This is a genomic window from Elizabethkingia miricola (genome assembly GCF_001675285.1).
In the GTDB taxonomy this organism is placed as follows: Bacteria; Bacteroidota; Bacteroidia; order Flavobacteriales; family Weeksellaceae; genus Elizabethkingia; species Elizabethkingia miricola.
On record NZ_LSGQ01000014.1, the window covers coordinates 1 to 57,671 of the forward strand.

General features: G+C 36.8%; 47 protein-coding genes and 1 pseudogene. 33 read left to right on the plus strand and 15 right to left on the minus strand.

The window, feature by feature from the left end; genetic code table 11:
* Positions 1–51: 51 nt before the first annotated feature.
* Positions 52–1,209, minus strand: coding sequence for a methionine aminotransferase (locus ATE49_RS10200; RefSeq protein ID WP_065082090.1), 1,158 nt, complete (start codon positions 1,207–1,209; stop codon positions 52–54).
* A gap of 99 nt (positions 1,210–1,308) precedes the next feature.
* Between ATE49_RS10200 and ATE49_RS10205 the strand changes: the two genes are divergently transcribed.
* From ATE49_RS10205 to ATE49_RS10230, 6 genes are all read left to right on the plus strand, one after another.
* On the plus strand, positions 1,309–3,204 hold the full coding sequence (locus ATE49_RS10205; RefSeq protein ID WP_034867100.1) for a DNA topoisomerase IV subunit B: 1,896 nt from the start codon (positions 1,309–1,311) through the stop codon (positions 3,202–3,204).
* A gap of 122 nt (positions 3,205–3,326) precedes the next feature.
* Positions 3,327–5,903, plus strand: coding sequence for a DNA gyrase/topoisomerase IV subunit A (locus ATE49_RS10210; protein WP_045179363.1), 2,577 nt, complete (start codon positions 3,327–3,329; stop codon positions 5,901–5,903).
* A 128-nt stretch (positions 5,904–6,031) separates the two neighbouring features.
* Positions 6,032–6,463 carry a DUF4268 domain-containing protein gene (locus ATE49_RS10215; protein ID WP_009088440.1) on the plus strand — a complete coding sequence of 144 codons (432 nt, stop codon included), beginning with the start codon at positions 6,032–6,034 and terminating at the stop codon, positions 6,461–6,463.
* Positions 6,456–9,191 (plus strand): PD-(D/E)XK nuclease family protein, encoded by a 2,736-nt coding sequence (locus ATE49_RS10220; protein ID WP_065082091.1) that lies wholly within the window; start codon positions 6,456–6,458, stop codon positions 9,189–9,191. The genes ATE49_RS10215 and ATE49_RS10220 overlap by 8 nt, the downstream gene beginning before the upstream one ends.
* Positions 9,192–9,217: 26 nt before the next feature.
* Positions 9,218–9,853, plus strand: a complete 636-nt coding sequence (locus tag ATE49_RS10225) for a LysE family translocator (protein WP_065082092.1) — start codon at positions 9,218–9,220, stop codon at positions 9,851–9,853.
* Between the two features lie 114 nt (positions 9,854–9,967).
* Positions 9,968–12,109, plus strand: coding sequence for an outer membrane beta-barrel family protein (locus ATE49_RS10230; protein ID WP_065082093.1), 2,142 nt, complete (start codon positions 9,968–9,970; stop codon positions 12,107–12,109).
* A 110-nt stretch (positions 12,110–12,219) separates the two neighbouring features.
* Here the strand turns inward: ATE49_RS10230 and ATE49_RS10235 are convergent, their stop codons facing one another.
* The 7 genes from ATE49_RS10235 to ATE49_RS10265 form a co-directional block, all read right to left on the minus strand.
* Positions 12,220–12,597 (minus strand): YchJ family protein, encoded by a 378-nt coding sequence (locus ATE49_RS10235; RefSeq protein WP_065082094.1) that lies wholly within the window; start codon positions 12,595–12,597, stop codon positions 12,220–12,222.
* 96 nt (positions 12,598–12,693) lie between these two features.
* Positions 12,694–15,063 (minus strand): outer membrane beta-barrel family protein, encoded by a 2,370-nt coding sequence (locus ATE49_RS10240; RefSeq protein WP_065082095.1) that lies wholly within the window; start codon positions 15,061–15,063, stop codon positions 12,694–12,696.
* 254 nt (positions 15,064–15,317) lie between these two features.
* Positions 15,318–16,046: a hypothetical protein gene (locus ATE49_RS10245; RefSeq protein ID WP_179195573.1), complete on the minus strand. Its 729-nt coding sequence runs from the start codon at positions 16,044–16,046 to the stop codon at positions 15,318–15,320.
* Positions 16,047–16,050: 4 nt separating this feature from the next.
* On the minus strand, positions 16,051–16,341 hold the full coding sequence (locus ATE49_RS10250) for a hypothetical protein (protein ID WP_059153958.1): 291 nt from the start codon (positions 16,339–16,341) through the stop codon (positions 16,051–16,053).
* A 3-nt stretch (positions 16,342–16,344) separates the two neighbouring features.
* Positions 16,345–17,523, minus strand: a complete 1,179-nt coding sequence (locus ATE49_RS10255) for an acyl-CoA dehydrogenase family protein (protein ID WP_065082097.1) — start codon at positions 17,521–17,523, stop codon at positions 16,345–16,347.
* Between the two features lie 53 nt (positions 17,524–17,576).
* Positions 17,577–19,832 (minus strand): tetratricopeptide repeat protein, encoded by a 2,256-nt coding sequence (locus ATE49_RS10260; RefSeq protein ID WP_065082098.1) that lies wholly within the window; start codon positions 19,830–19,832, stop codon positions 17,577–17,579.
* A gap of 117 nt (positions 19,833–19,949) precedes the next feature.
* Entirely contained in the window at positions 19,950–20,828 is an 879-nt protein-coding gene (locus tag ATE49_RS10265) for an AraC family transcriptional regulator (RefSeq protein ID WP_059344747.1), read from the minus strand.
* Between the two features lie 215 nt (positions 20,829–21,043).
* Between ATE49_RS10265 and ATE49_RS10270 the strand changes: the two genes are divergently transcribed.
* The 12 genes from ATE49_RS10270 to ATE49_RS10325 all read left to right on the plus strand — a co-directional run bounded on the left by ATE49_RS10270 (position 21,044) and on the right by ATE49_RS10325 (position 36,308).
* Complete coding sequence (locus tag ATE49_RS10270; protein WP_065082099.1) at positions 21,044–22,423, plus strand: MFS transporter; 1,380 nt, start codon at positions 21,044–21,046, stop codon at positions 22,421–22,423.
* Positions 22,424–22,448: 25 nt separating this feature from the next.
* Positions 22,449–23,630, plus strand: coding sequence for a glycoside hydrolase family 130 protein (locus ATE49_RS10275; RefSeq protein ID WP_065082100.1), 1,182 nt, complete (start codon positions 22,449–22,451; stop codon positions 23,628–23,630).
* A 192-nt stretch (positions 23,631–23,822) separates the two neighbouring features.
* Positions 23,823–25,355 (plus strand): pyridoxal phosphate-dependent decarboxylase family protein, encoded by a 1,533-nt coding sequence (locus ATE49_RS10280; protein ID WP_065082101.1) that lies wholly within the window; start codon positions 23,823–23,825, stop codon positions 25,353–25,355.
* Between the two features lie 14 nt (positions 25,356–25,369).
* Entirely contained in the window at positions 25,370–26,704 is a 1,335-nt protein-coding gene (locus ATE49_RS10285) for a lysine N(6)-hydroxylase/L-ornithine N(5)-oxygenase family protein (protein WP_065082102.1), read from the plus strand.
* The gene (locus tag ATE49_RS10290; protein ID WP_065082103.1) at positions 26,682–27,266 is read left to right on the plus strand and encodes a GNAT family N-acetyltransferase; all 585 of its coding nucleotides are present in this window, start codon (positions 26,682–26,684) and stop codon (positions 27,264–27,266) included. The genes ATE49_RS10285 and ATE49_RS10290 overlap by 23 nt, the downstream gene beginning before the upstream one ends.
* Positions 27,263–29,077, plus strand: coding sequence for an IucA/IucC family protein (locus ATE49_RS10295; protein ID WP_065082104.1), 1,815 nt, complete (start codon positions 27,263–27,265; stop codon positions 29,075–29,077). The genes ATE49_RS10290 and ATE49_RS10295 overlap by 4 nt, the downstream gene beginning before the upstream one ends.
* 238 nt (positions 29,078–29,315) lie before the next feature.
* Entirely contained in the window at positions 29,316–29,672 is a 357-nt protein-coding gene (locus ATE49_RS10300) for a hypothetical protein (protein WP_059325545.1), read from the plus strand.
* A 155-nt stretch (positions 29,673–29,827) separates the two neighbouring features.
* Positions 29,828–30,529: an ABC transporter ATP-binding protein gene (locus ATE49_RS10305; protein WP_065082105.1), complete on the plus strand. Its 702-nt coding sequence runs from the start codon at positions 29,828–29,830 to the stop codon at positions 30,527–30,529.
* A gap of 11 nt (positions 30,530–30,540) precedes the next feature.
* Complete coding sequence (locus ATE49_RS10310) at positions 30,541–33,015, plus strand: TonB-dependent receptor (protein ID WP_065082106.1); 2,475 nt, start codon at positions 30,541–30,543, stop codon at positions 33,013–33,015.
* 11 nt (positions 33,016–33,026) lie between these two features.
* On the plus strand, positions 33,027–34,475 hold the full coding sequence (locus ATE49_RS10315; RefSeq protein WP_065082107.1) for an ABC transporter permease: 1,449 nt from the start codon (positions 33,027–33,029) through the stop codon (positions 34,473–34,475).
* Between the two features lie 3 nt (positions 34,476–34,478).
* Positions 34,479–35,825, plus strand: coding sequence for a DUF3526 domain-containing protein (locus tag ATE49_RS10320; protein ID WP_065082108.1), 1,347 nt, complete (start codon positions 34,479–34,481; stop codon positions 35,823–35,825).
* A 90-nt stretch (positions 35,826–35,915) separates the two neighbouring features.
* Complete coding sequence (locus ATE49_RS10325) at positions 35,916–36,308, plus strand: VOC family protein (RefSeq protein WP_065082109.1); 393 nt, start codon at positions 35,916–35,918, stop codon at positions 36,306–36,308.
* Positions 36,309–36,335: 27 nt separating this feature from the next.
* Here the strand turns inward: ATE49_RS10325 and ATE49_RS10330 are convergent, their stop codons facing one another.
* From ATE49_RS10330 to ATE49_RS10340, 3 genes are read right to left on the minus strand one after another with little or no spacing between them, the layout of a single operon-like run.
* The gene (locus tag ATE49_RS10330; RefSeq protein ID WP_065082110.1) at positions 36,336–36,875 is read right to left on the minus strand and encodes an NADPH-dependent FMN reductase; all 540 of its coding nucleotides are present in this window, start codon (positions 36,873–36,875) and stop codon (positions 36,336–36,338) included.
* Positions 36,876–36,917: 42 nt separating this feature from the next.
* Positions 36,918–37,418, minus strand: coding sequence for a DUF2480 family protein (locus tag ATE49_RS10335; RefSeq protein ID WP_065082111.1), 501 nt, complete (start codon positions 37,416–37,418; stop codon positions 36,918–36,920).
* Between the two features lie 51 nt (positions 37,419–37,469).
* Positions 37,470–38,096, minus strand: a complete 627-nt coding sequence (locus ATE49_RS10340) for a superoxide dismutase (protein WP_059153940.1) — start codon at positions 38,094–38,096, stop codon at positions 37,470–37,472.
* A 195-nt stretch (positions 38,097–38,291) separates the two neighbouring features.
* Here ATE49_RS10340 and ATE49_RS10345 point away from each other — a divergent pair, with 195 nt between their 5' ends.
* From ATE49_RS10345 to ATE49_RS10400, 12 genes are all read left to right on the plus strand, one after another.
* Entirely contained in the window at positions 38,292–38,915 is a 624-nt protein-coding gene (locus ATE49_RS10345; protein ID WP_065082112.1) for a helix-turn-helix transcriptional regulator, read from the plus strand.
* A gap of 17 nt (positions 38,916–38,932) precedes the next feature.
* Positions 38,933–39,589, plus strand: coding sequence for a VOC family protein (locus ATE49_RS10350; RefSeq protein WP_065082113.1), 657 nt, complete (start codon positions 38,933–38,935; stop codon positions 39,587–39,589).
* A 165-nt stretch (positions 39,590–39,754) separates the two neighbouring features.
* Positions 39,755–40,162, plus strand: a complete 408-nt coding sequence (tssD, locus tag ATE49_RS10355; RefSeq protein WP_034867178.1) for a type VI secretion system tube protein TssD — start codon at positions 39,755–39,757, stop codon at positions 40,160–40,162.
* A 169-nt stretch (positions 40,163–40,331) separates the two neighbouring features.
* The gene (locus tag ATE49_RS10360; RefSeq protein ID WP_078674548.1) at positions 40,332–42,554 is read left to right on the plus strand and encodes a type VI secretion system Vgr family protein; all 2,223 of its coding nucleotides are present in this window, start codon (positions 40,332–40,334) and stop codon (positions 42,552–42,554) included.
* A gap of 2 nt (positions 42,555–42,556) precedes the next feature.
* Entirely contained in the window at positions 42,557–43,399 is an 843-nt protein-coding gene (locus tag ATE49_RS10365) for a hypothetical protein (protein ID WP_065082114.1), read from the plus strand.
* On the plus strand, positions 43,380–43,655 hold the full coding sequence (locus ATE49_RS10370) for a hypothetical protein (RefSeq protein ID WP_065082115.1): 276 nt from the start codon (positions 43,380–43,382) through the stop codon (positions 43,653–43,655). The genes ATE49_RS10365 and ATE49_RS10370 overlap by 20 nt, the downstream gene beginning before the upstream one ends.
* A gap of 12 nt (positions 43,656–43,667) precedes the next feature.
* Positions 43,668–45,254 carry a polymorphic toxin type 15 domain-containing protein gene (locus tag ATE49_RS10375; RefSeq protein WP_065082116.1) on the plus strand — a complete coding sequence of 529 codons (1,587 nt, stop codon included), beginning with the start codon at positions 43,668–43,670 and terminating at the stop codon, positions 45,252–45,254.
* 21 nt (positions 45,255–45,275) lie between these two features.
* Positions 45,276–45,881 (plus strand): GAD-like domain-containing protein, encoded by a 606-nt coding sequence (locus tag ATE49_RS10380; RefSeq protein WP_034867185.1) that lies wholly within the window; start codon positions 45,276–45,278, stop codon positions 45,879–45,881.
* 60 nt (positions 45,882–45,941) lie between these two features.
* Positions 45,942–46,286, plus strand: coding sequence for a hypothetical protein (locus ATE49_RS10385; protein ID WP_065082117.1), 345 nt, complete (start codon positions 45,942–45,944; stop codon positions 46,284–46,286).
* A gap of 114 nt (positions 46,287–46,400) precedes the next feature.
* Positions 46,401–46,718 carry an immunity protein YezG family protein gene (locus ATE49_RS10390; protein ID WP_081278456.1) on the plus strand — a complete coding sequence of 106 codons (318 nt, stop codon included), beginning with the start codon at positions 46,401–46,403 and terminating at the stop codon, positions 46,716–46,718.
* A 309-nt stretch (positions 46,719–47,027) separates the two neighbouring features.
* On the plus strand, positions 47,028–48,125 hold the full coding sequence (locus ATE49_RS10395) for a sensor histidine kinase (RefSeq protein WP_065082118.1): 1,098 nt from the start codon (positions 47,028–47,030) through the stop codon (positions 48,123–48,125).
* Positions 48,126–48,132: 7 nt separating this feature from the next.
* Positions 48,133–48,894 (plus strand): LytR/AlgR family response regulator transcription factor, encoded by a 762-nt coding sequence (locus tag ATE49_RS10400; RefSeq protein ID WP_059153929.1) that lies wholly within the window; start codon positions 48,133–48,135, stop codon positions 48,892–48,894.
* Positions 48,895–48,965: 71 nt separating this feature from the next.
* Here ATE49_RS10400 and ATE49_RS10405 read toward each other — a convergent pair whose 3' ends face one another.
* The 4 genes and pseudogenes from ATE49_RS10405 to ATE49_RS10420 form a co-directional block, all read right to left on the minus strand.
* Positions 48,966–49,598: an MgtC/SapB family protein gene (locus tag ATE49_RS10405; protein ID WP_059153928.1), complete on the minus strand. Its 633-nt coding sequence runs from the start codon at positions 49,596–49,598 to the stop codon at positions 48,966–48,968.
* Positions 49,599–49,719: 121 nt separating this feature from the next.
* Positions 49,720–49,958: pseudogene (locus tag ATE49_RS10410) on the minus strand (transporter suffix domain-containing protein); the annotation flags it as partial.
* Between the two features lie 13 nt (positions 49,959–49,971).
* A complete protein-coding gene (locus tag ATE49_RS10415; RefSeq protein WP_065082120.1) occupies positions 49,972–50,793 on the minus strand; it encodes a universal stress protein in 822 nt (273 codons plus the stop codon).
* A 78-nt stretch (positions 50,794–50,871) separates the two neighbouring features.
* Positions 50,872–51,456 carry a porin family protein gene (locus ATE49_RS10420; RefSeq protein WP_059153925.1) on the minus strand — a complete coding sequence of 195 codons (585 nt, stop codon included), beginning with the start codon at positions 51,454–51,456 and terminating at the stop codon, positions 50,872–50,874.
* Between the two features lie 343 nt (positions 51,457–51,799).
* On the opposite strand from ATE49_RS10420, the gene ATE49_RS10425 reads away from it, so the two are divergent.
* Genes ATE49_RS10425 through ATE49_RS10435 form a run of 3 tightly spaced genes read left to right on the plus strand, consistent with a single transcriptional unit; the run spans position 51,800 to position 57,537 of the window.
* Complete coding sequence (locus ATE49_RS10425; protein WP_065082121.1) at positions 51,800–52,927, plus strand: efflux RND transporter periplasmic adaptor subunit; 1,128 nt, start codon at positions 51,800–51,802, stop codon at positions 52,925–52,927.
* Positions 52,928–52,963: 36 nt separating this feature from the next.
* Positions 52,964–56,116 (plus strand): efflux RND transporter permease subunit, encoded by a 3,153-nt coding sequence (locus ATE49_RS10430; RefSeq protein ID WP_065082122.1) that lies wholly within the window; start codon positions 52,964–52,966, stop codon positions 56,114–56,116.
* Entirely contained in the window at positions 56,116–57,537 is a 1,422-nt protein-coding gene (locus tag ATE49_RS10435) for a TolC family protein (RefSeq protein WP_065082123.1), read from the plus strand. The genes ATE49_RS10430 and ATE49_RS10435 overlap by 1 nt, the downstream gene beginning before the upstream one ends.
* Positions 57,538–57,671: the final 134 nt, after the last annotated feature.

The following is a 57,671-nucleotide window of genomic DNA, read 5'->3' on the forward strand; positions in this document are numbered from 1 at the left end:
CTTGCTAATTAACATAGAATATCAAGGTTTAAAACCTTGACAAGGCTAATACTAAAATAATGGCGTTAGCTTCTGTAAATTTTCCAGCGCCTGTTCTATTGTTTCATTCTTTTTTGCAAAGCAAAAGCGTATAACTCTTTCATCCGTGCCATCTTCGTAGAAAGCGGAGAACGGAATTGTAGCTACTTTATGTTCTTTGGTCAGCCATTGAGCAAACTCCAAATCTTCTAAATCTGAAAACTTTTTATAAGAAGCAGACAGGAAATAGGTAGCCTCAGGAATTAAAACATCAAATCCAATTTCTGACAAACCTTTTGCTAATAAATCTCTTTTCTCCTGGAAGAACCCTGACAATCCGGTATAACTATCCGGGTTTTGCAAAAGCTCTGCTATAGCATACTGAGCGGGCGTATTTACACTGAACACATTGTACTGATGCACTTTTTTCACCTCCTGCATAATAGATTCCGGAGCCAGCACATACCCCAGCTTCCAGCCTGTAATATGGTACAGCTTCCCAAAAGAAGCCACAATAATACTTCTGTCTTTCAATTGAGACTGACTGAGACTTAGGTGCTTTTTACCATCAAATACAATATTTTCATACACATCATCACTTAGAATAACAATATTGGTATTTTCTACTAGTTCAGTCAGCTGCTGAATATCATTTTCATCCAAAATATTTCCAGCCGGGTTATTCGGATTATTAATGATAATCATTTTTGTTTTAGCAGTTATCAGTTGCTTTACAACCGACCAGTCAATCTTATAATCGGGATAATGAAGCTTTACCGTCTTAGGAACTCCTCCAAAAAGTCTGATCACCGGACTGTAAGAATCATACGCCGGTTCAAAGACAATAACTTCATCTCCTGCATTCACCAATGCAGCAATAGAGCAGAAAAGAGCCTGTGTTGCTCCTGCTGTAACCATCACTTCAGATTCCGGACTATAATCTATACTATAACAATACTTTACTTTTTCAGAAATTGCATTACGTAGTGGCTCTACACCCATCATTGGAGCATATTGATTAAAACCTTTTACAGCATATTTACCAATATTCTCTAATAACTTTTCATCCGGATAAAAATCGGGAAATCCCTGTGAAAGATTTACAGCATTTTCTTGCTGAGCCAACATAGACATTCTTGTAAAAATAGTCGTTTGAACCTCAGGAAGTTTTGAGTTTAAAAGCAACGGCATTATATTTTTTTTGACAAACAAAAATACTTATAAAGCATCACTCTAAGGCATAAAAACTCACAAAAAATCACTATTTTTGTAGATATTACAATTTCAAGAATGTCTGAAAACACTACTGTTAACTATTCCGAAGATAATATACGATCCCTCGAGTGGCAGGAGCACGTAAGATTGCGTCCCGGCATGTACATCGGAAAATTGGGAGATGGTTCTTCCGCCGATGATGGTATCTATATTCTCTTAAAAGAAATCATCGATAACTCGATTGATGAATTTGCCATGAACTCTGGTAAAAGGATCGAAATAAAACTGGATGAAGGCAAGGCCATTATCCGGGATTATGGTCGTGGTATTCCTTTGGGTAAGGTTGTGGATGCGGTATCCAAAATGAATACCGGTGGTAAATACGATTCCAAAGCCTTCAAAAAATCTGTAGGTCTGAACGGAGTAGGTTCCAAGGCTGTAAATGCCCTTTCCAACTTTTTCAAAGTAAAATCAGTTCGTGAAGGAAGAGCCAAAGTAGCTGAATTCAGTCAGGGGGTTATTGTACAGGATTTTCCGGAGGCAGATACTACCGAAAGAAATGGTACCGAAATTACTTTTGTGCCAGATGATACAATCTTCACCAACTATCGCTTCAGAAAAGAGTACATCGAGAAGATGCTTAAAAATTACTCTTACCTGAATCCAGGGCTGAAAATTGTATTCAACGGACAGGTATTTGTTTCAGAGAACGGTCTTAAAGACCTCCTTCAGGATGAAATTGATGGTGAAATCCTTTACCCAATCATTCACCTGAAAGACAATGATATTGAAGTTGCTATTACGCACTCGGACAAATCTCAGTCCGAAACGTATTTTTCATTCGTTAACGGACAGAATACGACACAAGGGGGGACACACCTTAATGCTTTTCGTGAAGCATTTGTAAAAACTGTTCGAGAATTTTATAATAAAAGTTATGAAGCTGCCGATGTAAGAAAATCTATTATCGCTGCTATTTCCATAAAAGTAGAAGAACCTGTTTTCGAATCTCAGACCAAAACCAAACTGGGAAGTAATGAAATGGGGCCGGGGCAAGTTACTGTACGTACTTTCGTAAATGACTTCCTTAAAAACAAACTTGATAATTTCCTTCATAAAGAGCCAGAAACATCGGAAGCTTTATTAAAGAAAATTATCGTTTCCGAAAGAGAAAGAAAAGAGCTTTCCGGTATTCAGAAACTGGCTCGTGAGCGTGCAAAGAAAGTATCACTTCACAATAAAAAACTTAGAGACTGCCGCCAGCATTATAACGATCAGAAAGCCGACCGTAAATCGGAAACTATGATCTTTATTACCGAGGGAGATTCCGCATCAGGATCCATCACGAAAAGCCGCGATGTAGAAACACAGGCAGTATTCAGTTTGAAAGGTAAACCGTTAAACTGCTACGGGCTGACCAAGAAGGTAGTTTATGAAAATGAAGAATTCAACCTGCTTCAGGCAGCTCTTAATATTGAAGAGAGTTTGGAAGATCTTCGTTATAATCAGGTTATTATCGCCACCGATGCCGATGTCGATGGTATGCACATCCGATTACTAATGATTACTTTCTTCTTGCAATTCTTCCCGGATGTTATCAAGAACGGACATTTATATATCCTTCAGACGCCTTTGTTCAGGGTTAGAAATAAAAAAGAAACCCGTTACTGCTACAGCGAGGCTGAAAGAGTAAAGGCATTAAATGAGCTAGGGAAAAATCCTGAAATCACGCGATTCAAGGGACTTGGTGAAATTTCTCCGGATGAATTCAAACACTTTATCGGGAAGGATATTCGTCTTGAACCTGTTGTTATGGGTAAAGATACTACTATAGACCAACTACTGGAATTCTATATGGGCAAAAATACACCAGACAGACAAAACTTCATTCTGGAGAATCTTGTTGTAGAAGATACAGACATCGAGAAAAAAGAACTGAAAGAAGAGGTCGTAACAGAAACAGAAGGATAATCAAATACATCGACAAACTCAGTATGACAACGCTAAAACTTAGTTAATTAACATTATAGCATTAATCTCTGAATATGTCGAATTCTTATTCTTATAAATAATATACAGCGCTACCAATATAAATGGAAGAAAACAATTTAAACCACGCAGAAGAATCATTAAAGAAAGTTTCCGGACTTTACCAGGACTGGTTTCTGGATTATGCCTCTTATGTAATTCTTGACCGTGCAATTCCGTCCGTATATGATGGACTGAAACCCGTACAGCGAAGAATTATGCATTCTATGCGTGAGCTGGAAGACGGACGTTATAACAAAGTTGCCAATATCGTAGGTAACACGATGAAATATCACCCGCATGGTGATGCATCCATTACCGATGCAATGGTACAAATCGGCCAGAAAGAATTATTAATAGATACACAGGGAAACTGGGGAAATATATTCACGGGAGATAGTGCAGCTGCAGCCCGTTATATAGAAGCCAGACTAACTCCTTTTGCTCTGGAAGTAGTCTTCAATCCGAAAACTACCGAATGGTCTAAATCTTATGACGGAAGAAATAACGAACCTATTGATCTTCCTGTAAAGTTCCCTTTGCTTCTGGCACAGGGAGTAGAAGGGATTGGTGTAGGTCTTTCTACCAAAATCTTACCACACAACTTTAACGAACTAGTCAACGCATCTGTTGCTTACCTGAAAAAGAAACCTTTCCAGGTATTTCCTGACTTTCTTACAGAAGGTCTGCTGGATGTTTCTGAATACAATGACGGGCAGCGTGGTGGTAAGGTAAGGGCAAGAGCAAGAATTACCCAAAAAGATAAGCATACACTTATTGTAACAGAACTTCCATTTTCCAAAACAACTGGAGATCTTATTGATAGTATCATCAAGGCGAATGAGAAAGGGAAGATTAAAATCAAGAAAATTGAAGATAATACTTCGGATAAAGTAGAAATTTTAATTCACCTTCATCCGGATGTATCACCAGATAAAACAATTGATGCACTATATGCATTTACCGACTGTCAGGTAACTATTTCACCAAATGCCTGTGTTATTGTAGGGGATAAACCAATGTTCCTGAATGTTTCCGAAATTCTGAAAATGAATACGGATCATACTGTATCATTACTAAAACTGGAATTAGAAATCGAACTTGGGGAACTTGAAGAGAAATGGCATTTTGCATCTCTTGAAAAAATCTTTATAGAAAACGAAATCTATCAGGAGATTAAAAACAGAGCTTCCAAAGAGGAAGTCTATGGTGCAATTGATCTGGCTCTAAATCCATTTACCAAGCACCTGATGCGCGAAGTTACTGTTGAGGATATCATCAGACTAACAGAACTTCCTTTCATGAGGATCTCCCGTTATGATCAGGACAAAGCGCTTGAAAATATTGCAGCACTGGAAGGAAAAATAGAGCAGGTGAAACACCATCTGGCGAATCTTATTACCTATGCAATAGATTACTTCCTGAATATTCAGAAAAAATACGGAAAGAATAAAGAAAGAAGAACTGAGCTAAGAATTTTCGATACTATCGACGCAACTAAGGTGGCTGTAGCGAATGAGAAATTCTATGCTAATTTCGACGAAGGCTTTATTGGTACTTCACTGAAAAAAGATCAGTTCCTTTTTGAATGTTCGGATATCGACGACATTATTATCTTCCGTAAAGATGGTACCATGCTTGTAACCAAGGTTGAATCTAAAACCTTTGTTGGCAAAAACATACTGCACGTTGGCATCTGGAAGAAAAATGATAAACGTACAGTTTATAACATGATCTACCGCGAAGGTAAAGAAGGACCTTATTACATGAAGCGTTTCTTCGTTACCGGTGTTATCAGAAGCAACGAATACAACCTGGCATCGGATAAGAAAGGTTCGGAAGTACTTTATTTCTCTGCCAACGCCAATGGTGAAGCTGAAGTTGTAAACGTATTACTGAAGCCAAGTGCCCGTATCCGTAAAAACAAACTGGATATAGACTTCTCCGAACTGGCGATAAAGGGTAGAGACTCTAAAGGTAATCTGGTAACCAAATATCCGATTAAAAAGATTGAAATGAAGGAAGAAGGTGTTTCTACACTGGCTCCTCGTAAAATATGGTTTGATGAAGCTGTAAGAAGGCTGAATGCTGATGCAAGAGGTACTTTCCTTGGAACTTTCAAAGGTGAAGACAAAATCTTATTGGTTACACCGAAAGGAGAGGCCCGCCTTGTAAGCTTTGATCTTTCTAACCGTTTCGATGATGAATATATTATCCTTGAAAAATGGAAACCGGAACAGTCAATAGGCTGTATCTACTATGATGGTGAGAAAGAACGTTATTTTGTAAAGCGCTTCTTATTGGAAAGCACAAACAATCCACAGCTATTCTTCCCGTCGGAACACCCTAAATCTTTTGTAGAGTGGGTAAGTACCGGTAAAAATGCATCGGCTGAACTGATATTCAGTAAAGAAAAAGGAAAAGATAAAGATCCGGAAACAATACTGATAGATGAATTTATTACTGTAAAAGGTATTAAAGCATTAGGAAATCAGCTGTCAAAAGACAAAATACGAACCATTAACATTACTATTCCTGAACCTGAAGAGGAGGAAGTAATTGAAGAAATTCCGGATATCTCTGAGGATTTTGATGATGATGGTACAATAGGAAATCTGTTTGAGGAAGGAGACGATAACTAAAACAGTTCGACTTCACACAAAATAGTATAAAACAAACCTCATAGGCATAGAAACCTGTGAGGTTTAATATAAAATAGCCAGACAAATGGCTGGCATTAAACAAAACAAATAAAAGTTTCACACTCAATATGTTCTCCAAACAAGAAGCGGCACAACTGAAGACAGAATTTTGGACAGCTTTCGGGAAATCATTTCCCCGAAAGTGGCTTTTATATGATACAAAAATCAAAGATTTTTCTTTCAAATTTTACGCAGACAATAAGAAAGCAGAAGTTTCTTTAGATATAGAAATGAAAGACGAGCTTTTCAGAAATGCTTATTATGAGAAAATTGAATCTCTGGAAAATTTATTACGAGAAGATTATCTTCCGGATGCTATTATGGAGGAGCATTACTTTCTGGAAAGCGGAAAAGAAATAAGCCGTATTTGGGTACAGAAAGAAAATGTAAGTATCTTCAATAAAAATTCGTGGCAGGAAACTTTCGAATTTTTTGTAGAAAAAATGACTGCCTTCGAAAACTTTTATCAGGACTTTGAAGATTTTATAAAAGATGTCTGAAACTACCCAACATAGTTTTCTAAACAAAATTGTTGACAGCCTCCTTCAGAAGGACAAACCTCTCCATGCCTATACCTTTATACTTCCGGGTAAACGTCCGGCAGTCTTTATCAAAAAGATTCTGGCAGAGAAACAATACGAAGGAATTCTGCCGAAATTTCAGACTATTGACGAACTAATTACAGAAATATCCGGACTACAGCAGATCTCGGGTATTCCTTTATGGCTTTTCGCTTACAAAACCTATCGTAAAATTGATGCAAAAGAGGATATACAGTCCTTCCTGAAATGGTTCCCAACACTTTTAAAAGATTGGGATGATATGCTGAAATTTTCTAAAAGTGATACTCCGGTTCTGGAATTTATGCTTTCAGACGAACGTATTAAGAACTGGGGCGAATTGCTTGGTGAAGATAAGCCACACCGACGCAATCTGAACTTCTGGCAGAAAATGAACTCCTTTCTTCCGCTACTGAAAAAAGAATTGCTTCAGGAAAATCTGGCAACTCCCGGAATTATTCATGAAAAGGTAAAAGAAACTGTAAGCCACTTTGCTGAAACTACAAAACTACAGTTAGTATTCTGTGGTTTTAATGCTTTTACGCCTGTAGAAGAAAAACTGGTCAGAAATCTCCTGCAATGGGACAAGGCTTTATGCTTTTTCCAGGCGGACGAATATTATATCAAAGACAGACGCCAGGAAGCCGGAAAATTTCTGCGCGAACATCAGCATTGGAAAGAGTTTAATGAATACAGACCTTTCAGCTGGATAGAAAATCATTTTTCGGAAAATAAAAACATTCAGGTATTCGAAGTTTCCGGAAATATTGCGCAGACAAAACTTCTTCCGCATATTCTGGATGATCTTCGGAAACGAAACCCCGAACTAAGTAATACTGCAGTTGTTCTTCTGGACGAAAACCTGCTGCCACCAACACTGGAAAGTCTCCAGCATCTGGTAAAGAGTCTAAATATTACAATGGGATTCCCACTGAAGAATTTATCATTCAGCGTGGCTATGAAAAAGCTTTTTTATCTGCAAAAACAGTTGGATAAAAACAGCTCATCCTATTATTACGCAGATCTTGTTCCACTGTTAGAGGAATTACCATACAAGACAGAAGATGAACCTATTATTAAAGGTTTTCTGGAGCAGCTGGAAGAAAGGAACCTGGTTTATATTTCCAGAAAATTGTTTAATGAGCTTTTAGGCGGTATATCATATATTAATTTACTAACCAAACCAAATGATCCAAAAGTCTATCTGGATACACTTATCGACTTTTGCATCTCATGCAAGTTTGAAAAGATAAACGATATAGATTATGAAAATATATCGAGCTTTGAGAAGGCTTTTATAAGTCTTAAAAATCAGTTACAACAATATGACTTCCTTGTAGATATTATTACTCTGGAAGTACTGGTAAACCAACTCGTAAGTACCGAAACCATAGATTTTGAAGGGGAGCCTCTTTCGGGATTACAGCTTATGGGGCTTTTGGAAACCCGTTTGCTGAATTTTGAAAATGTCATTATGCTTTCTATAAACGAAGGTAAACTGCCATTAGGGAGAACCCAGAATACTTACCTGCCTTTCGATGTCCGTCGTAATTTCGGAATGAACACTTTTCTGGAAAACGATTCTATCTATGCATATCATTTTTACCGACTTATTCAGGAAGCTAAAAATGTATACATGCTCTTTAATGGACTTACAAGTGGGGTAAACATCGGTGAAAAAAGCCGTTTCATTACTCAGATCGAAATGGAAAGTCAGCACCAGATACAAAATTATGTTGTAGACAGCTCTTCCGAACCTGTGAATCAGGAACCGATACGCATAAAGAAAACGTCATTGGTACTAGAAAAACTAGAGCTTTGGAAACAGAAAGTTTCACCTTCCCACCTAAATGCTTACCTCTACAATCCATTAGATTTCTATCTGAATCAGATTCTGAACACAAGACTTCCGGATGAACTGGAAGAGGAGATCTCGGTTCGTAACTTTGGTAACCTTGTACACTATACATTGGATTATCTTTACCAAAGCTTACTGAACAGAAAGCTGACAGCTACAGATCTTAAACAGGCTCAGAATAAAGTGGAGGAGGCACTGGACTATATTATTATAGAAAAACTAAAACATTCCCCGGATTATTATAAACGCGGAATGAATTACATTCATAAATCGGTTGCTAAAAGAACACTTCAGAATATTATTCAGAAAGATCTGGATGATGTAGAGCAAGGAAACTCACTAGAAATTCTGGCTCTGGAGCATAATATCCATGCTGATTTTTATCTGGATGACCAGCAGCAGGATAAAATAAGCTTCAATGGTTTTGCCGACAGGATAGACCGTTTCAACGGAACACTTCGTATTATCGACTATAAAAGTGCCAAGGCGGGTGACCTTAATGTAAAGTCTAATCCTAAAAAGGATGAAGACACGCAGTTATTTGATAAAAAATATAAACAAGAAGTGCAGCTATCTATCTATGCACATTGTGCCTTGACTTCCGGAGCTTTTCCGGATCAGGAAGTACAATGTGGTATATGGAGCTTTGTGGCACCTGATGAGGGACCCAAAATGCTAAATATATCCGGAGACAGCTATATCAGTAAATCCGATCTTGAACTGCCAATGAAATCGGTAAAGTCTATTATACTGGATATTCTGAACCCGGAGAAGGACTTTGTTGAAGAGGACAGCACAGGCTGGGGCTAAACAATTTTTAAAAATATAGTAATAAAATGATACCAATTCACGATCTTATCTTTTTTATTATAGCAGCTTTTATCTTAGTGATCAGTCCGGGCCCTAATATGATTTATTTGATCTCAAGAACCATAACACAGGGAAGAAAAGCAGGTCTTACATCGCTTGCAGGTGTTGTTTGTGGATTCCTGTTTCATATCATAATGGTATCTTTTGGGCTGACAGCAGTACTGTTTGCTGTACCATATGCCTATGTTGTACTAAAGACTTTAGGAACAGTTTACCTTTTGTATTTAGCCTATCAGGCAATTAAACCAAACAGTAAAAATATCTTCGAAGTTGACCAGAACATTTCAATAGATCGTCCCGGGAAATTATTTACCGTAGGCTTTCTTACGAATGTCCTCAATCCTAAAGTAGCTGTTTTCTATCTGTCTTTCTTTCCACAGTTTATCAAACCTCAATATGGTTCCATCCTCACTCAGAGTCTGGAACTGGGAGTTATACAGGTATTTGTAAGCTTTAGTATCAACTTTATTATTGTATTAACTGCTGCACAAGCCGCACGTTTCTTTGCAAAGAACCCAACATGGATAAAAGCTCAGAAATGGTTTATGGCAAGTGTATTAGGTTTTCTTGCCATAAAAATGGCTCTTTCAAAAGCGAAATAGAAAATAAAATTACAGATAGGAAAGTAAACGAATAGCTCAAAATAATTTTATTTTTTTGAATCTGGTGTAACAATCTTCATAGATTGTTGTCTTATTAATAAAAACATCATTTGAATGAAAATAACTATATCTTCAATTGCGTTATTAATGGGATCATTAGTTATTGCTCAAGCTAAAAATGATACTATCAGAGAGAAAAAAAATCAAATAGAAGGTGTTACTCTTACAGCAAGAAAACCCACTGTAGAATCAAAAGTAGACAGAACTGTTTTTAATGTATCCAACAGCTCTATTCTGGCAGGAAATACCACTTGGGATGTTTTGAGAATGACCCCTTTGGTAAACATTGATAATAATGATGTTATAAAAGCAGAAGGAGAATCGGTAACGGTCTACATTAACGACAGAAAATCTGTATTTACAGGAAAAGAATTAAAAGAGTACCTGAAAACCATTCCTGCAGATAATCTTTTAAAAATTGAGATAATTACAAGCCCTTCATCCCGTTATGAAACAACCGGATCAGTTATCAATATCGTATTAAAGAAAAGAGATGATGAGGGAATTAAAGGAAGTGTAACCTTCAATAACAGGCAAAATTCCAAAAATTCACAGTATACCAATTTCAACCTCAATTATCATAAGAAAAATTTCACCCAGACCTTGATCGGAAGTTATGGTAATAATAATAACTTTCAGAAAAATACCAATGTCAATACTTTATATAAAGACAATGATGTTACCAATATTGTCAATGAAATTCTGAGCTCAAATAAAAGCCCTTCTATATCGTCCACTTCTGAATATGAGTTGAACGATAAAAACAGCATAGGCCTTATTCTGGAGTATTATCAAAGTAAAAATGTATCAACTTCTGATGCTGACTTTAATAGAACCCAAAACGGGGTTCCATTTGATACCTACCATCAGGATCAGGATGTAAACGGCCGTTACCTTACAGTAGGAGTCAATCTCTTTTATAAATATTATGATAAGAATAAAAATAAGATCTTGAATATCGATTTAGGATCTAATTACAATTCTCAGAAAAATCAGAATGAATTCTTAAAAAACTATAGTACTTCATCAGACATCAACCAACTTGGAATTAGTTCTCATGAACAAATGCGTAATTATTATATTAAGGTAGATTATACGCAACCTCTAGGAAAAAATGGGAGTATTGAGGTAGGTGGAAAAATGGATTTCAATAATAATGTCGTTCCTAACAATATTTACGGAAATAATATAGATAGGCTCCATACCAATGATATCTTTCATTATGAAGAAAATATCAATTCTCTATACATAAACTATAGTAAAACCTTCTTTAAAAAACTCGAAACAAGAATCGGGTTCCGTTATGAAAACATTGTTTATAAAATGAGGGAGGATGTTTCAGCTACTTCAAGAAAAGATTCTTATGCTACGTTGCTTCCTAATTTATTGCTTAAATATTCTTTCTCAGAAAACTATGATTTGAGCCTTACTTATAATCGTAATCTATGGCGTCCATGGTACACCGAATTCAATCCTTTCCTTGTTCCTACTAATGAAGGAACATTCTCCCGCGGAAATATGGATTTGGAACCGAACCCGAGTCACAGGCTTTATATGAAGTTCGGATTTAAGAAAAAATATTTCCTGTCAGCAAGGTATATGTATACTGACCGGGATTACTGGACTACTTTTATAGAAGAAAATGGTAAAATCATTACTCTTCCTGCCAATCTGAATGGAAAAGTGAAAAAATATTATCTTTTTGCAAATACCAATCAGACTTTTTTGAAGAATAAGCTGAATATCAATATAGGAGCAGGGTGGTATTATATTGATAATCATGATTTCAATGAGAGAAATAATCTCAGAAGTAAAAATTATATCAGTTATATAGGAGCTTCAGCCAATATCTCCTATACTAATATTTTTAACAAAAACATTAACCTGAGTGCATGGGTGGAACTCTCTAACCCCAATAATGGAAACTCTCTGACCAATAAAACAAATATCTTCCATAATATCTCTGCTACCAAAATATTCCCAAAAACACAGATGGAGGTAAGTTTGCAATTGATGAATATCTTCAACAGACCAGTTTTCGATAATACCACCTATAGCCAGGATGGTACCTTCAGATCTGTTATGAGGTCAGATTGGTATGGATTTTCACTTTCATTCGTAAAACGTTTTGGAAATAGTAAAGTAAAAGGAAATACGAAAACAGATGTAGAAAAAAACAGCGGCGGCCAAAAGTAAGTTTCAGCATAAATTTCATTATGGCACTAAGTTTTTCTATAAAATCCAACATAAATAAAAACCATGGTAAGATATCTTACCATGGTTTTTTAACTTTTATTTGATCCTTATTACTCCATAAAATCCCCTGATACATAATACCAGCGGTCATGCATCTTCTGAAAGTAGGAAAACTCATGATGAATTTGTTCCTGACCTTCTGAATTGATGAAATAAGCTTTGAACTCGACATGATTTAATGCCGGGGTTCTTACAATTTCCAGCTTTATCCATTGGTTCATTTCGCCCCATTCCTGCATATCAGCTTTGTCATGGAATTTACGCTTTCCGGGATGAGTGGTTTCCATCAGATATTCTCCGTTGGGAATAGCATATGCCGAATATCGGGAACGCATAAGCGCTTCAGCAGTAGGTGCATGTTTTTCATTTCTGTGAAAAGGTGCACAACATTCTTCATAGATTTTTCCCGAACAGCAAGGACAATTCATTTTACTTATTTTTTGCAAAGATAAGAGAATTCATGTGGAATTGGCTCCGACATTATCTGTTCTTTGTCTATAGCTGGCTATTAGTTAAAATATATACTAGTTATTTCCGCCCGCTCTGTTTTGTTCTTCAAATTTAACTTGCTTGGTGGCGCCTTTTACATTATTATTCCCGAATTTATAAGTTACGGAAAGGTTCACATTCCGTGTAATGCCTTTGTAATAATACTCTGAGTTGAAATCCTGATAGTATTCAGTACCTTTTGAGCGATTGGTATTGAAAACATCATTCACCGTTAAATTAAATAGTAAATTCTTTTCCAGAAAACTGGCTTTTAATCCTGTATATGCAGAAAAGTTTCCGTTGAAATAGGTATTACCACTACGCTCCGGGATATTACTCCACAAGCCTAATACAAACGTGAGGCTTTTATCCTTTTTCAGAAAGAAATTATTATCCAGATTAAAATTGGCTCCGTAACCCGACATTCCGGAAATTACCTGTGGTATGTATGATTTTGATTTGGCATAATATCCGTTTACGAAAATATTAGATTCCAGCCATTTCAGCTTATTATAATTGTAACTGATATTAATTCCCGCACTATTCTGATTATAAAAATTAAGTGTTGTACTATACTTTAATCCGTCTTCTATCATCTGAACTCTATCCCAGTTGGCTTTGGTATAATTGTAATAAGCTGTTATATTCAGGTTGTTTTTCAATACATAACCAAACTCTAAATTATCCGTAAACGTTGGCTGCAGATAAGGATTTCCCGTGCTGTATTCAAAATCCGAAGTATAGTATTTAAACGGGTTCAGGTTTCCAAAGTAAGGACGGCTGATTCTCCGGGAGTAATTCACAGAAAATGAATGATTATCATTGGGCTTATAGCTTATATAAGCTGTAGGGAAGAATTTTCCATATTTATTGGTGGATGTGAGATTTTCGTTTGGTGAATAACCTTTCAGGTGGGTATATTCATAACGCAATCCTGCTTTAGCATCCCATTTATCATTGATTTTAAAGCTCGTTGAAATATAAGCGGCATAATTCTCCTCATTATAAAAGAAATTATTACTTCTTTTTGTATTGAAAACATTCTGACCATTCAGAATATCATAAAAATTAAATTCTGAATCATTTTTAATCTTTGTAAACTTAATTCCGGATTCTGTTTTTATTTTGGAAAAGTTCTTCTCCAAATCTGCCTGACCCGAATAGATTTTATATTGACTGACAGGATTAACGAAAGTGGAAGTTTTTGTATTGGTTATCGTATTATAATAGTTATTCGCATTGGAATTATTAATCATCATATTGGCCGAGATACTCAGCTTACTACCCAATGAATCCAGTTTCAAGTCGTAGAAAGCAGTGGCATTGTGCACATTCCTGTTATTTCTGTTGTTTGAATCTGATGCAAATGACCGATCACCTTTTTCATCTCTTATGCTGGTAGCGTTCTGAGCCTGTTCCAATGGATTGCTAAATGAATAGTTATAACTAACACCTATCAGATTTTTATCATTTATCTTGTATTCTGTTTTTACATTACCGCTTTTATAACGATAATTAGAAGAGGTTTTCTCATCAGTATTCCAGTAGTTATTATTTCCATTACCTGAATTATAGGTATAAGCTTTTCCCTGCCAGTAATTATCACCAGTAGACAGATTCGTAGATACTGAAAGTTTCTTCCCCTGGTAATTGAAACTTAAACCACTTCTGCTGGAAACGGTTGGCCTGCCGAAATAATAATTTCCGGAAGATTGTAAGGACGCATTCCAACCCAGATTGGTATTTTTCTTCAGGATAATATTGATCAGTCCACTTTTACCTTCCGCCTCATAGCGGGCCGGTGGAGTAGTGATTACTTCAATTCTAGCAATATCATCTGATCTTAGGGTCTTTAGATAATTGATCAATTCCTGACCGGAAAGATTAAGTAATTTATCATTTACCATTACAGCAACATTACTTTTACCTGCAATTGATATTGCTTCATCTGTGGTACGTACCATTGGTGTTTTGGCTAGCGCTTCTACTAAATCTAATCCTTGTGACGCCACCGAATTCTCAACATTAAAAACCAGACGGTCTACTTTTCTTTCAATTAGCTTTTTCTTTCCTGTTACTGTAACACCTTCAACTTTGGTCTCTGTAGTCTTGGGTAACGGAATCAGAAAATTCCTGTTTATATTACCTTCTATTGCTATATTTTCAGATAATAGCTTCTCACCATCTCTGAAGATTTCAATCTGGTAAGTTCCGTTTTCTTTCAGTTTTATATTAAAGATTCCTTCAGCATCACTGATACCGGATATTTTTTCTGTTCCTTTAGATAATATAATTTCAGAATCCGGAATTTGTTTTTTGTTTTCATAACTCAGCTTTCCCTGTATGCTTTGTGCAAACGAAAAAACTGAAGTTACTAATCCTATCAAAATATAATTTTTTCTCATAATTTTCACTTTTAATCATAACACAACAGAAGGCAAAGTTCTGTTACATCAAGCATATAACTTTTTGTATATCAGCTATATAACCGAAATAATACCAATTAAAAACAAACACATTAATAGCTGATAATCAATAAGTTACATTTCAAACACCTTTAAAAAGTGTCTGAAAATGAACACTTAGTGTTCGTTTTCGGACAAAATAAAAGCTCTGCAATTGCAGAGCTTTTTATATAATTGTGATAAAGAATTAAAATTTAATTAAAAGGAACCAACTTATCGTTTGGAAGATCATATTCATATAAATCTCCATTACGTTGGTCAATATAAAGCCACTGTGCTACACTGAAACGATTCTCAAATTCAATTCCCAACCCTAAAACAATATAATCTTTGCCTTGTTCATTTCGCTCTTCAATAGAGTAGGTGAGCTCTTCATTATTCTTCAGATGAAGTAACAACAGTTTGTTCCTTGTATTTGCCAGATAATACTGTACATCATTGTAAATATCATCTCTTTCTTCGTTTGACAAATCAAGATCTTGACCAAATGTATATTTTACAGGTTTTGTATAACGCTGCTTAAACAGAGACAAAGCACCATCCTTAATCTTTTTTACAGAAACCAGCATTTTGCGGTCTTCTTTCCGGTCGTTGTCTCCGGCAATCTCAATATGACCTTTTTTCCATTTAACTTCTACTAAGTCTCCACGGTTAAGATCCTTATTGACAGCCTGAGTTACAAAACTTTCAATTTTCCCGTTATCTTTAATCAGAAGATAAAGATAATCTCCAATTTCTTCATAATTATAGAAATCAGCTGTAACCGCCTGTCCCGTATTCTTTGGATTATTAACCTTTATTGAATCAGAAACTATAACAGCAGAAGAATCTGGTTTAGCTGTTTCTGAAGGTACAGCACCATCATTTTTTTTACATGAAACTACAAGTAAAACCGCAATAAGCGGAAGTGTTTTTAAATTCATAAAATTAGTCCTCATTTGTCGAGGATTTCAATTTCAGATACTTTCGTTCATAAAGCATCCACATTAAGTAATAATACAGAACAAAGCCTGCTGCCAGCAATACAACTACATTAATTGCGATTGACAGCCAAAGGTTTTGGGGATCTGTAGTCTCTAATACAAAGTATTGAAAAAGAATAACAAAAACTACTGTAAACAAAGACCATCTCAGTCCATCATACAATGCATATTTAGTTCTTCCTTTCTGTCTTTTCTGTTCCCAGAAAGTTATAAAATCTTTATCCGAGTCTTTCAATTTTTAAAAAGCATTTATTCCGGTAATATCATTTCCGGTAATGAGTAAGTGTACATCGTGAGTTCCCTCATAGGTAATCACTGACTCCAGGTTAGCAGCATGACGCATCATAGGGAATTCCCCCATAATTCCCATTCCCCCAAGAATCTGTCTGGATTCTCTGGCAATATCGATCGCCATTTTCACATTATTTCTTTTCGCCAGAGATATTTGTGCAGGTGTAGCTCTGTGTTCATTCTTCAGTGTTCCAAGACGCCAGCACAGCAACTGTGCTTTGGTAATCTCCGTAAGGAATTCTGCCAGTTTCTTTTGCTGAAGCTGGTAAGATGCAATAGGCTTACCAAACTGAATACGTTCCTTAGAATATTGCACAGCTGTGCAGTAACAATCTATTGCTGCTCCAATAACACCCCAGGAAATACCATAACGGGCAGAGTTGAGGCAAGATAGCGGACCTTTAAGCCCAATTACATTTGGCAATATATTTTCTTTAGGAACCTTTACATCTCTGAATACCAATTCTCCGGTTTTAGATGCGCGCAAAGACCATTTATTAATTGTTTCTGGTGTTGTAAAGCCTTCCATTCCGCGTTCTACAATAAGTCCTCTTACTTTGCCATCTTCACCCTTAGCCCAGACAACAGCAATATTGCATAACGGAGCATTGGTAATCCACATTTTTGCTCCGTTTAACAGATAATAGTCTCCCATATCTTTGAAATGAGTTTCCATACTTCCCGGATCCGATCCATGATTGGGTTCTGTCAACCCGAAAGCTCCAATCATTTCGCCACTAGCCAATTGAGGAAGGTATTTCTTTTTTTGTTCCTCCGAGCCAAACTCGTTTATAGGAAACATAACCAATGATGATTGTACTGATGCTGCTGAACGAACCGCAGAATCTCCACGTTCCAGTTCCTGCATAATCAGTCCGTAAGAAATCTGATCCAATCCTGCACCTCCGTATTCTTCCGGAATATAGGGACCTAAAGCTCCGATTTTTCCGAGTTCCTTCATAAGATCCGGAATATCTTTGTGATGCTGTGCTGCATCATCAATTTTCGGCATTACAAAACTATCTACCCATTCGCGGACAGATTGTCGGATGAGTTTGTGTTCGTCTGTTAATAAATCGTCTATAAGGTAATAATCGGGGATGGTGTGAATTGGGTAATATGACATATTAATATTTTTAGCCTAAGATAACAATTATATCTGATACACGGAATGCCGGATCAGAACCATTTTGAAAAGAATCCGCCTTTTTTATTGAGTTCTTTCTGAAGGACTAAAGCACGTTCATCATCCGGGAAAAGAGAAAGTATTTTCTGTACATTTTCTAAAGCTTCTTCTCTTTTCTTCAGGTTCATCAACTGCTGAGATTTCAGTACTTCTATCATTGCCCAGTCTTCATCGCGGTCATATCCGAATTTATCATAAGAAGCTTCATGCTCTTCTGCCCATTTAATCGTTTCATCGGCGCTTCTTGCATGCTGGCTGCTCTGTACCAGATAAAACAAAAGTGTTCCCTCTGAATCCTGCATAAACTCGTTTTCCCTCAAAACTGGTAATATTTCTGATAAATAGTTACAAGCTTTCTGATGATCGTTGATAAAGGACGCGTTTTTACCAATCTGGTAATAAGCTTTTATTCTATCTGTTTCATATAACCACTCCGGGTTCTTTAGCTCCAGAAAGCGTTCTCCACTTTCAACAGCTTCTTTATATTTTCCCTCTTCATTATAAGCCTGCATCAGCATATAATAAGGGTTAGAATTCTGCGGAAATTCCGATGTAAACTGGTTCCAAAATTCAATTTTTTCAGCATTAGAATAATCCTGTACCAGATGTGAAACTCCTAAATCCAAGGCATTGGACAGGTTATAAAGTTCAACAGAGTTTTCTTCATTTACTCCATTTCTGCCAACATAATCTTCATAATTTTTCAGGCGTTCTTTCAGAACTTCCATAGGATTTTCCAGTTCGCCTAATATTGTAGCATACTTTATTCTCTTAGCCTCATAATGTAGGTATCTGAATTCATCAAAGCATTCAGGTCCATATTCATATGTTAATATTCCGTACTGATTTCTGGCACCTTCAAAATTATCTAGCTTTTCATATATCGTTGCCAAAGTATCGTGCAGTTCATAAAACTCAGAAAGTTCAAGTCCTTTCACTGCTGCAGATTCAGCTTTCTCCAAATCTCCGGTTCCGATATAAGCTATTGCAAGGTTATTACAACACATTGCCCAAAGATGCGGGGTTGTATAAGGATGGCTTTCATAACGGTTTTCATAGAAATAATCTTCTAATCCTTTGTAAGCGTTCAGGTAGAATAACTCCAGTATTTCTGAAGCTTCCTGACGCCCCGAAAGTTTATGTTCATCCAGAAATTCCGATATACATACACCATTGTTATACCATTCATTTGGAATATCGTTTACAGCATAAGTCTGTTCCGGAAGTATACCATTCACAAGATAGTAGGAGATTATCCATCTGTACAATGCTGTAGAACTTCCGCCCAGCTGTAATGTTTCATTGAAGTAGGTAAGGGCCTCTTCATATCTTTGCTCATTGAACTTCATAGTCCCTGCAAAGTGGAATGGCCATTTAGAATTAGGATACTCGGCAATATAAAACTGACAGTTTTCCAGATGGTCTGCTTCTGTAATCTCATTAAGTTCTCCGTAATTCTTCTGAATAAGAAGAACAAAATACATAAGCTTTTCATCCTCGAATCCATTTCTAAGGATTTTATCTATACGTCTTTCCCATAATGCAAGCTCATTATGGACTTCTTCATCTGTATTTTCTAATTCTGTAACCTTACATAATAGTTTTCCCAGCAAATGATAATCTGAATTCTCGTATATAAAATCCGCTAATTCAAAATACTGGAACTCATTAAAAAGCAAAATATTATGCATATTCTTGCTGATCAGCTGTAAAATATCAGTAACAGGAGCATTATGATATTTTAGATATCTGAATTTATGAAACAGATATTTGGACATTTCAGCATCCTGAAGCTCTCTGGAATCCTGGGTCCATTTTTTATAATTTTCCAATCCGTAATCGATCCACTGAATAAGGTCATTATGCTTTTCGTTTACATCATTATAATAAATGAAAAGGTCTGTTGCCTGAGCTTCATATACAGGGTCATTTTTTAGATCATTCAGATAGCGCAATACATCTTCTTCCGGAATAACGGGATTCTGGAAATCAAGGTAGGACAAAAGCTGAGACTTCATAGCATTGTCATTCTCCAGCTGTATTAATTTTTGAATATAAGGTATTATGTTATCCTGAATGTAATTTGCTTCAGGCTGATTCTCCATTACCCATGCCCACTCGGTTTGAATAAACATATGTAGAATCTCTGTATCATTAGGGTTTTCTTTGTATAATTCATGAATTGCCTTTTTAGCTTCTTCTATATCTCCGTCAGCAAGCTGCTGTTCAATTTCTGATAATGTTTTCATTAAATGATTATATTTGGCGAATATTAATTAAAGTCCTAAAAATACCAAAAAATCCGAAATACCCAATCAACAGGGAGAAATTGAAAGATTTAATTTACTTAAATGCCATAAAAAGAGTCAGATAAATTTACGGTTTCCGTAAAAATTGTAATCATGGCGGAACTCTTTCGGCGTACAGCCTTTTCTTTTTTTGAATAGCCTGTTAAAGTTGGAAATATTATTAAAACCACAGTGATAAGCAATTTCTGAAACAGACTGGGTTGTGTCAATCAGCATTCTGCATGCATTTCCCAACCGGCATTCTAATAACGAGTCCATAAAAGTTACACCTGTACGTCTTTTGAAAAAGCGGCTAAAAGACATCTCCGTCATATTCACAAGTTTGGCAACTTCACCTAAAGAAATATTCTGATGAAAGTGATGGTTAACGTATTCCATTACCCTCTGAATTCGTCTGCTGTTATAAGATTCCTGATTAAAGAAGATGTTATCAGACAGTGTCTGCATATTTTTGGATGTAGAAAGATCGTGCAACACCGATAACAATTCCAAAACGGAATTAAATCCCTGCTTCTGATCCAGGTTTAGCAAACGTGGCATTATTTTCTGAGTTGCTTCTTTAGAAAATAATATTCCTCTGGAGGATAATTCTATCATTTTCCGCATGCAACTCATCTGATTTCGGTTCAGGAATCTTTCGTCCAGAAAATCCTTATGAAACTGTATTGTTACTTCCGTCATCTCTTTGCCTTCAAACTCATAAGTTTCCCACATATGCGGCAGATTGGGACCGATCATTACAAGTTCGTAATCATCTATTACCGAAATATGGTCTCCAATAATCCTTCTTGCACCTTTACCATTATGGATAAAGTTTAGCTCTATTTCTTCATGACTATGAAGTGGAAAGTCGAAGTCCGACTTTACACGGGTAAAAATAGTGAAACAGTCACCTGGTGTTAGTGGTATTATTTCCCGGAGCAGATTATTAAGCATGGCCAAATTCTGTAGTAATTAATTTGCAGGTCATAAAAGTATCAATAATTATAAAACAGTTTGTTAACTTAAAATTATAAATAATTTAATTTTCATGCGCATTCACAATTAACATTATTTATACATTGATTATTTTGTATTATTTAATGTCAAAAAAGTATTATGTTCGTATTCCGTCTGGTACTATTTTTATCATCCCGATAACAGCCTGATTCATGAATGAAAAAATAAAAGTAAAAGAAAAGATTGCCTATGGATTAGGCGATGCAGCATCGTCCATGTTCTGGAAAATTTTCAGCATGTATTTACTCTTCTTTTATACTGATGTATTTGGCATCACAGCAGCTACTGCCGGTACCATGTTTCTGGTTACCAAAGTATGGGATGCTTTTTTCGATCCTGTCGTCGGACTTATCTCAGACCGTGTATCTACAAGGTGGGGAAAGTTCCGTCCGTTTCTGGTATGGATGGTTATACCATTTGCAGTAATGGGCATTTTCACATTTTTCAGACCAGACTTTACTGAAAATGGCAGACTCGTCTATGCCTATATTACTTACTCGGTAATGATGATGGTCTATTCCCTCATCAATGTGCCATACGCATCATTACTCGGAGTTATATCTTCAGATCCTAAAGAACGTACAGCACTTGCTTCTTACAGAATGGTTTTTGCATTTATAGGCAGTCTTGTTGCATTGTGGCTGATAGAACCTTTAGTAAAAATATTCGGAGATGGAACGCTTACATTTGCAATGGGCTGGGTATATGCTATGATCGTTTTTGGTATTATAGCTTCGATCTTATTTTTATTATGCTTTGCAGGGACCAAAGAACGTATAATTCCTGTAAAAGAAAATAATTCCACACTGAAAAATGATCTGAAAGACCTTTTTGCAAACAGGCCTTGGTGGATATTATTGGGAGCCGGTATTGCTACATTGTTATTCAATACAATCAGAGATGGAGTTGCCATCTATTATTTCAAATATTACCTGAATAAATCCGATACAGATATGTTTTCTTTTTTCGGAATGCAGATCTCCCTAACAACAGTATACCTTGTATTGGGGCAGGCTGCAAACATTATAGGTGTTATTGCTGCAACTCCTGTGGCCAATAAAATAGGCAAGAAGAAAACATTTTTCTTTGCTATGCTTTTTGCTGCTATCTTCAGTATACTTTTTTACTTCTTAGGGAAAAATAGTATCACCGGAGTATTGACGTTACAGTTTATCATCAGTATATGTGCGGGTAGTATTTTTCCTTTATTGTGGTCTATGTATGCAGATACTGCTGATTACTCCGAATGGAAACAAGGCAGAAGAGCCACAGGTCTTGTATTTTCAGCATCTTCAATGTCTCAGAAATTAGGATGGGCTATTGGCGGATGGGCAAGTGGTGCTTTATTGGCATTCTTTGGATTTCAGGCAAATGTTCTGCAAACAGCATTTGCACAGACAGGTATTAAACTAATGCTAAGTTTATTACCCGCCACTGCTGCAATTATCTCGATGATTTTCATCATTTTTTATCCGCTACACGAAAAGCAAATGAAGATTATAGAACAGGATCTTAAACAAAAACGAAACTAAAAAATAATAACCTACACTTAATTCTATGAGTTTATATTTCGAGACAAGAAAAAAGGCCCTTAACGAGACCTATGAAAACCTTATCTTAAAAGAAAACACAAAACAACAAACCCTGGGCAATGGTATCTACGACAGATATCAAAATCCTGTACTGACAGCAGATCATGCGCCTGTTTTCTGGAAATATGATTTTAATAAATCTACAAACCCCTATCTAATGGAGCGTTTCGGTATAAATGCTGTATTTAATGCCGGAGCTTTGAAGCTGGACGATAAATATATTGTTATTGCAAGAGTGGAAGGGAATGACAGAAAATCTTTTTTTGCTGTGGCAGAAAGTAACAATGGTACAGATGGTTTCCGATTCAGAGATTATCCGATTACAATCCCCGAAACAGATATACCGGATACCAATATTTATGACATGCGTGTTGTACAACATGAAGATGGCTGGATTTATGGACTATTCTGTACAGAACGAAGAGACCCGGAAGCTGTTCCCGGCGATCAGTCTGCTGCTATAGCACAGTGCGGTATTGTACGTACTAAAAATTTAAAAGACTGGGAACGCTTACCAGATTTAAAAACAAAGTCGGCTCAACAACGCAATGTTGTTCTGCATCCTGAATTTATAAATGGGCAGTATGCATTCTATACACGTCCCCAGGATAGCTTTATAGAAGCCGGAACTGGTGGCGGAATAGGACTGGGACTAAGCAAAAGTATGGAGAATGCTGAAGTCACCGAAGAAGTATTGATTGATCAGAAAAAGTATCATACTGTTTACGAAGCTAAAAACGGGTTAGGTCCTGCGCCTATAAAAACAGAGAAAGGGTGGCTGCATCTGGCTCATGGTGTGCGCAATACAGCTGCCGGCCTTCGTTATGTTCTCTATATGTTTATGACCAGTCTGGATGATATTACACAGGTGATTCATAAGCCTGCAGGTTACTTTATGGCCCCGGAAGCTGAAGAACGTATAGGTGATGTCTCTAACGTCGTATTTTCTAACGGTTGGATTTCCGATAATGATGGTACTGTATTTATTTATTATGCCTCATCAGATACCCGTTTACATGTTGCCACTTCAACCATTGATAAACTGATGGATTATGTAGTCAATACTCCGGAAGATGGCTTCAGATCAGCAACATCTGTTGAAACACTCAATACTATTATCAAAAACAATTTATCTGCTAAAAGCTAAAACTGAATCATATAATTTACTTACTTTTCATTCATATTCCTAGTTAAAGGCCTCTTTTCAGAGGCCTTTAATTCTATACTTATTGATATATCTAAATTAACAGAATGATAAAAATCATAACATTGTATTAATTTAGATTAAATAAAAATAACATACATTTGGTCTGATAAAATTTATACCAAATCAGACATTATGGAAACAAAATTCGAAACAATACCTTATCGAAAGGTATTGAAAGGGGGCAGCTCCGAATACATGGATATCTTCCATGGGACACCCGAAAATATAAACTACTACCAGAAAACAGTGCAAGATACACTGGAGGTAATCACAAACTTTTTGCAAACCCGACAGACGCCATTAGGGGATACTTCTGTTCAGCGGAATAAAAACAAAATGAATCTTGTAGATATTAACAGCGGTGAAACGATATCTGTAAAAGAATGTCTTTCCGAATTATGTGATATCTACATCAATGATGCAACTGCATTCCATCACAGTTCCTATGTTGCACACCTTAACTGTCCAATATTAATTCCCACACTGGCAGCAGAAATGATTATCAGTTCCATCAACAGCTCCATGGATACCTGGGATCAGAGTCTTGGTGCCACGACAATAGAGCTTCGCCTTATTGAATGGATGGGAAAAAAAATGAAGTATCCTGAGGGCTTCGACGGAGTGTTTACCAGTGGAGGAACACAGTCCAACCTAATGGCATTACTAATTGCAAGAGATGCCTATATCAAAAAAAATTATAATATCATACCTGATCAGCATGGTCTTCCTGCAGAAGCAAAAAAATTCAGAATATTCTGTTCAGAAAAAAGTCACTTTAGCTTAAACAAAGGAGCCAGCATACTGGGACTCGGTAAAGATGCGATTATCAGTGTCCCGGTAGATCAGGATTATAAAATGGATATCCGAAAACTGGAAGAACTTTTATATGAAGAAAGAGGAAAAGGCAATTTACCAATTGCAATTGTAGGTACAGCAGGAACAACAGACTTTGGATCTATAGATCCGCTTCCGGAAATCAGCAGAATCGCTCAGGAAAACGGAATGTGGTTCCATGTAGATGCAGCATATGGTGGAGGTTTATTACTCAGCAGCCAGCACCGCAGCAAATTGACTGGTCTGGAAAACGCTGACTCTTGTACTATTGACCTGCACAAAACTTTCTTCCAGCCAATAAGTGCCAGCATGTTTTTGATGCGCGATCACAACAATGTTAGTTTCATTCAGTATTATGCAGACTACCTAAATCCAAAAGATCAGGAAACTTCTGGTGTTCCGAATCTGGTAAAAAAATCATTGCAAACGACAAGAAGATTCGATGCGCTGAAATTCTGGTTTACCTTAAGAACCGTTGGAGAAGAAAAGCTAGGCAGTTATATAGACGAGATTATTGATCTGACAAAAGAAGTTTATTATCTGCTAAATGAATATGAAAACTTCGAAACTCTGAACAGCCCCGAAATCAGCGCTCTGGTTTTCCGATATGCTCCGGCGGGTTTTCCTGAAGACAGATTAACAGAACTAAATCAGAAAATAAAGCAGGCAGTCTTCGACAGTGGTAAAGCGATGGTAGCCGGAACTAAGGTCAACAAACAATTCTACCTGAAGTTTACACTTCTCAATCCCATGACCACAATTGATGAAATACAAAAAATAATAAATCTGATCCAGGAAATAGGAGAGGAACAACCTAAAAACCTTATATAAAATACCACCAAATCATGACCCAGGAAAAAATATACGACATAATAGGAATAGGAATAGGACCATTCAACCTCAGTATGGCTTGTCTCGCAAATCCTGTAAAAGATCTCAATACTTTATTTTTCGACCGCAGCGATCGTTTCGACTGGCACCCAGGTATGATGATGCAGGACACAACTCTGCAGATACCATTCATTGCCGACCTAGTAACAATGGCTGATCCTACCAGCGAATTTACCTTCCTCAATTATATAAAGGAAAAAGGAAGAATCTATTCTTTCTATATCCGTGAGAATTTCTACCTGCTAAGGAATGAATACAATCAGTATTGTCAGTGGGCTATAGAAAAATTGGATAACCTTCGATTCAGTCATAATGTAGAAGATATTATGTACGATGAGGAACAAGGCAATTATCTGGTAAAAGTATATAACAAAACAGAAGATACTGTAGAGAGTTACAGAACAAGAAAAATCGTTTTAGGTACCGGAACAACTCCGTATATGCCTTCATTTTTTCATCCGGTAAAAGATCTCGCAGCACATTCATCTGAATATCTTTATAAAAAGAAAGAACTCCAGTCACGAAAAGCAATTACCATTATAGGAAGTGGGCAGAGTGCTGCCGAAATATATTATGATCTGTTTCAGGAAATAGATGTTTACGGATATGAACTCAACTGGATTACACGCTCCACTCATTTCTTCCAGATGGAATATAACAAACTTACTCTGGAGCTGACTTCACCTGAATATGTTGATTATTTCTACAGTCTTCCTGCTGAAAAAAGAAGAGCTTTATTAAAAAATCAAAATTCCCTTTACAAAGGGATTAACGAAAGTCTGATCAATGATATTTTTGATCTGCTCTACACCAAAAGACTTACTGCTGATTTCAAAACCAATCTTTTAACCAATTCAGAATGTGTTGGTGCCAAATACACCAAGCAAGGGATTATTGATTTAGAATTCTATCATTCCGAGCAGGAGGAAAGTTTCCATCTTGAAACCGACGGACTGGTACTGTGCACAGGTTACAAATACCGATTACCAGCTTTCTTAGATGGTATTAATGATCGAATAGACTGGAAGTCCACTGAAAAATTCAATGTACAGCGTAACTACAGTATAGACAAAAATGCCAATGAAATTTTTGTTCAGAATGCCGAATTGGAAACTCATGGCTTTGTAACGCCAGATTTAGGTATGGGATGCTACAGAAATTCCTATATCCTGAGAGAGATTACCGGCAGGGATATTTATCACGTGGAGCAGCAGATTGCGTTCCAGAAATTCGGAGTATATGAAAACCTAACCAAAGTACAACAATATGAGACCAGTATTTCAAAGTAAAACCTGTTTTTCAAAAAATATAGAAGGATTAGGCAACTTTGAACTCTTTCCTCTGGATTTGGATGAGCATGTTCCTGTTATTCATAACTGGGTAAATCAGGAATATGCTGAATACTGGCAAATGCTTGATACAACTACAGAGCAAGTCTACGAAGCCTATGAATATCTTTTGGCACAAAAGGATTATTACATCTGTATGGGATATTTTGAGGGTGAGCCATGCTTTTTACTGGAATGCTATCATCCAAAACATGTCCTGAGCAAGTTTTATAACGTTGAAGATTCAGATTGTGGTATGCATATATTAGTGGCACCACCAGACAGAAAAATAAAATCTTTCACATGGAGTGTATTTCAGACCATCATGGAGTTTTTATTCTCTGACCATAGAATCCAACGTGTTGTAGTAGAACCTGATGTCAGAAATGAGAAAGTTCACAAACTTAACCGGAAAGCCGGGTTTACACGCTACAAAAAAATACAACTACTGGAAAAAGAAGCATATCTGGAGTTTTGCACCAGAGAACAATTTAAAAACGCCCTACAAAATCAAATAATATGAACCAAATAATAAGTCCCGAAAAAACAATAGAACACCTTACTCCGGAAAGCTGGGCCAAGGCAAATCTATATCTTATTCAGAAAGCCTTGGCTGAATTTGCCCATGAAATGATTATTAAACCGCAATTAATCTATGAAAAGAATGGATGGGGTTACTATCAGCTTCCTGCGCAACACGCAGAAGGAGAGATCATTTATACCTTCAAAGCACAAAAGCGGATTTTAGATCATTGGTCTATAGATGTACATTCAATAAAAAAGACACATAACGGAAAAGAAGTTCCGTTAGATCTTATACACCTCATCGTGGATTTCAAAGAAGAGCTGGAATTTTCTAAAGAGATACTTCCAGTTTACATAGAAGAGCTGATTAGTACGTTATATGCCAGAGCACAGGTAATGAATCGTGAGAACAATTCCTGTATCCTGGCAGATGCAGACTATCAGACCATAGAAGGGTCGACAACCGGACATCCTACTTTTATAGCCAATAATGGTAGAATAGGCTTCGATGCAGATGATTACTACAAATATGCTCCAGAATCACAAAATGAGCTTCGCTTGTTATGGATTGCTGTAAAAAAGGATCGCTGCAATTTTTCAACTGTTGAAAGCCTTAGTTATGATGAGTTAATGAATCAAGAACTCTCGCCCGAAACATTAGTAAAATTCAGTCAAAAGCTAAAAGATCTTGATCTTGATGCCAAAGAATTCTATTACATGCCTATCCATCCGTGGCAATGGTATAACAAAATGAATCCGACTTTTTCTTCCGAAATAGCTTTGCGAAATATTGTATTATTGGGAGAGGCAGAAGACTTATACCGCGCACAACAGTCTATCCGTACTTTTTTCAATACAAGCAATCCGGATAAATTTTATGTAAAAACAGCTATGTCTGTTCTAAACATGGGCTTTATGAGAGGTCTTTCACCTTATTATATGAAAGCTACTCCGGCTATTAATCAGTGGGTGGACGACTTGGTAAAAAGCGATGTATACCTTCAGGAAAAAGGTTTTATTATCCTAAAAGAAATAGCTGCAATAGGCTACCGAAGCGAATATTATGAAAAAGCACTTCAGAATAATAATACACCTTATACCAAAATGCTGGCAGCATTATGGCGGGAAAGCCCAATGCCTTTCGTAAACGAAAACCAACGTCTTATGACAATGGCCGCTCTGCTTCATCTCGATAATAATGGCTATTCTCTGGCTGCTGAATTAATTGAGAAATCGGGTCTTACAGCAGAAGAATGGGTAAGCAAATATCTCGATCTTTATCTGATGCCTTTGATACATAGCTTCTATGAATATGATCTTGTATACATGCCACACGGAGAGAATCTGATTCTGATTATGGAAAATTACACTCCGGTGAAGATTATTATGAAGGATATAGCAGAAGAGATTGCAGTATTAAACGGAGATATCAAACTTCCGGGTGAGACTAGCCGTATTGGCATAAAAGTTCCGGACGATTTTAAACTAACTTATATTTTCACTGATGTATTCGACTGCTTCCTGAGATATTTATCTGCTCTTCTCCATGATCAGGCAGACTTCAAAGATGAAGATTTCTGGAGGTTAGTTGCTGATAAGATTATAGCATATCAGGAAGAGAGACCTCATCTGAAAGAGAAATTTGAAAAATACGATATATTCGAGCCACAGTTTAAAAGATGCTGTTTGAACCGCTTACAAATAAAAAACAATAAACAAATGGTAAACCTGGAAGACCCAATTAATAGTTTACAGTTCGTAGGGATGCTGGATAATCCGATTCATATTTATAAAAGAGAATTGGTGTAATACACTACCCAAAATAATTGAAATATCTAAGAAAGCATTGCAGGCGGTTTTAGTCTGCAATGCTTTTGTTTATAAAAGTTAATTCAATTTTTATAATTTATCCGGATTATATTTAATTTTTATGCTCGGTAAATCCCCTGAAATAGAACCACTGATAAAATTTAATTTGGTATATCCCTCTTAAATTTGTAAAATTGAAGTCTCTAATCATCCATTAACGGATAACAAACCCCAAAAGTTGAAGGTAAGCAGGCATTATAAGAATTTTCTGACCGCTATTTTTATAGCTATATATGCCTTTGCTGTTTCTCCGGCAGAATACTTACATAACCATCTTTTCCATAACTTCGACACCAACGGAATTCAGCATACTGCAAAACATGGTGATGCAAACCTAAAAAAAGCAGCATCTTCATGTGACGGTAAGTGTCCTATTTGTCATCATAAGCTTATTGGAGAAGAGGGGAATAAAGCTGTTCTTATTCCGGATTCTTATTCCGGGAAATTTAGCGGCAAAATATCGTCTTTTGTTCCGGAATTTTCTTTCTCAAAATTCTTTTCTTTAGCTGTAAGAGGGCCGCCGGTATTATTATGATATTCAAATAAATGACGTCAGCATATCCTGCTGACTACAATTCTTATTTACATAACACATCCACTGTTTATACTGACTTTTAAAGCTTTTACCTCTCAGGTATAAGCCTATTACGTTGTCGGTATGTACACAGAGGAGACATAATAATATTTTCGATGTCAGTATTACAAGCAATAGCGCTTAGTAAGCAGTACAATAATGTAACTGCACTAAGCAATCTTAATATATCCGTAGAAAAAGGAGAAGTTTTCTGCCTGCTGGGTCAAAACGGTGCCGGCAAAACCACTACAATTAATATTTTCTTAGGCTTTCTGGAAGCAACTTCCGGAAAAGCGCTGATCAATGGAGCTGAGGTACACCTCAACGATGAATGGACTAAAAAATACATTGCCTATATCCCTGAAGTAGTTCAGTTATATCCTAATCTTACAGGAATAGAAAATCTGGATTTCTTTAGTAAAATGGCTGGTTTTAATTATTCGAAAGAACAGCTTACAGGATTTTTGAAAAGAACCAGCTTACAGGAATCTGCACACCATAAAAGACTCTCTGCCTATTCTAAAGGAATGCGCCAAAAAGTAGCGATTGCCATTGCAATCGCTAAAGATGCCGATGTTATCCTGATGGATGAGCCTACTTCCGGATTGGATCCAAAAGCAACAGCAGAATTTACTAGGATTTGTAAAGAATTTGTTGCACAGGGCAAAACCATTGTGATGGCAACCCACGATATCTTTAATGCAGTAAATGTAGGCTCCAGAATAGGAATAATGAAGCAGGGATCATTAGTTCATACAATAGATGCTGAATCTGTTACGGCAAATGAATTACAGAAAATCTATCTGGAAACGATCTAAAGCCGCAATACATGAAGTATTTATATATAACAGCCACACTGGTAATATCCAGTGTGAAGATCTGTGCACAGGAAAATCTTTCGGGTGAGGTCACTGGTCAGGATGGAAAGAAGATTGGTAATGTACATATCATCATTAAAAATAAAGAAGGAGAATATAAAACAACTACCAATCAGGAGGGGAACTTTATTGTCACCGGAATCCTGCCAGGCATATATCATATTGGAGCGAATGCAAAGGCATATGACAGTTATAATCATCAAATAAAAATAGACAGTACAACCTCTAAAATATTTATACAGCTTTTCAGACAGGCGAACGAAATACAAAATGTTGAAATCCTGGGACGTTCTTCCAAAAAGTATTACAGTGATTACTCTTTCACTGCTACCAAGATCGCTGCGGATAATAAGGATATTCCGCTTTCCATTTCAACCGTAAGTAAGGAGCTAATGGCTGATAAACAAGCATATCAGTTGGGCGATGCAGTGAAGATGGCAAGTAGTGTAACGCCTGTAAGTTACTATAACCAGTTTAGCATCCGTGGTATTGCGCAGAATGAAGAAGGAACTATTATCAACGGTATGCGCACCCGACAGTATTATTTTATGCAGCCAATTACCAGTAATCTGGAAAAGATAGAAGTAATAAAAGGGCCGGCAAGTGCTACTATGGGAAGCGTCGATCCCGGAGGGAGCATTGTTCTGATCACAAAGAAACCACTAAAAACAACAAGGAGAGAGGTTAGTATAAGTGCAGGCAGCTTTAGTACAATAAGAGGAACAATGGATTTTACCGGACCCTTGGACCAGGATAAAACATTATTATATCGTTTTAATGCTGCTTATTCGGAAGCAAAAAGCTTCAGAGATTTGCAGTCTCAAAAAGCAATATTAATATCTCCATCCTTTTCTTATATCCCAAATGATAAGACTGCCATTAATGTAGAGATGATTTACAATGATTCTAATGGAAGAATAGACAGGGGACAGCCTATCTTCGGAGCAAAAGATGGAGCTACAGATCTTCGTAGTACGCCTATAAGTTTTAATCTGGGTGCAGTAAATGATTATTTCAGATCGAAGGAATTAATCATTATGTCTAATTTTACACATAAGTTTACTGATAAGATTAGTATCAATGCTTCTTATATGAAGCAAACCTGGAAAGAAGATTTACAGGAGCACAGAACAACCAATGCTTTTGCAGTAGACAAGGATAATAAACCTATTCCTACACTTGCTGCAATGCAGATGGTACAGCGCGATCAATTTTGGAATACTGATAATCTGAATACTTATCTGACATTTGATGTAAAAACTGGTCCCCTGCAACATAAGGTTCTGGTAGGCTATGATTACCTCAGCACTCATAAGCACAAAGGCGGAGCACAAAATACAGCAAGGGGATACCTACTGACCAACGGAAAAACAGCACCCTCTTACGATCCAAAGAATGCTGATGCCTATCAAATGATTACAGTAGATGGTATTACAATGCCAAAGCCAAATGTAGAACACTTCAATCTGGTGAATCCTGTATATAATATAAAAAATACAAGTGAGTATATATTTGCCAAGGCAGCTTTACCTCCTGCATTAATTACTTCCGGGGGACTTTATCTGCAAGATCAGATTAAGTGGAATAGGTTCAATCTATTCCTAAGTCTTCGACAGGAATGGTTTCAGGATATAACAAACTACAAGGAGAACAATGAAATTGTTGTAAAAGATTCAAAGCTGATTCCGAGAATAGGACTAACCTATACCGTGAATGATAAAATAAATGTATACGCTTCTTATATTGAAGGTTTTCAGCCGCAATCCAATACAGCTTCTTTGGCCCCGATAACAATTCCTTCCGGACGTGCTTTCCAGCCATTGATAAGCAACTCTAAGGAAGTCGGGATGAAAGCAGATTTTTTCAATAAGAAAATTCATATCGATCTAGCCATATATGAGATTATCCAGAAAAACATTCTGCTAAATGCTAATGATCCTTCAAATCCTGATTTATTAGTTACAAGAGGAAAGGAGAGGAGCAGGGGATTCGAAATGGATATCATCGGTTATATTCTACCAAACTGGCAGGTTTATGCTACTTATGGTTATAACGATGCTAAAATTGTAGAAGATACCAATCCTGCATTAGTAGGTGCCAGAAAACAAAACACACCATTTCATAGTGCCAGTATATGGCAGAAATATAGTTTTAGTCAGAGTAGCATCATGAAGGACTTTGCTATTGGATTTGGTATTCAGTATAGCGGAAATAAAGTCCCGATGTATAACCGTTCGTTTTTAGTTCCTGATTATACACTTTTAGATGCTGCAATCTATTACACTCCAAAACAAGGGCATTTGGAAATGGCTCTGAATGTCAATAATCTATTTAACAAAACCTACTGGTTGGGAGCACAGAATTATCTGAGACTCTTCCCCGGAGCGCCCAGAAATGCAATGCTTACCGCAACCTATAAATTCTAAATCTTGTTTATATGAGAAAAAATATCATTCGGCTGATTTCCGGACAAGTATGGAAACAGTCATTACAAAATAAAGGGATCCTCTTTCTACTCGTTTTACTTAGTTGCTTATTTGTATTTGCAGCTTATACGGGCTGGAAAAACTATTCGGTACAAGAGGAAATAAGAGCTGAACATCAGCATGAAGTACGCCAACAATGGGAAAGCAAACCGGATAAACATCCACACAGAATGGCCCATTATGGCTATCTGATATTCCGCCCAAGATATCCGCTAAGTTTTTTTGATTCAGGTCTAGAGCGTTATACCGGAAATTCTGTATTTCTGGAAGCACATAAACAAAATACAGCAAACTTTTCGGAAGCTGGTTTTTCATCGGGAATGCTAAGATTTGGAGAAATCAGTATTGCTATGATTCTTCAGATCCTGGTTCCATTATTTATCTTTTTTCTGGGTTTCAGCTGTATCTCTGCGGAAAGGGAAAACAATACCCTGAAGGTACTTCTGAGTCAGGGGGTAAAATGGAAAGAACTTTTGACTGGAAAAATGTTGGGATTATTATCCATAGCAAGTCTATTGTACTTTCCTGTAATTATAGTTTCTGTAATTCTCTGGTTATCTCTTACGGGCTTCAAAGTTAGTATAGATGAGGTAAAACGGTTATTATGGATTATCCTTAGTTATTTTGGTTATTTCTTTATTATCTGTCTGGTATGTGTACTGGTTTCAGCTACAAGTAAAACATCAAAATCATCTTTAATAAAGTTAATCAGTATCTGGCTTTTATTTATTGTGATTATGCCAAGAGCAGCACAGGCATTTGGAAGCTATACACATCCGGCGCCTTCTAAAATAGACTTTGATACACGGGTGGAAAGTGAACTGATAAAAGCCGGAGACAGTCATAATCCTGATGATATACACTATAAAGGGATAAAAGATTCTTTGCTAAAAACTTATAAAGTAGCAACAGTAGAGGAATTACCTTTTAATTACAGTGGCTATATTATGGCAGAGGGTGAAAAAATAAGTGCCGGTATCTATAATAAATACTGGAACGAGCAGCTACGTATCTACGAAAAGCAAAATAATGTTAGTACTTATCTCTCATTTATCAACCCATTTCTGGCTATCCGAAATCTATCGATGGCACTTACCGGCTCAGACTTCAATTCCTATGTCAGCTATCAGGAGCAGGTAGAAGCATATCGCTATAAGCTAGCCCAACTGATGAATAAACTGCAAATGGAAAACATCAGTAACAAAAAGCAGGGAGCAACAGATAAGCCATACACTATAAGTAAAGATCATTGGAAAGAAATGCCTGATTTCAGATATCACTTTATTGGACAAAAAGATCTGTTCAAAAATGAAATAATCGCCATATTATCTCTTATTATCTGGGTAGCTGGCCTCTTACTTTTAATTCATTTTATATCTAAAAAAATAAAAATATACTAAGCTATGTATCTATTATTATTCAAAAACTTCTTCCGCTCCCGGTCAGCTTACCTTGGATTGGCTTTTTTACTGTTATCGGGTATAGTGAGTATCTATATTGGTAAACAGTTTATAGATAAACAAGAAAACAATATTGAACATACAGCCAAATATCAGCAGGATCATATACAGCGCTATGTCAAATATTTTGACAAAGAAGCAGGTTTGCTCCTGTATTACCTAAAGTTTGGACTGGTAAATAATACTGATAACCTAAATGCTCTTTCTGTAGGACAACGTGATATTAATCCATCTGTACAAAGCCTCACTATCAGAAATCTTGAAGGTCAGAAATATGATACCGATCTCAACAATCCTGTAAGTCTGCTTTTTGGAAATCTGGATCTGGGTTTTGTCATTATATTTCTTTTTCCATTAGTTATTATTTCGTTCTGTTATAATCTGCTATCTGAAGAGAAAGAGGAGAGTACCTGGATATTGGTATCTGTACAGTCACCGGAGCCGATAATGATTCTTTTCCAAAAGTTACTGGTACGTTTTCTTTCGGTCATTGCTGTATTTATGGTCTTAATGATTCTGGCTTTCATAATTCTTGATCTGTCTTTTAATACAGCATTCTTTGGCTTTGTTTCAGTGGCTCTGTTCTATCTGAGTTTTTGGTTCGCGCTAAGCTTCTGGATTGTATCTATGAAGAAGAATTCCAGTATCAATGCGGCAAGCCTTCTTTCATTCTGGATTATATTAATTATTGTATTACCTGCACTTCTGAATAATTTTATTATAAATAGATATCCGCTGCCAGAAGCATTGGATACAGTAATAGAACAAAGAGAGGGTTATCATGCAAAATGGGACACAGATAAAAAGGTAACTATGGAGAAGTTTTATAAACATTATCCTCAGTTTTCTTCTTTTGGATATCCAAAGGAGAGCTTTAATTGGCTATGGTACTACGCTATGCAGCAAATGGGAGACGATGAATCCAAAGCACAGTCTGATCAGTTGGTCCATAAATTATGGGAGCGTGAAAAAATGAGCAGGAGCCTTTCTTTTTTCATACCGGGACTGCACACCCAGTTTCAGTTCAATGATCTTACCCAATCAGGACTTAGCAATCAGTTAAAGTTTATGCAAGCCACAGGTAAGTTTCATGAGAAAATGCGCCTTTATTTCTATCCTAAAATTTTTGCCGATGAGCCGGTAAGTAATCTAAACTGGGATTCCTTTCGGCCGGAAAACTATCATGAAGATTTTCAGCCCAACTGGTGGGCAATGCTCGGACCTTTATTTGTCTTTAGTCTATTATTAGGTATACTCACAATACAGAATTTCAGAAAGCCTATACTATAAAAACAAATAGCAGCTTTAAAAGCTGCTATTTGCATTTAAACAGAAATATATGAATAAAGGAACTAATTCTTTTTACTAATTTTAGCTTATATGAAAATAGAACATATTGCCCTATGGGTAGAAGATTTGGAAATTATGAAATCTTTTTACGAAAAATATTTCGGTGCTGTCTCTAACGAAAAATATATCAATTCTTTAAAACAATTCCAGTCCTATTTTTTAAGCTTTCCGGACGGAGACTGTAGAATAGAACTGATGCAGAGGCCTGATATTGCCAAGTCTACACATGATTATGAGAAACAAACTATGGGAATCATTCATTTTGCTATTAGCCTCGGAAGTAGGGAGAAAGTAGATGAACTAACCCAACAGCTTGAAGCAGATGGATATGTTATCGTTGGTTTTCCCAGACTTACAGGTGATGGATATTACGAAAGTGTAGTCCTTGATCCGGAAAAGAATATTATAGAAATCACCGAATAATTTAATAGCCAACAGACTACACCGCAATTATTTTTTTATAGCAATTTTAATCAGGAGGTCCAGTTTATTTTTATATTCCTGAGATATCACACCTGATTGTCCTTCTTCATAAAGGCTGCCTCTGGCAATCGGTACACTAAAGGGCAGTGTCCATGCTCTTAATGACTTTGCAATAGCATCCATAGCATTAATTCCCTGCATGGCCTGTACACCATCTGCCCAGCAAACCAATCCTACTTTTCTATCTGTAAGATAAGGTTGCGCATTATTAGCACTTACTTCCAGCCAGTCAAGACAGTTTTTCATAACCCCAGGAATGCTTCCATGATAAAGAGGGGCAAGCCAGAAATGAACATCTGCCTCCAGAAACAATGCATTCATAACCTCTACACCATGAGGCACATTTTTCAATGTTGTATCATACAATGGTATTCCGCTGTCTACAAGATTGAATATTTTGCTTTCCACACCAGATTCTTTCAGTTTTTCCGAAATATAATCCGAAAGTGCTCCGGAGGTAGACAATGGTTTTCTTTCCAGTGCTCCGTTAAATATTATTGCTTTCATTAGTATATAATATATTCTGATATTCTCCCGAATATCGGCTTTTTAGTTTTTAAAAATTACTTTAGGCATTCCTATTTCACCATACATCAGCACTTTTACCAAAAGTTTCAGGCGGCTCGTAGCCAGCATATAAAGTGCAGGCGGTATATCCGGTCTTGCCCTTACCACCACTTTATGTCCGGTGAAAGAAGATACATCGGCCTTTAGCAGATTCTCTTTCCATAAATCCTCTTCAATGGAAGTTATATCCTTAAAATCAAAATAAACAGCATTGTCATGAAATTTTTCAGCAAGTACCATGTAAACCCAAGGCGGGATAATAGCATCCGCTGAGCAAACTATGCCTACAGCCTTCCCTTTGAAGTACGTAAAATCAATCTGAGACATCGAGTTTCTGAATTCTTTCTCTTTCACGATCATCTCCATGTAAAGATAATCTTTAATATCGAATTCAATGATCTCGATATCCGGCTTATAATCAATTAAATCAAATGCTATGATTCCTGATGCTTCAACCTTGTTTATAAAAATATTCCCTGTCATTACAAACTCTTACAGATAACGCTGATTGTTTCGCACAATGCTGCTTTTGTATTATTTAATTTCTGCCAACGCAGCTTCGTAGTTTTCTTCCACAATTTCCCAGTTCAGGACAGACCAGAAAGCATCCAGATAGTCAGCTCTCTTATTCTGATATTTAAGATAATAGGCATGCTCCCAAACATCTACTCCCAGAATAGGAAATCCTCTGCTTACCAATTGTGTATCCATTAGCGGATTGTCCTGATTAGCTGTTCCTGTAATTCCTAAAGAACCGTTATACTTCACAAATAGCCATGACCAACCGGAACCAAATTGTCCCAAACCAACTCTTTTTATTTCCTCTTTCAGAGCATCCAGACTGCCAAAAGTCAATTTGATTGCTTCTGCCAATTTGCCTGTAGGTTCCGTTTTAGGAGTTGGTGATAAAATACTCCAGAACAAAAGGTGATTATAGTGTCCGCCACCATTGTTTCTTGTAGCAGGGCTGTATTTACTAATTTCTGGTAAAATTTCTTTCAGACTTTTTCCTTCTCCATCACTACCCTCAAGAGCTTTATTCAGATTGTCCACGTAAGCCTGATGGTGACGCTGATGATGAATTTTCATTGTTTCGCTGTCAAAGTGAGGCTCTAAAGCATCATATGCATATGGAAGTTCTGGTAACTGAAATGTACTCATAACGTTGTTTTTTATTGTTATTAATCTGTGGCAAAGTAAAAGAAGAAAAACAATAAAACAACTAAAAAGTTGTTTTATTAAATAAAATGAAATAATTTAAAATATCTATCAATATCTGATATCAGATATAAAAGCTAATAAATAGAAACTACTAACTTTGTAACAGATAAAAATAAAACAACTAAATGTTGCTAAATGAAAAAAAATCCAACAGATAAAATATTAATGCTTCTGAAGATGAGAGGAGAGGCAACTGCTCTTGTTATTGCAGAAGAATTGAACATAACAAAAGAAGGGGCCAGAAAACATCTTCTTAATTTGTCTGCAGACGGACTTGTAGAAGCAAATGTGCAAAGTGGAGGAGTAGGCCGACCTTCTGTCAGCTATTCTCTCACTGAAAAGGGAATTGCCAAATTTCCGGACAGCCATGCAGATATTACAGTACAGCTGCTAAAATCAGTAAAAAACCTGTTAGGAGAAAATGCATTAAATCTGCTTATTGGAGACAGAGAGGCAATTGTTTACCAAAAGTATGATAAAGCTTTAAATGGAGCAGAGACACTGGATCAGAAATTAAAAATACTGAGCCAGAAACGTTCTGAAGAAGGTTATATGGCAGAATGGAAAAAAGATGAAGACACTTATTATCTTATAGAAAATCATTGCCCCATCTGTGCTGCCGCAACAGAATGCCAGGGTTTTTGCCGATCGGAACTTAACAACTTCAGACAGCTGCTTGGTCCTGAATATAATATAGAAAGAACAGAATATATATTAGACAGCGGCAAACGCTGTACTTATAAAATCGAGAAAATATAAACAACAAAATAAATCCGATGATAATCTCTGAACTTATTTTACAGACCCATAATTTAGTTGAAACAGAAAGATTTTATTCCGAAAAACTTCAGTTTGAGATTATTGCAAAAACAGAACTTTCAGTTTCGTTTCGTACGGGTGACTCAGTTCTCACTTTTGAAAAAAATGACCGTGAGGATGATTTCAAATATCATTTCGCCTTTAATATTCCTGCTAATCAACCTGAAGAAGCAATTATATGGGCCTATAATAGAATTGAGCTCATTAGAAATCCGGAGACTCATCTTATTACAAATTTCGATAACTGGAGAGCACAGGCAGTTTATTTCTATGACAACAACGGAAATCTTGTTGAATTTATAGGCCGGACAGATCTTAATAATAATTCCGATGCCGAATTTTCATCTAAAAGTATACTAAACATCAGTGAGATCGGAATAGTTACAGATCATCCGCTAAATTTAGCCCAACAGATTACTCAACAAACAGGAATTGATTATTTTGTTAAAGGCCCGAAAACAGAAGAATTTGTAGTATTAGGAAACGATAATGGTTTACTTATTATTGTAGACCCGAATAGAAACTGGTATCCAACAGAAAATAAAGCAGAGAAACACAAAGTAAAAGCCCGTATTATAACAGGTGAAACTGAACTAAGTTTTGATTTCAATTAATACTATAAAGCATTATAAATCATAAAATTACTCTTGTAGTAATTTTACTACAATTTTAGAAATAAACAAAAACTCTCGTTATTGTTTGAAAAAGGTCATATAAATTTGGTGTACCAAGAATAAGGAAACACTAAAATATTTTTAACAATTAAATTCTTAGAAATCATGGCTGCAAACAATTCAAGAGCTATCTTAAAATTCAACAACGGTACTGACCAAAAAGTATTAAAACTTAACTACAGCGTAGCACGTTCTACTGACGTTTCAGGTAGAGTTGCTTCTGATCCTTCTAACGCGATTATCAAAATCACTGTAGAAGCAACTGAAAAATCTGACATCATCGAATCTTTATTGAATGGTAAATACAAACCAACTACAGGTGAGGTTACATTCAACAAATCTCATGAGGAAGGAACTCTTATCAAACTTAACTGGGAAAACGGATATGTAATCCAGCACGAAGTTGACTTTGATGCTATCGACAGCAACAACATGTTGGTGAGCTTCGTTATCAGCGCTGAAAAAATCACTTATGGTGGTGGTGCTTACGATGGTATCTGGCCAGGTAACTAAAATATAAATTCTGATATGAATTTTTAACTAATAGCGCATTGTTAGCAGTGCGCTATTTTGCCTTTTTTTATTTGAGTAAGAAAAATAACGCTTTAGACGTTATATATACAAGGAGATAATTTTTATCCTGATTTACACCTACTTAATACAAACACCAAATGATACAATCATGTTTAAGGAAGAAAATAATAAAAAGAATATTATATCATCTAATAGCTCAAAGGGAAAAGGAATTAATCCGGATTCTTTAAAAGATGGCGTTGGGAAAGAAATAGCTGAAAAAGCTGGTGAGCAATTATCACAAATAAATTCCAAAGTTGGAAAAACGTTAGGTAAAGCCGCCAATGGAATCTCTGAAGCAGGTAATTACGCTAAAATGCGTGGCTCCAAAACAGCCTTGCTAGGGGAACAAACCGATAACTTATGGGGAAAACAACCCACATCAAAAATTCATAATGTAGAAGCTTTTCCCCAAAGTGCTATACAGGGAATTAACCGGGTCGTAAAGCTACTCGTTGTAATCAATGGTGAAGTTATCCAGAATTTTAAACATTTCAAACTCACCCAAAGTGCTTCCAAGCACCATACTTTCAGTCTTATGCTTCCTCATGATGCAGTACAGGAGGCAGAAAGCTATCAACTGGAATTTGTCCAAAAATTTTTAGGAAAACGTCTTACAGTAGTTTTCAGGTACAAAGATGTTGAAGACGGACCAGAAAGAACATTCGTAGGAGTTATCACAGAAGTAGGATTCAGTCAGGAAAAAGGCAGCCTTGGAGATATTGTAGTAGAGGGATCCAGCCCTACAGCTTTACTGGATGCAGCTCCACATACCCAGAGTTTTGGAGGTCCACAACCTATAAGCCTTAATAGTATTGCAGATTATGTTATAAAGCAAGGAATCAATCCGGGGCTTTATGATTTTCGTATCGCTGCAAAATATGGAAATCTGGATTATAGCGCACAATACGAAGAAACACATTATAACTACTTGTCCCGTATGGCGGAGGCCCATGGAGAACAGTTTTTTTATGATGGGGAAGTACTGCATTTTGGAGAACTCCCACCACAGGAAAAGCCTATTACTCTAAAATACGGTAGTAATATAAACGATATAAAAATAAAAATGAGGGCTCAGCATGTAAACCCCTCATTTTATGGATATAACAGCAGCAAAAATGAAAAACTGACTACCGGAAAATCGGTAATAGATCACAAATCTGACATTGCTAAACGCGCCTATAATATTTCTGAACAAACCTTTACAACACCAGCATTAAGACTTGCTCCTATAAAAGCATCTACCTCAATGGATATCAATGCTTCCCAGAAAGGAACAGCAGGAAGCAAAGCAGTAGATGTATTCATAACATCCGGAACAACAACAGTCCCGTTTCTCTATCCTGGCTGTATTGCCAATATAGAAATGAGAAAATCCGGAAAAACTGAAACGTCCTATTTTACCAAGCTAATGATCACTGAGGTATCACATGAAGTAGATGCCAGAGGTTATTACAATGGTTATTTCGAAGCTATTGCTGCTGACACAGGTTTTATTCCAAGGCCTGAATTTAAAATGCCAAAATCTGAGGCGCAGGTTGCAAAAGTAATTTCCAATACCGATCCTCTGAACCAGGGGCGGGTGCAAGTCCAGTTCGACTGGCAGGAGGGAAGCGATACTACAAACTGGATCAGAGTAATGACACCAGACGCAGGAGGGAGTGACAAAGTAAGCAAAAACAGAGGCTTCATGTCTATCCCTGAAGTTGGAGACCAGGTAATGATAGGCTTCCAGCACCAGTTACCTGACAGACCTTTCGTTATGGGATCTATGTTCCACGGTCAGGTTGGCGGTGGCGGCGGTCAGGGAAATAATGTTAAAAGTTTAAGTAGTAAAAGTGGCAATAAGCTAGAGCTACACGATGGTGAAGGTTCTGTATTCCTAACCGATAAAGGTGGTGCAAATATGAAATTCGATGGGGCCGGAAATGCAACAACTAATACCAACACCAATCATACCGTGAATGCAGGCAGCAATAGTGTTATTAACGCTGGTGCTGCAAGCGCAATTAATGTAGGAGGTAAAGAAGGAGGAGGTGCAAACTCCATGTTATCTATGAATAGCGCCGGAGAAATAACTCTAGAATGTGATACTACTATTACTATAAAAACGGGAAGCAGCTCCATTACCCTGACTACAGGTGGTGATATTACAATTGAAGGATTGAACATAAAAGTTATTGGAAGTGATACAACAGAGCTAGGAAAATCAGGAGCTAATCCGGGAATTAAAATAGATGCCGATATTAAAAGCAATGCTGCTAATATAAAATCTACATCTTCCGGCCCAACAAATATTACAGGAGCCGATGTAGAAATTAATAAAGGATAATTATGCAAATTAATATCGAAAACAGAGGCGAATATCGGACATATGCTTTTATAAGAGAGGAACGCTATCAGTTTCAGGGTCTCCATAATGAAAATTATATTGAAGCCCAGCTAAAAATAACCTTAGTCTCTTATGATAATAATATTCCAGTTTTTAGAGTTGAAATGCCCTTTTATAAGCAATCCAATAAAGACGGAATGTATAAATGGGTAGGAGATCTTTATGAACTAAGAGAAAATATAATATGTACTCTAAATGAGGACGGGCAATTAGGAAATATTCAGAACCTGGAAGATATTCAGGAAAAATGGAAAGAAATAAAGCCTAAGGTTATTCTAAAACACCGAGATGAAAAATACAGAGATTTCTTTATAAAAGGAGTAGAAGAGCTTCTGCAAAACGGTGAGCGCCTTGCGGATGCACTGCGCTTTACGATGCCTTATCAACTTCTTTTTCCGGGTATTCACTTTAAAGAATTTAAAAAAAATCAAATTACAACTGGTTACCGTGAGCTACCCAATTTTATTGCAACGAAAAATGTACCCATAATCACGGAAGAGAAAATTTCAGAATTAGAAAATGGAAAGTATCAGATTGATGTAAAGGGAAACATTGATGAAAAGAAATTTGAGCAAGATAAAGTAACAGCGATGATACGTATTCTGAAAAACAGACCACGTATACCAACTCTTTTAGAACTTAATTATATAGAGCGCTATCTTTTGGAAGAATGGCCATGGTCCGAACAAAGTATGTGTATGTCTTTGGCCCAGATTCCCGGTACATTATACAGAGAGGAAAAAAATATTTTAAAAGCAATTACTCATGACAATTCAGCTAATTGATATTGTATTCCAAAATGACCGTTATTATCTTCTTTTTGACGATAATAATGCTTTGGAAATTAGTACGAATACAAATGAGTGGTATGTTTTTGCTGATGATGAATACCTATGTAACATAAGTGAGTGCAATATTTCTGAAGCTTTAAAAATTCCGGGCAAAATTATTTTGGAAACCAAAATAAATCTGAACAAACTGGAAAACCGTTTCAGAAAAATGAAAAGTGTGAAAATAACCTCAGATAAAATTAACACCTAAAACAATCGCATTATGGCAAAAAAATATGTACCCGAAGGTGCTTTTTTAGCATGCGACAAAGGAACCAGCCCTTCAACTCTGAGGGTAAGCAACAATAAAAACACAACAATATATGGAGTACCCATGGCTTCGGAACTGGATTTCATTCCTTTCTTTAATATAAAGCCAATGGGACTTTGTACCAACCCTCTAAAATGGGCAACAGGAGTCTCATGTCTTCCAACAATTGTTACCGGCTGGCAGCAACCAAAAGACGGGGTAAAAATAAACGGAAGCAGAATGCTCTTGGAAGATTCCTTTTGTGATTGTATTTTTGGAGGAAAGATTAATATATTTTTTGATCGATCTGCAGCCGTACAATTTGGTGTAGGTGAGGGCAAAATGCCAACCGATTATATAAAGGAAGGTTTTGACTGGCTTGCGGAGCAGGAAAAACAAAATAGAAAAGCAAGAGATCAGTTTTTACCAGACTGGATGAAGCCAGTAACCGGTGCTGTAGATTGGTTTAATGATTTAGGATCAGGCTTAGTTGAAGGAGCTGTAAATGGCGTTGTTGGTTTAGGAGAAACTATTTATCAGGTTGGTCAGGATCCTATAGGAACTGGCGAGGCCTTATGGAAAATGGGATCGGATGCCGTAGACTGGGCTAGTAAAGGTGAAAACTGGACCAATATGGCAAATGATTCCTGGAATTGGGCCAGCAATGGTGATAATTGGGGAAAAGCTATATCCGACGGAGCTCAATGGGTTCAGAAGAATCCAAGAGAATTAGGAAATGCTGTAGGTCAGTTTATTCCTGATGCTGCTGCAGCCGTTTATTCAGGAGGCTCCTCTCTTGGAGTTTCAGCTGCAAAAGTAGCAGGGAAAGAAGCTTTAGAAGTAGGTACCAAAACAGCACTGAAAGAGGGAGTAGAAGCTGCCGCTAAAAAGGGAGCTAAAGAAGCTGTAGAAGAAGGCACAGAAAAAGCAGCTAAAGAGGGGCTTGAAGCTGCCAGCAAAAGAACAACAGCAGAAGTTATGGAACAACTCGCAAAGCATGATGGTGGAGACATTGCTAAGGTTGTTACGAAGCCTGCTCCGAAAAAAGCAAACCCTCCTTTCAAAATTAGTGATAAACACGCTGGTGATGTGAAACTTGAAGCTGAGTTTAAAAAACAACTACAAGATCAGCAAGATGCAATCAATAAAATGAAAACTAAAGATTGGTTGCAGAATCGAGAAGATTTTGTCAAAAGAGATAAAAAGGATTATGCAAAAAGGGCAAAAGAAGCGCGGGATAATTACAGACAACAAGAAATAGCAAAGAGAATAGAAGATAATATTGTTAACAAAAAAATGTCTCCTCAAGCAGCTGAAGAGGCAGCAAAAGAATCAATGAAAGGACAGGCCGCCCTACATAATCCCGATGGAATAGCTGGAGGGAAGGTAGATCAAATTACCGGAATGGGAGATGGCCGAGTAAATTCATCCATTGGTAGTCAATGGGATAAAGGCAGAGCAAAATCTATAGAAGACCAATTAAAAAAAGAATTTGGTATACCACCAAAAAAAATCAGTGATATTCCCGATGATGAAATAATGAATGTAGATTTATTTTAACTTTAAATAAAAAAATATAAAATGGAAAGATTAACATTTGAAGAAAAAAACATAAATAATTACAAAAAACAAAGCGATGTATCTTCTGGTATCATAAATAAATTTACGGATATCCTTCCAAATGAATTGATAAATATCTGGAAGACTATGGGATTTGGTATTTATGAAGATGGTTTTCTTCAATTGATAAATCCTGATGAGTTCGAGTTTGTATTCGATTATATTGATAAGCTTTTAGAGCCATCGATTGTTTTTGGATACACTGCACTTGGGGATTTATTAATATGGGAGGGAAATAAAAACTGGACTATCTCTGAAGATGAAGGGAATAGAGTGAAAATAATAAATATTAGAAAGTGCCAGAGCCGTGCATTAAATTCAATGCAAGGAACTTTAGATGTCTTTTTTGATGAATATTTTATAGGCCATAAAGACTACTTTGATTCCAAAGCATTTTTAGAAATTAAAGGAAAAATGCCAAAATTAGAATATGGTCAATGCTACGGTTATGTTCCAGCATTATCTTTAGGTGGGAAAGCTTCAAATAATAACTTACAGATTGTAGATGTAAAATCGTATATAGAGGTGATTGGTCAGTCTGTAGGTAAGATTATTGACTTAGGTTAGTATCTGTAACTTACAAACCATTAAAAGCATCTTGTTGTCCAGTTTTTAAAAACTAAAAATATGACAGTTGACGAGATTTATTTATTAATAGCTCAAAATATTGCAAACAGTATCCAAAGTGAGGACTGGAGCAAAGCTACTCTAAATATTCAGGGAGATGACACCTATGTTGACACAACAGGTGAGTATTTAGATTCCAATAATGTTGCCCAATCATTGGATGTACATAATTTCGATGCAGATGTTGATTTTGCAATAATGGAACTCCATGAGATCACTACAGAAGGAGGTAATAACAAATGGGATAAAGCTATTTTCACATTAACATCAGACGGAGATTTTGATATGGAGTTTATTTGGGATCAGGAATTACAAAATGAAATTGATCGACTTTCTAAAGAATAACAAACATTTATTACAATCGAAAATAATCTAAACCAAATATTATCCTCCACAATAGATAATATACCAACAGACCAATGGGATAACTTTTCTCTTAATATTTGCGCATTAAATAAAATGATTGCTATTAAAGCTTTTTATGAGGCAGAAGGAAAGTTTATATCTTTTGACCCGGAGGAAAATGGAAATGATATTATGATGAAAATTAAGACTTTGAGAGAAGAGATGTATAAAACATCACCTAATAAGGGAGCTTGGTATATGGCTATGTTTACAGTTATGAATAATGGTCATTTTGATTCTTCTTTCGATTATGACAATAAACCTGAATTCAAATATGAACCGATTAAAGACAAATTTTTAGATGATCTAAATGTATTTCCAAGACAAGAAGAATTAATACCTGAATGGCTGAAGGAAATAGTCAAGTCTTAGCTCTAAGCAACTCATATTCATTCATTAATAAAATAAAACCTTCTGAAATAAGGAGGTTTTATTTTTTCTCCTTAAACCCGGGAGATTAGCAATCGGCTTATCAGAAGCTATATCCTAAAATTTCGGCTGTCGATAATAGAAGATTAACCACTTTTTCTTCTTATTTTCGTTTCATAAGCCAATATTTAAGATTCAGATGCTCATAATGACGATTGAGTGATCAATCACCTAAAAGCTGTCTTAAAATCACGAAATTTGTTAGCTGAAAACTATGTTTAAAAGTCTCTGGAGAATTGAGACATCTGAAGTATGAAAAGAACAAACGAAGTCTTTTTTAAAAACCACTGGAAACGGGTATTAATTATCCTGCCGGCATTTGTCATATTATACCTGATTGGTTACATTATGGATCCTTTTTCGGAATATGCCAGAACATTTTTTCACAGGGACCTATCAGAGATATTAACAGACTTTGGGATTACATTAATCTTCTGTACGATTGTCTGTGAAATAAGCATCCTGATTAGCAACTGGCTGGATCACAAATTACCATGGATAGAACATTCGAGAAAAAGGTTTGTAATAGAAACCTTGCTAAACTTTGTCGCCGTACTAGGTATACTGTTTATAATTTTCTCAATTTATTCTTACTATGTACCGGAAGCAGGGATGCATTCAGTTCTTACTGATTCCAAATACATACAGGAGACCAGAGAAATTATGCAGCAATTTCTCATTACACTAATGGTGACATTCTTAGTAATGGTGATCAATACCGGAAACAGTATTTTATTGAAATGGAAAAATACTGCTGTAAGAGCAGCAGAATCTGACAGAATAGCTATGGAAGCGGAGCTGCAATCTTTAAAATTACAGCTGGACCCTCATTTCGTATTCAACAATCTGAGTGTTCTGTCCGAACTGATTCTGAGAGATCAACAATTGGGCTATGAATATGCTGAAAATTTCACTAAAATTTACCGGTATATGCTCGTAAATTCAAAGAAGAATATTATACACCTGGAGGAAGAAATAAAATTTCTGAATGCCTATATCTTCCTTTTAAAACAACGGGTAGGCGAGGGCCTGATATTCGAAATTGATATAGACCGTAAGCAGTATCTGAACAGCCTTCCACCACTAACGCTGCAATTACTGGTGGAAAATGCAATGAAGCATAACAAAACCTCCAAAAGTGATCCTTTGCATTTAAAAATTTATACTAACAGCGAACATAGTATTGTTATTGAAAATAACTTCAATCCACTGGAAACCAATACACCATCTTCGGGAATTGGTTTGGAGAATATTGCCAGAAGATACCGTTTGCTGGGTGCTGCGAAACCTGAAATTTTTCAGGATGATAAAACATTTAAAGTCACTGTTCCTTTAATTGAATTAAAATAATAAGTATATGAATATTTTAATTATAGAAGATGAAAGGCCTAATGCTGAAAGGCTGAAAAGACTAATCCAGGGGATAAAACCACAGGCTAATATACTGAGTGTGCTGGAAAGCGTTAGCGAGAGTGTTGAATGGCTGGATACTCATGAAAGGCCAGATCTTATTATGATGGATATTAAGCTTTCAGATGGACTGAGCTTCGAAATTTTTGATAAAACCCAGCTGGTAGATGTTCCCATTATCTTTACCACAGCTTATGACGAATATGCTATAAAGGCCTTTAAGCAATATAGTATAGATTATTTACTAAAACCTGTTGATAAAGACGAGCTGGCTATGGCTTTTGAAAAGTATGACCAGCTTGATATCATGGTGAATAAAGCAACTAATCCTTCTATTGAAAAATTGCTGGATGAGTTTCGTCCTAAAAACTACCGGACACGTTTTCTGTTGTCATACAGGGATGGTTTCAAAACTGTAATGGTAGGTGATGTCCTTTATTTCTATTCAGAACAAAAAATAACCAAAGCCAGGCTTGCAGACGGAACAGACGAAATTATCCCTCATACGATGGATGAACTGGAACAACAACTTGATCCCAAGTTATTCTTTCGGGCTAACAGACAATTTATTATCTGTATAAATGCTGTTGAACATGTTTATAATTACTTTAATAATAAACTTAAAGTGGCTATGAGAAAGAATACTGATGTAGAAATTATTGTAAGTAGAGATAAGGCTCCCTTGCTTAAAAACTGGATGGGTTATTAATGATATTACACTTTATAATAAAACCGTTGCTTATCTGGCAACGGTTTCTTTTTTTATATAAATACCTGTATTCAGAGCACCAATTCCGTAATAGATTTATCATTCAAAAGAACTTTCGAGCAAACCTTATGGTTCTTTGCTGCTCCCTGCACACGCCAGGTTACTGTAAACAGATCTCCCTGTTTAATCTGCTTGCCCAACATTGGTCTTAGGTGGTGTTCTCTAAAGATTGTTTCATATTTTTCTATTGCCTCATCATTATAAGGAATTGTAATCCGGTATGTATGAAGCGAACTTATTTTATCTATTATATTCTGAACATATTTTAGGCTGATCAGTAATATAACAACTACGGCCATTCCGTATCCTGCTTCAATATAATATCCCGCACCTATCGTCATTCCCAGAGCTGCGCAAATCCAAATAGTGACAGCAGTAGTAAGTCCGGACACTCTGTTTTCTTCTTTAAAAATAACACCGGCACCCACAAAACCTATTCCGGTAATAATATTTGCGGCAATACGATCCGGGCTTCCGGGAGCTCCAAGACTTCTGGATAACATTGTAAACATGCAGGACCCAAGTGTTACAAGAATCATTGTACGAAGACCTGCCGCTTTCAGCTGATATTCTCTTTCAATTCCGATAATACCACCTACAAATACAGAGGCCACAATCAACAGAATTTCGTAATCAATTTCCATGAATTATTTTTTCTTTAAAATTAATAAATAGATTTTCAGATGTAGAATATATATTACAAATTATTTATTCCCGTCCGGAATAGCAATCCCGGATATAAAATAAATACCCGGGATCTTGTTAATTATTTTTTTGATTTAAAAAAACCGACCAACTGCTTTTTTTATATTTCCCCAATATTCTTTCCCTAATAAAGCTATTGCAATAACAAATATTATTTCACCAATAACGACCAATGCGGAGATGATCCATGTTTTATATGGAATATCCATAAATGGTAATACAGGAACTGCCATCCAATACAGCAGCACAATTCCCAACAGGATTAAACCGGCTTTCTTTCTTATATTCTGCTTTGTCATGCTGTAATTTTAGTTATACAGATATCGATAATAACGGAATATTGTTACCCGATGCCATAATACTGGTTTTACTTCTGTGTATAACAGACTCCCAAAAACCATATTTATGTGGTACCATTACAAGCAGATCCGCCTCTGTGTCCACTATTTCGTCTTTTATAGCAGCTACTACATTATCGGAAAGTACATTTTTATAATAATGACTGACACCTGCCAATCCATTATCCATATTGAATTTTCGTTCTGTTACAGCATCATTCATTTGTAACTTTTTCAAAACAGACTCAACTGTGAATATTTCTATCTGAGCTCCGAATACAGAAGCAAAATCACGAAGCTTTTCAGGAAATTCTTCAGATGTATCTTTATCAAAATCACATGCATAAAGTATATTCTTTATTGGTGTATAATGCAGATTTTCGGGAACTGCTAATACCGGAATTTTCAGGCGGTGGATAACCTTAGTTGTTGTATTTCCCATTAACTGCTGCTCAAGGCTTTTATCACTCATGCCCATTACCAGCATGTCTGCCTGCCAGATTTCAGCACATGCTGAAAGTTCTGTAAAGATATCACCGGATGCAAAATACCGGATTACTTTAATACCAAAGGTCTGAGACAGGGCATAAGCACTATCTTCGAAATTGTCTTTGGCTTTCTGAAATATACTATCCATAGACTCTACGGAAAGTCTTGCATTTAAAGCATGGATAGATATATTATGCAAATGAAATAAGACAAGCTCTATATTATGCTTGGCGGCGGCTTCAGCAGCATAGAGCATAGCATTTTGCCCGGCTACTGAATAATCTGTTGCTACAATTATTCTGTTCATATCAAAAAATGTTTGTATTAATATACGAAATCCCCGGCAGAACTAGCCGGCCAGGGATCTCTATCTATGGAATTTAAGTTACTTACCAATTGGGATGGCATATCCCAGAGAGAATATAAATCCGCGGTTTTTAATGTTTTCTCCTTTTACATCAGAGATATTGCTTAGTCCTAGATTGTATCGTCCGTCTACAATTAGTTTACCTGGTCCTGCCGGTATAGCCGCTCCCAATCCCATTTGTAATCCAAAGTCAACACTTTTTGTTTTGCCCAGGGCTTCCTTTACTTTATTACTCTGTCCCAAACGGAAACCAATAGAAGGTCCTGCATTTACATATACCGGTCCAAAGCTGTATTTTAATAGTACCGGTATTTCCAGATAATTCAGGTTATAGTTTGTCTTGCCGGCTCCTGCCGGTTTAAATGCTACACCTTTTTGTATATAGTTAAGTTCCGGTTGAATAGAAAAACCATCTTTTCCTACAGGAATATTAACGCCTAAGCCAGCCTGAAAACCTACTTTAGATTTTTCACCACCAATACTTTTTATAGACTGTGTCGCTACATTAATACCAGCTTTAGGAATTAATTCAATACTTTGTGCACTTACACTAATAGCCCCAATACCAAATGTGAATGCTACCGCTAATAATACTTTTTTCATTGTTTCTAATTTTTTCTTGATTAAAACTGAAGCAAATCTACATTCGGTGATAATGGAAAATATCTGTTATTTTACCGAAACGGAAATAGTTACTCCCCAAACGTAATCCTGTACAACTGAAGCGTAACATCACATATCAGACGATGAAAAACATAAACACTACACACTGAAACACAATTATTTAAAGCGATAAATTCAGTGCTAACAGACAATAAAAACAGCTGCTAATCTTTTCGGTTGGATCTCTTTACATTTCGGAGGCCAATATTTCCGTTTCAGTCAGATAATCGAATCCGTGCTTTTAAATGATAGCTTCCTTTGCAGCAAATTAAATGTCAGAGATATGATTACAAAAATGAGAAAACCAAGCTCTTTAATATTGGCTATAGCAGCAGCGATGTTTCTTTCATCGTGCGGACAGAGTAGTCCCGGTTCTGCAGCCGGAGAACTACCTGCACCGGAAACAGACTTTGTTACCCTTATTCAGGGAGCGGGGGATACACAAAAAGAATACCCTGGTAATATTGAAGGTATTGTAAATGTAGATGTAAAACCTCAGGTCACCGGTTATTTACAGGCTGTATTAGTAAAAGAAGGGCAATATGTACAAAAAGGACAGCCTTTATTCAGAATAATGCCGGATGTCTATAATGAACAGGTAAAAAATAGTGATGCCGGATTAAAATCGGCGCTTGCAGCTCAGGCAACAGCCAGGCTGGAAGTTGAAAAACTACGCCCCCTTGTAGACGGGAAAGTAGTTTCCGATATGCAGCTAAAAACAGCTCAGGCCAATTATAATGCAGCTACAGCTCAGGTAGAACAGGCAAAAGCAGCATTGGGATCTTCGAAAATCAATGCTAATTTTACACTTATAAAGGCTCCTGTAAGCGGCTACATAGGTCGTATTCCTAATCGTACAGGTACACTGGTATCACCTGCAGATACAGCAGCACTGACTACACTTTCAGATATCAGCACAGTACAGGTTTATTTCTCAATAAGCGAAGCTAATTATATCACTTATAGTAAAGAAGGCGTTTTCTCAGGAGATTCAGGGAATATTCAGCTTATCCTTGCAGACGGCTCGGTATATAACCAAAAAGGTAAAGTGGAAGCGGGGAGTGGTAATATAGATAAAGCAACAGGGAGTATTACCATGAAAGCTATTTTCCCTAATCCGGATAAACTTCTGCGTTCCGGTGGTGCCGGAAAAATTGTGATTGGTAGAACGGTAGATAATATTGTACAGCTTCCTATAACCAGTGTGAAAGATATTCAGGATAAATTCTTTGTATTCAAGCTTGCAGACAGCAGTAAAGTAGCAATGGTCCCAATCCAGATCGACGGAAAAACCAAAGATACTTATTATGTAAAATCTGGTGTAAAAGCGGGGGACAAGATTGCACTAAACAGAATTGATATGCTGCAAGACGGGATGAAGGTACAGCCAAAGAAAGTACCTGCAAAATAAACCCAGAGAGAATAATTACTTATTAAAAACGAAATTATGTTAAAAAAAATTATAGACCGTCCGGTCTTTGCAACAGTAATATCGGTAGTTATCGTCGTATTGGGGATTATTGGTCTTAGCAGACTCGCAATTACCCGATTCCCGGATATCGCTCCTCCTACTGTTATAGTAAGAGGTTCTTATCCCGGAGGAAACGGACAAACCGTTATACGTTCGGTTGTGACTCCTCTGGAAGAGCAGATAAATGGTGTAGAAAATATGGAATACATGAAATCTACTGCCAGCAATGATGGTTCATTTTCTATTTCTATTATATTCAAGCAGGGAGTAGATCCCGATCAGGCAGCTGTAAATGTACAAAATAGAGTTCAGCAGGCCACACCTATATTACCTCAGGAGGTACTAAGAAACGGAATTACAACTTCCAAACAGCAGAACAGTATGATCATGGTATTTAACCTGTATACTGATGATAATAGTAAATACGATGAAACCTTCCTGCAAAACTATGCGAACATCAATCTTTTACCACAGGTAAAAAGAATTAAAGGTGTTGGGCAAGCTCAGATATTCGGTATCAAAGATTATTCGATGCGTATCTGGCTGGATCCACAAAAGATGGCGGCTCAGGGCCTTGATCCTGCAGATGTTACCAATGCAATTGCCAATCAAAGCTTAGAAACTGCTCCGGGAAAATTAGGTCAGGAATCAGATGCCACTTTAGAATATGTCATCCGCTATAAAGGAAAAAAGAATCAGCCTGAGCAATATGAAAATATTATTGTAAAGAATGAAGGAACAAATATTGTCCGCCTTAAGGATATTTCCCGTGTAGAGTTTGGTTCTATTGACTATAGCGGTAACAATACTACCAACGAGAAGAATGCAGTAACTATTGCTATTATGCAAACTTCGGGATCGAATGCAAACGATATTGAAATTGGTGTAAACAAGTCTCTTGAACAATTATCAAAATCATTTCCTCCGGGTATTAAGTACTCTAAAGTAATCAGTTCAAAAGAAAGATTAGACGAAGCAATCAGCCAGGTAAAATCTACACTTCTTGAAGCCTTTGTATTGGTATTCATTATTGTATTCCTGTTTTTACAAGACCTACGTTCAACCATTATTCCGGCTATTGCTGTTCCGGTTGCTATTATTGGTACTTTCTTCTTCCTGTTGGTGCTAGGTTTTACCATTAATGTACTAACGCTCTTTGCACTGGTACTGGCTATTGGTATAGTTGTCGATGATGCTATTGTCGTCGTAGAAGCTGTGCATAGTAAAATGGAAGGTTCTACGATGAGTGGTAAAGAAGCTACGCATAGCGCAATGGGTGAAATTACAAGTGCAGTAATCTCCATTACCCTGGTTATGGCTGCTGTATTTATTCCTATTGGCTTTATGACAGGTTCCGCTGGTATTTTCTACAAGCAGTTTGCTTATACATTAGCTATTGCGATTATTATTTCGGCTGTGAATGCACTTACGCTAACTCCTGCATTGTGTGCATTGTTCCTGAAAAATCATAATACAGAAGACGGACATCCTCATGAGAAAAAAGGTTTTGTAAAGAAATTCACCACAGCCTTCAATGCCGGATTCGAAAATATGACAGGGAAATATGTGAAGGGAATTAAATTTCTATTCAAAAGAAAGCTTATTGCTGGCGGACTTGTTGTAGGAGTTATTGCATTAGCAGGGTTCTTTATGACAACTACACCAAAAAGTTTTGTTCCGATGGAAGATGATGGTCTGTTGATTTATTCTCTTACAATGCCACCAGGAACCGGACTTACAAAGACAACTGAGGTCGCCAACAGAATCAACAAAATGCTGAAACAAAATGAGGCTATAAAAGAGAATACCTCTATTACAGGCTATAACCTTCTGAGCAGTAGCGCAGGTCCTGCATACGGAATGGGCTTTATTAAACTTAAACCTAAAAAGGAGAGAGGTTCTGTAAAAGATATTGAGTCTATCAATGCTATGATAAGCCAGCAAATGGCAGGTATAAAAGAAGGAAGTGTAATGGTATTCAGAATGCCGCCAGTAGAAGGATACGGAGTAACAAATGATGCAGAAATTGTATTACAGGACCGTACAGGACGCGATCCTCAGGTACTGAAAGCCAAAGCTGATGAACTCATCGGACAGCTGATGCAGACACCGGGAGTAGCTTTTGCTTATACAACATTCAGAGCCGACTATCCTCAGCTGGAACTGGAAGTAGACGAGGACAAAGCTAAACAGATGGGAGTCAGTGTTGCTGGTTTGCTCAATACAATTCAGGGATATTTCTCCGGAGATCAGTCACAGAATTTCTCAAGATTTGGAAAATTCTACAGAGTGAACATTAAAGCAGACGGCGTATTCCGTATGGATGAAGCGGCTTTCAATAATATTTTCACCAAGAATGCGGCAGGGGAAATGGTACCTGTAAATACGCTGATAACGCTGAAAAAAGTATATGGTCCGGAATCTGTAAGCAGATACAACCTTTACAATTCATTGACCATTAATGTTGCTCCGGTTCCGGGAATTAGCAATGGTGAACTTATGAATCGTATAGAACCTGTATTGGACAAATTACCATCAGATTATAGTTATGAGTGGACAGGATTGAGTCTGGAAGAGAAGGCTTCAGGAAATCAGACGGTCTTCATACTAGCCCTATGTATATTCTTTGTTTATCTGATTCTTTCAGCGCAATATGAGAGTTATTTGTTACCGCTATCTGTAATTCTTTCTATTCCTACAGGAGTTATAGGTGCATTCCTTGGAATCCGCGCTGTAGGTCTGGACAATAACATCTTTGTACAGGTGGGACTTATTATGCTCGTTGGACTTCTCGCCAAGAATGCCATTTTGATTGTGGAATTTGCTGTTCAGAGAAGGAAAGAAGGAATGTCCATTATGGATTCTGCTATTGCAGGTGCACGTTCCAGATTACGTCCTATTGTAATGACCTCATTGGCCTTTATTGTAGGTATGATACCGTTGATGATTTCATCAGGAGGAATGGCAGCAGGAAATATATCCATCAGTGTGAGTGCAGCAATGGGAATGCTAAGCGGAGTAGTGCTCGGCGTATTTGTAATACCTGTACTATATATATTATTCCAGTATCTGCAGGAAAAAGTATCCGGAAAAAAACATACAGACCAAACCGTAAAAAGCGAATCATAATGAACAAAAATACAATCACAAACTTGCTGGGAGCAATTGCAATTGGTGCATTGGTAAGCTCCTGTTCTGTGGCTCAGAAATATACACGCCCAGAGCTGAACATGCCGGTACAATATAAATCGGATATTAGTTTAACAGGAGATCATGTACAATTGCCATGGAAGACATTTTTTAAAGATCCACAGCTGATTGCACTTATTGAAAAGGCTTTGCATAATAACAACGATGTAGCTGTCGCCTTAAAAACCATAGACCAGCTGGATCTGGCAATGAAGCAGGCAAAACTATCAATCCTTCCTACAGCACAGGCAACTATAGGTGCCAACAGAAGTTATCCTTCTAAAAACAGCATGAATGGTTCTATGGCAGAGCAGTTTATAGGGACTAAATATATAGATGATTACACACTAAATCTTGGAATATCCTGGGAGGCAGATATATGGGGAAAAACTAAATTGCGTAAAGACCAGAGTATTGCAGATTATTTTGGCCAAAAGGAAAATGTTGTGGCTCTTAAAACCCGTATCATTGCTCAGGTAGCTCAGGCATACTATAATTTAATAAGCCTCGATCAACAGCTTAAAATAGCGAATGAAAATGTAAAGCTTAGTGAAGATATACTTCGCATGATGCGCCTGCAATATAACTCCGGTCAAGTCAATTCTTTGGCTATAGAGCAGGCAGAAGCACAAAAGAAAACAGCTGAGCTTATTATTCCTCTGGCCAAGCAAAATATAAGTGTTCAGGAAAGTGCATTGAGTATTCTTTGTGGTGAATATCCGGATAGTATTTCCAGAGCTGGCAGCCTTAAAGGTGTAACACCAGAAGAAATTTACGGATCCGGCGTTCCTGCAGAATTGCTTAGCCGCCGTCCGGATCTTAAAGCTGCAGAATATGCCGTTATTTCTTTAAATGCAAAAACAGGACTGGCAAAAACAGCAATGTATCCGTCCATTAGTCTGTCTGCGCAGGTAGGAGCTAACTCTTTTAAGTTCAATAAATGGTTTGATTTGCCAGGTTCGATAACCAAAAACCTTGCAGCAAATCTTACTCAGCCAATCTTTCAGAAAAAAGAACTGCAAACGGCTTACAAAACTGCCGTTATTGAACAGGAAAAAGCTGCAATTCAGTTTAAACAAGCCGTTATGACAGCTGTAGGAGAGGTCTCTAATGCTATGGCTAATTACAAGGGCAGTACTGAAAGATTAAATTTGGTATCCAAAAAAGGGGAGGCTCTGGATAAAGCCACCAAAGATGCCACATTATTGTATAAAAATGGTATGGCCACATATCTGGAGGTAATCTCTGCACAAAGTGCAAAATTACAGAATGAGCTGGAACAAAATACTATAGAGCTGGATAAGCTAAATAGTATGGTAGAATTGTACAGATCATTAGGAGGAGCTACAGACTCCATTTAGAAAACAACACTATTATATATATATCATTTTTCTCATTTAATTTGTTGTTTTTGAAATTGTATTTACAGTTTCGTGCGGGCAGATCTTCGGATCTGCCTTTTTCATTCCATCTTGCTTTATTTCCGTTTCAGAAG

Bases quoted from the DNA above. Each gene is read 5' to 3' on its own strand.
- ATE49_RS10200 (WP_065082090.1), bottom strand. From the start codon at position 1,209: ATGCCGTTGCTTTTAAACTCAAAACTTCCTGAGGTTCAAACGACTATT.
- ATE49_RS10205 (WP_034867100.1), top strand. From the start codon at position 1,309: ATGTCTGAAAACACTACTGTTAACTATTCCGAAGATAATATACGATCC.
- ATE49_RS10210 (WP_045179363.1), top strand. From the start codon at position 3,327: ATGGAAGAAAACAATTTAAACCACGCAGAAGAATCATTAAAGAAAGTT.
- ATE49_RS10215 (WP_009088440.1), top strand. From the start codon at position 6,032: ATGTTCTCCAAACAAGAAGCGGCACAACTGAAGACAGAATTTTGGACA.
- ATE49_RS10220 (WP_065082091.1), top strand. From the start codon at position 6,456: ATGTCTGAAACTACCCAACATAGTTTTCTAAACAAAATTGTTGACAGC.
- ATE49_RS10225 (WP_065082092.1), top strand. From the start codon at position 9,218: ATGATACCAATTCACGATCTTATCTTTTTTATTATAGCAGCTTTTATC.
- ATE49_RS10230 (WP_065082093.1), top strand. From the start codon at position 9,968: ATGAAAATAACTATATCTTCAATTGCGTTATTAATGGGATCATTAGTT.
- ATE49_RS10235 (WP_065082094.1), bottom strand. From the start codon at position 12,597: ATGAATTGTCCTTGCTGTTCGGGAAAAATCTATGAAGAATGTTGTGCA.
- ATE49_RS10240 (WP_065082095.1), bottom strand. From the start codon at position 15,063: ATGAGAAAAAATTATATTTTGATAGGATTAGTAACTTCAGTTTTTTCG.
- ATE49_RS10245 (WP_179195573.1), bottom strand. From the start codon at position 16,046: ATGAATTTAAAAACACTTCCGCTTATTGCGGTTTTACTTGTAGTTTCA.
- ATE49_RS10255 (WP_065082097.1), bottom strand. From the start codon at position 17,523: ATGTCATATTACCCAATTCACACCATCCCCGATTATTACCTTATAGAC.
- ATE49_RS10260 (WP_065082098.1), bottom strand. From the start codon at position 19,832: ATGAAAACATTATCAGAAATTGAACAGCAGCTTGCTGACGGAGATATA.
- ATE49_RS10265 (WP_059344747.1), bottom strand. From the start codon at position 20,828: ATGCTTAATAATCTGCTCCGGGAAATAATACCACTAACACCAGGTGAC.
- ATE49_RS10270 (WP_065082099.1), top strand. From the start codon at position 21,044: ATGAATGAAAAAATAAAAGTAAAAGAAAAGATTGCCTATGGATTAGGC.
- ATE49_RS10275 (WP_065082100.1), top strand. From the start codon at position 22,449: ATGAGTTTATATTTCGAGACAAGAAAAAAGGCCCTTAACGAGACCTAT.
- ATE49_RS10280 (WP_065082101.1), top strand. From the start codon at position 23,823: ATGGAAACAAAATTCGAAACAATACCTTATCGAAAGGTATTGAAAGGG.
- ATE49_RS10285 (WP_065082102.1), top strand. From the start codon at position 25,370: ATGACCCAGGAAAAAATATACGACATAATAGGAATAGGAATAGGACCA.
- ATE49_RS10290 (WP_065082103.1), top strand. From the start codon at position 26,682: ATGAGACCAGTATTTCAAAGTAAAACCTGTTTTTCAAAAAATATAGAA.
- ATE49_RS10295 (WP_065082104.1), top strand. From the start codon at position 27,263: ATGAACCAAATAATAAGTCCCGAAAAAACAATAGAACACCTTACTCCG.
- ATE49_RS10305 (WP_065082105.1), top strand. From the start codon at position 29,828: ATGTCAGTATTACAAGCAATAGCGCTTAGTAAGCAGTACAATAATGTA.
- ATE49_RS10310 (WP_065082106.1), top strand. From the start codon at position 30,541: ATGAAGTATTTATATATAACAGCCACACTGGTAATATCCAGTGTGAAG.
- ATE49_RS10315 (WP_065082107.1), top strand. From the start codon at position 33,027: ATGAGAAAAAATATCATTCGGCTGATTTCCGGACAAGTATGGAAACAG.
- ATE49_RS10320 (WP_065082108.1), top strand. From the start codon at position 34,479: ATGTATCTATTATTATTCAAAAACTTCTTCCGCTCCCGGTCAGCTTAC.
- ATE49_RS10325 (WP_065082109.1), top strand. From the start codon at position 35,916: ATGAAAATAGAACATATTGCCCTATGGGTAGAAGATTTGGAAATTATG.
- ATE49_RS10330 (WP_065082110.1), bottom strand. From the start codon at position 36,875: ATGAAAGCAATAATATTTAACGGAGCACTGGAAAGAAAACCATTGTCT.
- ATE49_RS10335 (WP_065082111.1), bottom strand. From the start codon at position 37,418: ATGACAGGGAATATTTTTATAAACAAGGTTGAAGCATCAGGAATCATA.
- ATE49_RS10340 (WP_059153940.1), bottom strand. From the start codon at position 38,096: ATGAGTACATTTCAGTTACCAGAACTTCCATATGCATATGATGCTTTA.
- ATE49_RS10345 (WP_065082112.1), top strand. From the start codon at position 38,292: ATGAAAAAAAATCCAACAGATAAAATATTAATGCTTCTGAAGATGAGA.
- ATE49_RS10350 (WP_065082113.1), top strand. From the start codon at position 38,933: ATGATAATCTCTGAACTTATTTTACAGACCCATAATTTAGTTGAAACA.
- tssD (WP_034867178.1), top strand. From the start codon at position 39,755: ATGGCTGCAAACAATTCAAGAGCTATCTTAAAATTCAACAACGGTACT.
- ATE49_RS10360 (WP_078674548.1), top strand. From the start codon at position 40,332: ATGTTTAAGGAAGAAAATAATAAAAAGAATATTATATCATCTAATAGC.
- ATE49_RS10365 (WP_065082114.1), top strand. From the start codon at position 42,557: ATGCAAATTAATATCGAAAACAGAGGCGAATATCGGACATATGCTTTT.
- ATE49_RS10370 (WP_065082115.1), top strand. From the start codon at position 43,380: ATGACAATTCAGCTAATTGATATTGTATTCCAAAATGACCGTTATTAT.
- ATE49_RS10375 (WP_065082116.1), top strand. From the start codon at position 43,668: ATGGCAAAAAAATATGTACCCGAAGGTGCTTTTTTAGCATGCGACAAA.
- ATE49_RS10380 (WP_034867185.1), top strand. From the start codon at position 45,276: ATGGAAAGATTAACATTTGAAGAAAAAAACATAAATAATTACAAAAAA.
- ATE49_RS10385 (WP_065082117.1), top strand. From the start codon at position 45,942: ATGACAGTTGACGAGATTTATTTATTAATAGCTCAAAATATTGCAAAC.
- ATE49_RS10390 (WP_081278456.1), top strand. From the start codon at position 46,401: ATGATTGCTATTAAAGCTTTTTATGAGGCAGAAGGAAAGTTTATATCT.
- ATE49_RS10395 (WP_065082118.1), top strand. From the start codon at position 47,028: ATGAAAAGAACAAACGAAGTCTTTTTTAAAAACCACTGGAAACGGGTA.
- ATE49_RS10400 (WP_059153929.1), top strand. From the start codon at position 48,133: ATGAATATTTTAATTATAGAAGATGAAAGGCCTAATGCTGAAAGGCTG.
- ATE49_RS10405 (WP_059153928.1), bottom strand. From the start codon at position 49,598: ATGGAAATTGATTACGAAATTCTGTTGATTGTGGCCTCTGTATTTGTA.
- ATE49_RS10415 (WP_065082120.1), bottom strand. From the start codon at position 50,793: ATGAACAGAATAATTGTAGCAACAGATTATTCAGTAGCCGGGCAAAAT.
- ATE49_RS10420 (WP_059153925.1), bottom strand. From the start codon at position 51,456: ATGAAAAAAGTATTATTAGCGGTAGCATTCACATTTGGTATTGGGGCT.
- ATE49_RS10425 (WP_065082121.1), top strand. From the start codon at position 51,800: ATGATTACAAAAATGAGAAAACCAAGCTCTTTAATATTGGCTATAGCA.
- ATE49_RS10430 (WP_065082122.1), top strand. From the start codon at position 52,964: ATGTTAAAAAAAATTATAGACCGTCCGGTCTTTGCAACAGTAATATCG.
- ATE49_RS10435 (WP_065082123.1), top strand. From the start codon at position 56,116: ATGAACAAAAATACAATCACAAACTTGCTGGGAGCAATTGCAATTGGT.